General features: G+C 65.5%; 51 protein-coding genes and 4 tRNA genes (2 of these 55 only partly in view). 12 read left to right on the top strand and 43 right to left on the bottom strand.

Features of this window, described 5'->3' with window-relative positions; all coding sequences use genetic code 11:
• The 6 genes from LOC56_RS07710 to LOC56_RS07685 all read right to left on the bottom strand — a co-directional run.
• Positions 1-504: the 5' end (the start) of a nicotinate phosphoribosyltransferase gene (locus LOC56_RS07710; RefSeq protein WP_229951700.1), read on the bottom strand. It extends 1044 nt beyond the left edge of the window; only the first 504 of its 1548 coding nucleotides appear in the window; its start codon is at positions 502-504; its stop codon lies off the left edge, out of view.
• 26 nt (positions 505-530) lie between these two features.
• Entirely contained in the window at positions 531-1346 is an 816-nt protein-coding gene (locus tag LOC56_RS07705) for a ribose-phosphate pyrophosphokinase (protein ID WP_229951699.1), read from the bottom strand.
• 86 nt (positions 1347-1432) lie between these two features.
• Entirely contained in the window at positions 1433-2287 is an 855-nt protein-coding gene (locus tag LOC56_RS07700; protein ID WP_229951698.1) for a hypothetical protein, read from the bottom strand.
• A gap of 51 nt (positions 2288-2338) precedes the next feature.
• Complete coding sequence (locus LOC56_RS07695) at positions 2339-3133, bottom strand: ABC transporter permease subunit (protein ID WP_229951697.1); 795 nt, start codon at positions 3131-3133, stop codon at positions 2339-2341.
• Positions 3130-4098 (bottom strand): ABC transporter ATP-binding protein, encoded by a 969-nt coding sequence (locus LOC56_RS07690; RefSeq protein ID WP_229951696.1) that lies wholly within the window; start codon positions 4096-4098, stop codon positions 3130-3132. The genes LOC56_RS07695 and LOC56_RS07690 overlap by 4 nt, the downstream gene beginning before the upstream one ends.
• A gap of 9 nt (positions 4099-4107) precedes the next feature.
• The gene (locus LOC56_RS07685; RefSeq protein WP_229951695.1) at positions 4108-4713 is read right to left on the bottom strand and encodes a DinB family protein; all 606 of its coding nucleotides are present in this window, start codon (positions 4711-4713) and stop codon (positions 4108-4110) included.
• A 133-nt stretch (positions 4714-4846) separates the two neighbouring features.
• On the opposite strand from LOC56_RS07685, the gene LOC56_RS07680 reads away from it, so the two are divergent.
• Positions 4847-5305: a DUF2975 domain-containing protein gene (locus LOC56_RS07680; protein WP_229951694.1), complete on the top strand. Its 459-nt coding sequence runs from the start codon at positions 4847-4849 to the stop codon at positions 5303-5305.
• Positions 5306-5376: 71 nt separating this feature from the next.
• On the opposite strand, the gene nrdF is transcribed toward LOC56_RS07680, so the two are convergent.
• From nrdF to nrdH, 4 genes are all read right to left on the bottom strand, one after another.
• Positions 5377-6351 (bottom strand): class 1b ribonucleoside-diphosphate reductase subunit beta, encoded by a 975-nt coding sequence (gene nrdF / locus LOC56_RS07675; RefSeq protein WP_229951693.1) that lies wholly within the window; start codon positions 6349-6351, stop codon positions 5377-5379.
• Positions 6352-6405: 54 nt separating this feature from the next.
• Positions 6406-8544 carry a class 1b ribonucleoside-diphosphate reductase subunit alpha gene (nrdE, locus tag LOC56_RS07670; protein ID WP_229951876.1) on the bottom strand — a complete coding sequence of 713 codons (2139 nt, stop codon included), beginning with the start codon at positions 8542-8544 and terminating at the stop codon, positions 6406-6408.
• On the bottom strand, positions 8541-9038 hold the full coding sequence (gene nrdI, locus LOC56_RS07665) for a class Ib ribonucleoside-diphosphate reductase assembly flavoprotein NrdI (protein WP_229951692.1): 498 nt from the start codon (positions 9036-9038) through the stop codon (positions 8541-8543). Before nrdI ends, nrdE begins: the two co-directional genes overlap by 4 nt.
• Positions 9039-9137: 99 nt before the next feature.
• Positions 9138-9383, bottom strand: coding sequence for a glutaredoxin-like protein NrdH (gene nrdH, locus LOC56_RS07660; protein WP_227901614.1), 246 nt, complete (start codon positions 9381-9383; stop codon positions 9138-9140).
• 442 nt (positions 9384-9825) lie between these two features.
• Here nrdH and LOC56_RS07655 point away from each other — a divergent pair, with 442 nt between their 5' ends.
• From LOC56_RS07655 to LOC56_RS07645, 3 genes are all read left to right on the top strand, one after another.
• Positions 9826-10764, top strand: coding sequence for a LysR family transcriptional regulator (locus LOC56_RS07655; protein WP_229951691.1), 939 nt, complete (start codon positions 9826-9828; stop codon positions 10762-10764).
• 40 nt (positions 10765-10804) lie between these two features.
• Positions 10805-11905, top strand: a complete 1101-nt coding sequence (locus LOC56_RS07650; RefSeq protein ID WP_229951690.1) for an FUSC family protein — start codon at positions 10805-10807, stop codon at positions 11903-11905.
• Between the two features lie 568 nt (positions 11906-12473).
• Positions 12474-12743 carry a hypothetical protein gene (locus tag LOC56_RS07645; protein WP_229951689.1) on the top strand — a complete coding sequence of 90 codons (270 nt, stop codon included), beginning with the start codon at positions 12474-12476 and terminating at the stop codon, positions 12741-12743.
• A gap of 64 nt (positions 12744-12807) precedes the next feature.
• On the opposite strand, the gene LOC56_RS07640 is transcribed toward LOC56_RS07645, so the two are convergent.
• Positions 12808-13881 carry an App1 family protein gene (locus LOC56_RS07640; RefSeq protein WP_229951688.1) on the bottom strand — a complete coding sequence of 358 codons (1074 nt, stop codon included), beginning with the start codon at positions 13879-13881 and terminating at the stop codon, positions 12808-12810.
• Positions 13882-13943: 62 nt separating this feature from the next.
• Positions 13944-15041, bottom strand: a complete 1098-nt coding sequence (locus LOC56_RS07635; RefSeq protein ID WP_229951687.1) for a fatty acid desaturase family protein — start codon at positions 15039-15041, stop codon at positions 13944-13946.
• A 192-nt stretch (positions 15042-15233) separates the two neighbouring features.
• On the opposite strand from LOC56_RS07635, the gene LOC56_RS07630 reads away from it, so the two are divergent.
• Genes LOC56_RS07630 through LOC56_RS07620 form a run of 3 tightly spaced genes read left to right on the top strand, consistent with a single transcriptional unit; the run spans position 15234 to position 18594 of the window.
• On the top strand, positions 15234-16529 hold the full coding sequence (locus LOC56_RS07630; protein ID WP_229951686.1) for an amino acid deaminase/aldolase: 1296 nt from the start codon (positions 15234-15236) through the stop codon (positions 16527-16529).
• Positions 16526-17833 carry a D-arabinono-1,4-lactone oxidase gene (locus LOC56_RS07625; RefSeq protein ID WP_331460920.1) on the top strand — a complete coding sequence of 436 codons (1308 nt, stop codon included), beginning with the start codon at positions 16526-16528 and terminating at the stop codon, positions 17831-17833. The genes LOC56_RS07630 and LOC56_RS07625 overlap by 4 nt, the downstream gene beginning before the upstream one ends.
• A gap of 56 nt (positions 17834-17889) precedes the next feature.
• Positions 17890-18594 carry a lysoplasmalogenase family protein gene (locus LOC56_RS07620; RefSeq protein ID WP_229951684.1) on the top strand — a complete coding sequence of 235 codons (705 nt, stop codon included), beginning with the start codon at positions 17890-17892 and terminating at the stop codon, positions 18592-18594.
• Positions 18595-18618: 24 nt separating this feature from the next.
• Here LOC56_RS07620 and LOC56_RS07615 read toward each other — a convergent pair whose 3' ends face one another.
• From LOC56_RS07615 to LOC56_RS07535, 17 genes are all read right to left on the bottom strand, one after another.
• Positions 18619-19353, bottom strand: coding sequence for an NUDIX hydrolase (locus LOC56_RS07615; RefSeq protein ID WP_229951683.1), 735 nt, complete (start codon positions 19351-19353; stop codon positions 18619-18621).
• A complete protein-coding gene (locus tag LOC56_RS07610; protein ID WP_229951682.1) occupies positions 19353-20459 on the bottom strand; it encodes an AAA family ATPase in 1107 nt (368 codons plus the stop codon). The genes LOC56_RS07615 and LOC56_RS07610 overlap by 1 nt, the downstream gene beginning before the upstream one ends.
• Positions 20456-21118, bottom strand: coding sequence for a nicotinamide riboside transporter PnuC (gene pnuC, locus LOC56_RS07605; protein WP_229951681.1), 663 nt, complete (start codon positions 21116-21118; stop codon positions 20456-20458). Before pnuC ends, LOC56_RS07610 begins: the two co-directional genes overlap by 4 nt.
• Positions 21119-21267: 149 nt before the next feature.
• Positions 21268-22917, bottom strand: coding sequence for an FAD-dependent oxidoreductase (locus LOC56_RS07600; protein WP_229951680.1), 1650 nt, complete (start codon positions 22915-22917; stop codon positions 21268-21270).
• Between the two features lie 267 nt (positions 22918-23184).
• Positions 23185-23260: transfer RNA gene (locus tag LOC56_RS07595), tRNA-Ala, on the bottom strand.
• Positions 23261-23309: 49 nt separating this feature from the next.
• A tRNA-Ala gene (locus LOC56_RS07590) sits at positions 23310-23385 on the bottom strand.
• 126 nt (positions 23386-23511) lie between these two features.
• Entirely contained in the window at positions 23512-24195 is a 684-nt protein-coding gene (locus LOC56_RS07585; protein ID WP_229951679.1) for a histidine phosphatase family protein, read from the bottom strand.
• A gap of 9 nt (positions 24196-24204) precedes the next feature.
• The gene (gene rsfS / locus LOC56_RS07580; protein ID WP_229951678.1) at positions 24205-24591 is read right to left on the bottom strand and encodes a ribosome silencing factor; all 387 of its coding nucleotides are present in this window, start codon (positions 24589-24591) and stop codon (positions 24205-24207) included.
• A 24-nt stretch (positions 24592-24615) separates the two neighbouring features.
• A complete protein-coding gene (locus tag LOC56_RS07575; RefSeq protein WP_229951677.1) occupies positions 24616-25899 on the bottom strand; it encodes a hypothetical protein in 1284 nt (427 codons plus the stop codon).
• Between the two features lie 24 nt (positions 25900-25923).
• Positions 25924-26589: a nicotinate-nucleotide adenylyltransferase gene (nadD, locus tag LOC56_RS07570; RefSeq protein WP_269437953.1), complete on the bottom strand. Its 666-nt coding sequence runs from the start codon at positions 26587-26589 to the stop codon at positions 25924-25926.
• 35 nt (positions 26590-26624) lie between these two features.
• The gene (locus LOC56_RS07565; protein WP_229951676.1) at positions 26625-26858 is read right to left on the bottom strand and encodes a hypothetical protein; all 234 of its coding nucleotides are present in this window, start codon (positions 26856-26858) and stop codon (positions 26625-26627) included.
• A 119-nt stretch (positions 26859-26977) separates the two neighbouring features.
• The gene (locus LOC56_RS07560; RefSeq protein ID WP_229951675.1) at positions 26978-28291 is read right to left on the bottom strand and encodes a glutamate-5-semialdehyde dehydrogenase; all 1314 of its coding nucleotides are present in this window, start codon (positions 28289-28291) and stop codon (positions 26978-26980) included.
• Complete coding sequence (gene proB, locus LOC56_RS07555; protein WP_229951674.1) at positions 28288-29502, bottom strand: glutamate 5-kinase; 1215 nt, start codon at positions 29500-29502, stop codon at positions 28288-28290. The genes LOC56_RS07560 and proB overlap by 4 nt, the downstream gene beginning before the upstream one ends.
• Before the next feature lie 52 nt (positions 29503-29554).
• Positions 29555-31150, bottom strand: coding sequence for a GTPase ObgE (obgE, locus tag LOC56_RS07550; protein ID WP_229951673.1), 1596 nt, complete (start codon positions 31148-31150; stop codon positions 29555-29557).
• A 108-nt stretch (positions 31151-31258) separates the two neighbouring features.
• Positions 31259-31522: a 50S ribosomal protein L27 gene (rpmA, locus tag LOC56_RS07545; RefSeq protein ID WP_104053918.1), complete on the bottom strand. Its 264-nt coding sequence runs from the start codon at positions 31520-31522 to the stop codon at positions 31259-31261.
• An 84-nt stretch (positions 31523-31606) separates the two neighbouring features.
• Positions 31607-31918 carry a 50S ribosomal protein L21 gene (gene rplU / locus LOC56_RS07540; protein WP_146361875.1) on the bottom strand — a complete coding sequence of 104 codons (312 nt, stop codon included), beginning with the start codon at positions 31916-31918 and terminating at the stop codon, positions 31607-31609.
• Between the two features lie 349 nt (positions 31919-32267).
• Positions 32268-35591 (bottom strand): Rne/Rng family ribonuclease, encoded by a 3324-nt coding sequence (locus LOC56_RS07535; protein ID WP_229951672.1) that lies wholly within the window; start codon positions 35589-35591, stop codon positions 32268-32270.
• A gap of 441 nt (positions 35592-36032) precedes the next feature.
• Here LOC56_RS07535 and LOC56_RS07530 point away from each other — a divergent pair, with 441 nt between their 5' ends.
• Positions 36033-36692: a vitamin K epoxide reductase family protein gene (locus tag LOC56_RS07530; protein ID WP_442860079.1), complete on the top strand. Its 660-nt coding sequence runs from the start codon at positions 36033-36035 to the stop codon at positions 36690-36692.
• Positions 36693-36724: 32 nt separating this feature from the next.
• Here the strand turns inward: LOC56_RS07530 and LOC56_RS07525 are convergent, their stop codons facing one another.
• A complete protein-coding gene (locus LOC56_RS07525; RefSeq protein WP_229951671.1) occupies positions 36725-37363 on the bottom strand; it encodes a CG0192-related protein in 639 nt (212 codons plus the stop codon).
• A 126-nt stretch (positions 37364-37489) separates the two neighbouring features.
• On the opposite strand from LOC56_RS07525, the gene LOC56_RS07520 reads away from it, so the two are divergent.
• A complete protein-coding gene (locus tag LOC56_RS07520; protein WP_229951670.1) occupies positions 37490-38590 on the top strand; it encodes an SDR family oxidoreductase in 1101 nt (366 codons plus the stop codon).
• A 66-nt stretch (positions 38591-38656) separates the two neighbouring features.
• On the opposite strand, the gene ndk is transcribed toward LOC56_RS07520, so the two are convergent.
• The 6 genes from ndk to LOC56_RS07490 all read right to left on the bottom strand — a co-directional run bounded on the left by ndk (position 38657) and on the right by LOC56_RS07490 (position 46421).
• Positions 38657-39073: a nucleoside-diphosphate kinase gene (gene ndk / locus LOC56_RS07515; protein WP_229951669.1), complete on the bottom strand. Its 417-nt coding sequence runs from the start codon at positions 39071-39073 to the stop codon at positions 38657-38659.
• 39 nt (positions 39074-39112) lie between these two features.
• A complete protein-coding gene (locus LOC56_RS07510) occupies positions 39113-39589 on the bottom strand; it encodes a DUF4233 domain-containing protein (RefSeq protein WP_229951668.1) in 477 nt (158 codons plus the stop codon).
• Positions 39590-39600: 11 nt separating this feature from the next.
• A complete protein-coding gene (locus LOC56_RS07505) occupies positions 39601-40980 on the bottom strand; it encodes a bifunctional folylpolyglutamate synthase/dihydrofolate synthase (RefSeq protein ID WP_229951667.1) in 1380 nt (459 codons plus the stop codon).
• A complete protein-coding gene (gene ileS / locus LOC56_RS07500) occupies positions 40980-44279 on the bottom strand; it encodes an isoleucine--tRNA ligase (RefSeq protein WP_229951666.1) in 3300 nt (1099 codons plus the stop codon). Before ileS ends, LOC56_RS07505 begins: the two co-directional genes overlap by 1 nt.
• A gap of 327 nt (positions 44280-44606) precedes the next feature.
• Entirely contained in the window at positions 44607-45365 is a 759-nt protein-coding gene (locus tag LOC56_RS07495) for an SDR family oxidoreductase (protein ID WP_229951665.1), read from the bottom strand.
• 225 nt (positions 45366-45590) lie between these two features.
• Positions 45591-46421, bottom strand: coding sequence for a type IV toxin-antitoxin system AbiEi family antitoxin domain-containing protein (locus LOC56_RS07490; protein ID WP_229951664.1), 831 nt, complete (start codon positions 46419-46421; stop codon positions 45591-45593).
• 698 nt (positions 46422-47119) lie between these two features.
• On the opposite strand from LOC56_RS07490, the gene LOC56_RS07485 reads away from it, so the two are divergent.
• Together LOC56_RS07485 and valS are read left to right on the top strand one after the other, a co-directional pair.
• On the top strand, positions 47120-47413 hold the full coding sequence (locus LOC56_RS07485; RefSeq protein WP_229951663.1) for a hypothetical protein: 294 nt from the start codon (positions 47120-47122) through the stop codon (positions 47411-47413).
• Positions 47414-47542: 129 nt separating this feature from the next.
• Positions 47543-50170: a valine--tRNA ligase gene (gene valS, locus LOC56_RS07480; RefSeq protein ID WP_229951662.1), complete on the top strand. Its 2628-nt coding sequence runs from the start codon at positions 47543-47545 to the stop codon at positions 50168-50170.
• Between the two features lie 70 nt (positions 50171-50240).
• Here valS and LOC56_RS07475 read toward each other — a convergent pair whose 3' ends face one another.
• The 6 genes from LOC56_RS07475 to LOC56_RS07450 all read right to left on the bottom strand — a co-directional run bounded on the left by LOC56_RS07475 (position 50241) and on the right by LOC56_RS07450 (position 55507).
• A complete protein-coding gene (locus LOC56_RS07475) occupies positions 50241-50879 on the bottom strand; it encodes a mycothiol-dependent nitroreductase Rv2466c family protein (protein WP_229951661.1) in 639 nt (212 codons plus the stop codon).
• Positions 50880-50946: 67 nt separating this feature from the next.
• A complete protein-coding gene (gene clpX / locus LOC56_RS07470; RefSeq protein ID WP_229951660.1) occupies positions 50947-52239 on the bottom strand; it encodes an ATP-dependent Clp protease ATP-binding subunit ClpX in 1293 nt (430 codons plus the stop codon).
• A gap of 168 nt (positions 52240-52407) precedes the next feature.
• Entirely contained in the window at positions 52408-53082 is a 675-nt protein-coding gene (locus LOC56_RS07465) for an ATP-dependent Clp protease proteolytic subunit (RefSeq protein ID WP_227921049.1), read from the bottom strand.
• Between the two features lie 47 nt (positions 53083-53129).
• On the bottom strand, positions 53130-53750 hold the full coding sequence (locus LOC56_RS07460) for an ATP-dependent Clp protease proteolytic subunit (protein WP_227922731.1): 621 nt from the start codon (positions 53748-53750) through the stop codon (positions 53130-53132).
• 279 nt (positions 53751-54029) lie between these two features.
• Positions 54030-55379 (bottom strand): trigger factor, encoded by a 1350-nt coding sequence (gene tig / locus LOC56_RS07455; RefSeq protein ID WP_229951659.1) that lies wholly within the window; start codon positions 55377-55379, stop codon positions 54030-54032.
• A gap of 54 nt (positions 55380-55433) precedes the next feature.
• Positions 55434-55507 (bottom strand) — tRNA-Pro (locus LOC56_RS07450).
• A gap of 151 nt (positions 55508-55658) precedes the next feature.
• Between LOC56_RS07450 and LOC56_RS07445 the strand changes: the two genes are divergently transcribed.
• Positions 55659-55732, top strand: a tRNA-Gly gene (locus LOC56_RS07445).
• Between the two features lie 101 nt (positions 55733-55833).
• On the opposite strand, the gene LOC56_RS07440 is transcribed toward LOC56_RS07445, so the two are convergent.
• Positions 55834-56182, bottom strand: the 3' end of a protein-coding gene (locus LOC56_RS07440; RefSeq protein ID WP_229951658.1) for an Fpg/Nei family DNA glycosylase. Its footprint extends 566 nt past the window's final position; only the last 349 of its 915 coding nucleotides appear in the window; its start codon lies off the right edge, out of view — the gene reads right to left on this strand; its stop codon occupies positions 55834-55836.

The following is a 56182-nucleotide window of genomic DNA, read 5'->3' as shown; positions in this document are numbered from 1 at the left end:
GGTCGCTGCGGTGGAGGGCTGCCAGATGGAGGCGCTGAGCGCCGTCTCGATGTAGTTGACCAGCCAGAAGAACTCCGGCTCGGTGGACTCGACGGTGACGGACGGGACCCGCAGTGGCACCCGGGTTCCCTCGGGCACGGCGCGGAAGATCAGCGGCAGGTAGCCGCGGCGGTGCAGGGACCGGATGTGGTCGGTGCCGACGGTGTTCGGTCCGAGGATGTCGTTGAGGCCGGCCTGGTATTCGGCCACGGCGTCGTCCTCATCAGCGGCGAAGAACGGGGCGAAGGCTTCAATGCAGAACTTCTGCAGGAAGGCCTGCAGACCGAAGTGCACCACGTGGTCCACCCCCTCGATCCGGGAGCCGCGGTTGGTGAAGTTGGAGAGAACCTTTGTGGTGCCCCGGGGGTACATGTGGATGTGGCCGAGCTTGTACGCGTCCGTCTGGAACAGGGCTGCGGTGATGCTGGCGGTGGTCAGGGCGGTCGGTGCTGCTGTCGTGGTCATGGCGGGTTCCTTAGCTTGAGACGGAATCAGATGAGGTGGGAGATCAGGGGCGTGATGGACGCGGCGACGTCCGGGTTGGCGGCGCCGGGGTGTGAATCCGTGGTGTAAATGGAGCCGTAGGCCTGCCGCAGCTGGGCTGCTTTGCCGGAGAACACCCCGTGGCTGACCCACAGGTCCAGGCGGTCCGGCCCGAGGCCGGTGGCTGCGGCCAGGCCCATGAAGGTTCCGCCGCCGTCGCAGATGTCGTCGACGACCAGGAAGCGTCCTTCGGCGGGCAGTTCCTCGCAGGTGAATCCGGACAGCTTGCCGGTGGCAAAGTCCCGGTGCTTCTCTGCGGAGTAGAGCGGAAGTCCGAGGGCCGCGGCGGTTCGGGCGGTGCGTTCCTTCGCTCCGGCGTCCGGGCAGATGACGCCGGCATACTCCCCGGCCTTGTTCCGCAGGACCTGGGCGATCACGGCGGAGGAATCCACGACGCGCAGGTTGCGGACCATGGCCGGCATAACGGGCGAGTGCGGGTCGAAGCAGACCACTTCGTCGGCGTTCATGGCGTTGATGAGGTTGGCGTAGACCTTGGCACCGAAGGGGTTGCCGCGGTCCTGGCGGGCTCCGGGCAGGTACGGGATGAGGGCCTGGACCTTGTGGCCGCCCTGGTGGGCGTAGTCAATCCACATGGCGGCGGTCATGTACTCGCTGGCATCGGCGCCGGTGAGGTAGAAGTACAGCGGGGTTTCCGCCGGGCTGCCTTCGACCTTGAGGTGGGCTTCCCCGGCCGGGAAGGACATCGGCGTCGCTGCCGAGTGGACGGTGTACCCCTGCGGGACTGTGGCGTATGCGGTGAACATGCTGCCAGCCTACACAGGTTTTTCGTCTATGGAAGTTTATTAGTGCAATAAACGTATTGTTACGAATAATGACGAATGGGTGCGGGCTACCCTGTCGCCGGGCTGACGAAACGGCCGCCCAGCTCCTCGGCGAGAGCGGCGATTTGGTCCGGTCCCGGCACCTGCCCCTCACGGTCCGGCAGCACCAGCACGTGCCAGTTGCTGCCCTCGGCAAAGTACGGGACCGGGTTTCCGGCCCCGTTCAGCAGCTCCGAGGCCTTCGCCCGGTCCGCCGCGTTCGCGTAGCGGATGATTTCGACCGTGTCCGTGCACATCCGGTACTCGGGAAGATATCCGTCTATCTGCATCGTGACCGGCTCCGCTGTGGTGCCGGGGTCGCAGTCCAGGACGCCGGCGACGGCGTCGTACAGTTCGTTGACTGAGGCGAAGGAAGGGGCCCCCTCCTCAACCCGAAGGTCGATCGAAATCGCCGTTGTGCGGTCCGGCATCTGCCGCTCCACCCGCAGCGACCAGCACCCGGGCTCGTCAAACTCGTAGACGGCGTCCCAGCCCTCCCCCGGCTTGTCCAGCTCCCCTCCCGTGGAAGTGCTGGGTTTCTTAAACGCCTCAACCCGGTTTCCCTGCGGATCGGCAAGCCACGTATCGAACGCACCGGTCCCGGTGACCCGCCAGGCAATTTCCACCGGCGATCCGGCGGAGAATGGAACCGAAGCGTCGGCTGGCTCTACTAAGCCCCAGGCCTGGAAGTCCCGGGCATCGCTCAAGTCCAGCACCCGGTCCTCGCCAAGGACCACGGCGTTTTGGCAGGCCGTGATTGAGGCGCCGTCACTCGATGCCGGCGGGGTGGACTGCTCGTCCGCGCTCGACGACCCGGCGTCCGTGCAGGCGGAAAGCAGCAGCACCGTCGCTGCTGCGGCTGCGAGTCCCTTTACTCTGCGCATTGGCGCCCACCCCGTCGTGTTGGTGGGGACATCATTGCACGGGGTTGGCGATCACGTGCCGATGTCCCTCCGGGCGAGTGCGAAGGACGCGAGCAGCACCAGCAGCGCACTTGTTCCATACAGTGCACCGAGCCCGGCCCAATCGGCCCCGTTGCTGAGCGGGCCGGCGCCGAAGGCCCAGTGATAGGGCGTCCAGGAGTGAAGGTAGTCCAGGTCCGGATTCTGGTTGGCCACCGCGTTGAGGGCGTACCCGCCGACGGCGACCGCAACGGCAGCCGCGAGGGCCCAGACGCGGCGGCCGGTGATTGCCCCCGCAGCCAGGGCGACGGACGCAGTCAGCAGCGCCAGCCCGATGAGCGCCGCGCACCCGGCCCAGAGATGGGAAGGAATAAGCCCGAGTTGTGCGGGGCGGTTGAAAACCAGCACGGCCAGGCCGGTGAAAAGCCCGAGCAGCACCAGACGGGCGACAATGGCGGCGCTGCGCTCCAGGACGAGCTGGACCCGGCCGACCGCGTGGGCCAGGAGGAGTTCCAGGCTTCCACTCTCCTCGTCGCCGGCAATTGCCCGGGTTCCCCACGAAATGGCGGCGATGGTGAAGAGGACGAACCCGATGAGTCCGAAGAACGTCGACTGGGTGTATCCGGCGCCGGTGGTCAGCTCGTCATATCCCAGCGCGGAAATGAGCTCGGGCGGCAGGCTTTGCAGGAGATCCTGAAAATCCTGGCCGACCAGGGACGGATAGAGGGGCAGGTACAGGCTCAGGACAGCAAGAATGCCCGCCGCCCATCCCAGAAGCGGACGCCACGATCCGGCAAGCGAGCGGGTTAACAAGGGGAAGCGACTCATTCGGCGGCACCGCCGTCGGCCGGCCCGGCAGCGTTCTCCGGCCCGTAAAACCGCAGGACGGCCTCCTCGAGGTCGGGTTCCTGCACCACCAGGTCGAGGAGGTGATGTCCCGCCAGGGCCGTGATCAGGTCCGGCATGTCCCCCTCGAACCGGGCATGGATCGAGGTTGCATCTCCGGTCGCCGGGTCGGCGGGCACGGGCAGCAGCTCGAATCCAGGCACCCTTGCGAGGCTTTCCATCAAGGCAGGTGCCTCTGCTGCACTGATTCCAATCCTCACTCGGCGGCCTGCCGCAGCCCGGATGTCGGCGGTGCTGGCGTCGGAGACCACAGTCCCCGAGCGCAGGATGGCCACGGTGTCCGCGGCATCCTCGATCTCGCTGAGTACGTGCGAGCTGAGCAGTACCGTCTGGCCGTTGCTGCTCGCCTCCCTCACCAGTGCCAGGAACTCCTGCTGAACCAAAGGGTCCAATCCGCTGGTCGGTTCGTCCAGGATGAGCAGCGGGGGTTGATGCATAAATGCCTGGATAAGCCCCAGTTTCTGCCGGTTTCCCTTGGACAGGGCACGCACCGGGCGGCCGAGGTCCAGATCGAGCCGCTCCGCCAGCGCCGGAACGGCTCCCGGAACTACTGGTCCACTGATGCGCGAGTAAAAGCGAAGCAGTTCCCGTCCGCTGACTCTGTCCGCCAGGGCAAGATCTCCCGGCAGGAAGCCGATACGACGGCGCAGGGCCGGCCCTCCGTTGCGGGGATCAACACCGAGGACGGTTACCTCTCCGGAACTGGGGCGCAGCAGGTCCAGCAGCAGCCGCATGAGCGTGGTCTTGCCGGCGCCGTTGGGACCGATGATCCCGAAGACGCTTCCGGCTGGAACCTCCAGATCGATGCCTTTCAGTGCTGCAACGCGTCCGAAGTTCTTTTGCAACCCACGCGTGCGGACAGCGGCTGAGGTAGAGCCAGTTCTCATGGGGTCAGGCTACGCGCCTGCAGTGGGTGTCGGGTAGGCGGCGGCGCCGGCCGGTGCGGGCCAGGATACGTCCCCCGGAGGATCCTCCCCCACCAGCCCGTCCACCGATTCACGGATCAGATCGGCATGTCCGGTATGCCGGGCATATTCCTCGATCAGGTCGATCAGCATACGGCGCAGACTGCCGGCTTGACCCTCAATGGCGGGCAGCAGCTGGTCGAGTCCACCGTCGTCCAGCGCGGCGGCAAGGCGGTGCCGGGAGCGTCCGACGGCGTCGCCCCACAGGGCGTAGAGGTGCTCCGGGCTGTCGTCTGCGGCGGTACGCCAATCCCAGTCCGGATCGGTTTCCCAGTCCACTGCATTCCACGGGGCTCCCGGGTCCTGACCTTTCAGCCGCCAGGCGAAGTACATGTCCTCCACACCCGCCAGGTGCTTGAGGAGACCACCGAGCGTAATGGCTGAGGAGCCAACGGTGGCGGTGAGGGCTTCGGCGTCAAGGCCGCCGGTTTTCCAGGCAAAGGTGGCGCGCTGCCGGTCCAGGGAGCCCAGCAGGGTCTCGGTTTCCGTTCCAGCCAGCGGGGGCTCGATTTTGTCCGGGATGTCCTGATCAGTCATCGCCGAAGACTAGGCGGACGGGACAGCCGCGTCCATACGTGCTCCGCCCCAACACGCTTTACCCGTGCCTACTGGACGCGGCGGCCGCTGCTGCATGGTTGACAGCTGCACCGGCCCGGGCGAGGATCGCGTCATGACTCGGCAGGAAGCCTTCCCCCTCCGCTGCGCGGTCGTGGCGTTCGCCCTGGCCGCCCTGCTGACCCAGCTTGTGGTTGTTCCGCGGATCGCGGCCCGGTCCGCGGCTGCCTATCCGGAGGTTGCGGATCTGGCATCCTCGTACGTCACGGTAATCGGGGCTGCGGTGGCCGCCTTCGAGCTGGCGTTGCTGGCAGCCTGGCAACTGGTCTCAGCCGCGGTAGCAGACAGGTCCGTGACACGTCGGTCGACGGGATGGGCCAACATCATGGCGGTTTCACTGGGTGTCATGGCAGTGCTCTTTGCAGGGGTTTTCGCCCATGCCGGGTTCATCGAGAATATCGGCGGCCCGGCGATACTGTTCGGGCTGCTGCTCTTCCTCGCCCTCATCCCTGTCGCCTTTGCCTTCAGATACGGGGTGCTGGTCTGGCTGAAAGAAGAACACCCCGTGCTTTAAACAGCGCTGCCGCCGCGACGGACCCGAAAGGCCCGCCGCGGCGGCAATGGTTGTCAGATGACACTAAGGAACTAGAAGTCCCAGTCGTCGTCTTCCGTGTTCACGGCCTTGCCGATCACGTAGGAAGATCCGGAGCCGGAGAAGAAGTCGTGGTTCTCGTCGGCATTCGGTGACAGGGCCGAGAGGATCGCCGGGTTCACGTCCGTCAGGGTGGACGGGAACATGGCCTCGTAGCCCAGGTTCATCAGCGCCTTGTTGGCGTTGTAGTGCAGGAACTTCTTGACGTCCTCGGCCAGGCCGACGCCGTCGTACAGGTCATGCGTGTACTGGACTTCGTTTTCGTACAGCTCGAAGAGCAGCTCGTACGTGTAGTCCTTCAGTTCCTGGCGGCGCTCCTCGGGAACCGTCTCCAGGCCGCGCTGGAACTTGTAGCCGATGTAGTAGCCGTGCACTGCCTCGTCACGGATGATGAGGCGGATCAGGTCGGCCGTGTTTGTGAGCTTGGCCCGCGAGGACCAGTACATCGGCAGGTAGAAGCCGGAGTAGAAGAGGAAGGACTCGAGCAGGGTGGAGGCCACCTTGCGCTTCAGGGGATCATCGCCGCGGTAGTAATCGGTGATGATCTGCGCCTTCTTCTGCAGATTCGGGTTCTCCGTGGACCAGCGGAAGGCCTCGTCAATCTCCTTGGTGGAAGCCAGGGTGGAGAAGATCGAGGAGTAGCTCTTGGCGTGCACGGACTCCATGAACGCAATGTTCGTGTAGACCGCTTCCTCGTGCGGGGTGAGCGCATCGGGGATCAGCGAGACGGCACCGACGGTGGCCTGCATAGTGTCCAGCAGGGTCAGGCCCGTGAACACACGCATGGTCAGCTGCTGCTCATCCGGGGTCAGCGTGGCCCAGGACTGGACGTCGTTGGACAGCGGCACCTTCTCCGGCAGCCAGAAGTTGTTGACCAGACGGTTCCAGACCTCAACGTCCTTCTCATCCTGGATCCGGTTCCAGTTGATCGCCTGGACGCCGTCGATCAGCTTCAGCTTCTCGGTCATGAATAATTCCTTGTCTTCAAAAGTTCGGGGAAAGGGGTGCGGAAAGCGGCAGCCTTACAGCATGCAGGAAACGCAGCCCTCAACCTCGGTGCCTTCCAGCGCGAGCTGGCGCAGGCGGATGTAGTAGATGGTCTTGATGCCCTTGCGCCAGGCGTAGATCTGCGCCTTGTTGATATCGCGGGTGGTTGCGGTGTCCTTGAAGAACAGCGTCAGGGACAGGCCCTGGTCCACGTGCTGGGTCGCAGCAGCGTAGGTGTCGATGATCTTCTCGTAGCCGATCTCGTACGCATCCTGGTAGTACTCCAGGTTGTCGTTGGTCAGGTACGGCGCCGGGTAGTAGACGCGTCCCAGCTTGCCTTCCTTGCGGATCTCGATCTTCGACGCCACCGGGTGAATGGAGGAGGTGGAGTTGTTGATGTAGGAGATCGAGCCGGTGGGCGGCACGGCCTGCAGGTTCTGGTTGTAGATGCCGTGTTCCATGACCGAAGCCTTCAGCGCCTCCCAGTCAGCCTGGGTGGGGATGTGCACGCCGTCGAACAGTTCGCGGACCCGCTGGGTCTGCGGGACCCATTCCCGGGTGGTGTACTTGTCGAAGTACTCCCCCGTGGCGTACTTGGAGCGCTCGAAGCCGGCGAACTTGCGGCCGGTCTCGATGGCCAGCAGGTTCGACGCCCGCACGGCGTGGTAGACCACCGTGTAGAAGTAGATGTTCGTGAAGTCGATGCCTTCTTCGGAACCGTAGTACACCCGCTCGCGTGCCAGGTAGCCGTGCAGGTTCATCTGGCCCAGGCCGATGGCGTGCGACATGTCATTGCCCTTGGCAATGGACGGAACCGAACCGATGTGGCTCATGTCCGAAACGGCGGTCAGCGCGCGGATAGCCGTCTCGATGGTCCGGCCGAAGTCCGGCGAGTCCATGGTCTTGGCAATGTTCAGCGAGCCGAGGTTGCAGGAGATGTCCTTGCCGGTCTCGTCGTAGGACAGGTCATCGTTGTACGTGGTGGGCTGGGAAACCTGGAGGATTTCCGAGCACAGGTTGGACATGATGATCTTGCCCTCGATCGGGTTCTCCCGGTTCACCGTGTCCTCGAACATGATGTACGGGTAACCGGACTCGAACTGGATCTCGGCGAGGGTCTGGAAGAAGTCGCGGGCACGGATCTTGGTCTTCTTGATCCGCGCGTCGTCGACCATCTCGTAGTACTTTTCGGTGACCGAGATGTCGGAGAACGGCATGCCGTAAACCTTCTCGACGTCGTACGGGGAGAACAGGTACATGTCCTCGTCGCGCTTGGCCAGTTCGAAGGTGATGTCGGGAACGACGACGCCGAGCGAGAGGGTCTTGATGCGGATCTTCTCGTCAGCGTTCTCGCGCTTGGTGTCCAGGAACCGGTTGATGTCCGGGTGGTGGGCGTGCAGGTACACGGCACCGGCACCCTGGCGGGCTCCGAGCTGGTTGGCGTAGGAGAAGCTGTCCTCGAGGAGCTTCATCACGGGGATGACGCCGGAGGACTGGTTCTCGATCTGCTTGATCGGCGCGCCGACCTCGCGGATGTTGGTCAGCGCAAAGGCAACGCCGCCGCCGCGCTTGGACAGCTGCAGAGCGGAGTTGATGGAGCGGCCGATGGACTCCATGTTGTCCTCGATACGCAGCAGGAAGCAGGAGACCAGCTCGCCGCGCTGGGCCTTGCCGGCGTTGAGGAACGTGGGGGTGGCGGGCTGGAAGCGGCCTTCGATGATTTCGTCCACCATCTGCGTGGCGAGCTGCTCGTCGCCGCGGGCCAGGTGCAGGGCAACCATGCAGACACGGTCTTCGTAACGCTCCAGGTAACGCTTGCCGTCGAAGGTCTTCAGCGTGTACGAGGTGTAGAACTTGAACGCGCCGAGGAAGGTTTCGAAGCGGAACTTCTTCTTGTAGGCGCGGTTGTACAGCTCCTTGATGAAGGTCATGGAGTACTGGTCGAGCGTTTCCGGCTCGTAGTAGTCGTTCTTGACCAGGTATTCCAGCTTCTCTTCCAGGTCATGGAAGAAGACCGTGTTGTTGTTAACGTGCTGGAGGAAGTACTGGCGCGCAGCAGCGCGGTCGGCGTCGAACTGAATCTCTCCGTTCTTGCCGTACAGGTTCAGCATGGCGTTGAGCTCGTGATAGCCCAGGCCCTTGTAAGCCTCCGGGAGCTCCTTGGAGTCCGTCATGCCGGCTTCTGCGACTGATGTGTCCAAAACTTTTCCAATCCTTCGTTAACCTTGGCAACGTCCTCGGACGTGCCCATGAGTTCAAATCGATACAGCACGGGGACCTGGCACTTCACGGCGATGATGTCCGCCGCGAGGCAATAGGATTCCCCGAAGTTTGTGTTGCCCGCTCCGATCACACCCCGGATCAAGGAGCGGTTGCGCTCGTTGTTCAGGAACTTGATGACCTGTTTGGGAACGGCGCCCCGGGCTGCGGCTCCCGGTGATGCTGCCGTTCCACCGTAGGTGGGAAGCAGCAGTACGTAGGGCCGGGTGGCCAGCAGTGTGGGCTGGGAGGTGTGGAGCGGAAGAGCCGCCGCGAAGATCCCGAGCTTTTCCACAAAGCGGCGGGTATACCCGGAGGCTGAGGAGAAGTAGATCAGGGAGGCGTCCGTTTCCGGTTGTCTATCCCCTGCGGATGCCGATGCCGGCGCAAAGCCGGCTTGGTCTGCCATCCCCAGTGCCATGGTTGCTGCGCTCCTGACGGGTATTGCGCGGGTGGTGCGTGATGCGAGGTGCTGCGGCGGGAAAGCCGGACGGAGCCCGGCGGCTCCCTAGGCTACGGAGGAAACCTGCGCCTGGGCCAGCTCTTCGATCTTGTCGGGCCGGAAGCCGGACCAGGAGTCCTGCTCGGTGACGACAACGGGGGCCTGCATGTAGCCCATGGAACGGACGCGCTCGAGGGCCTCGGGGTCCTGCGACATGTCGACGCTCTGGTACACAATGCCCTTCTTGTCGAGGGCGCGGTAAGTGGCGTTGCACTGTACGCAGGCGGGCTTGGTGTAAACCGTAACGGTCATGGCGTGGTCTCCCCTAGTGAAGCGTGAAGTCTGTTCTGTGGTGCCTGATGAAGCCGGCGATACTGGACGCTCGTCGTGTTCAAAAACTTGCTTGTGAAGCTTGGTGAAGCTCTCGAAGTCTGTTCCTAGATACTACATCCAGTTCCATGCCCAGACACTACATCTAGTGCGCCCCCCAAGGTGGAACCCCTACATGATGTATTACAAGTATGTCATTACACAGGGCCGCCGTCCACAGTTTGTGCACAGGGGATGCCGCGTAAATAGGCGGGATTTCAGCGGCCCGGCGGGGGTTCTCCACAGCCTGTGCAGAACGCCGTGCACATGTGACGAGGCAGGCAAGATTCAAGCGTGTCGCGTACCGTGGGCGTGTCGGGTCTAGTACCCGGCAACACTAGATATTGTGGTCGGCCCCGCCGGGGCGAGGAAGGAGGGCGCAGGGATGCTGAACCCCGTGCACCTGAAGACGCTGTTGGAGGTTCTCCGCACCGGCTCGTTTGCCGCAGCCGCCCTGCGGCTGGGCTACACGGCCTCGGCAGTGTCCCAGCAGATGTCCGCCCTGGAGAAGGACACCGGCGCGCGACTGTTCGAGCGTTCCGCCCGCACCGCCTCACCCACGGAAGCCGCCGTCGTTATGGCCAGGCACGCCGTCAAGGTGCTCACCGACATGGATGCCCTCCTGGCGGCCGCGGCGCGTCCCGGACCGGGCAGCTCAGAGGTGCTGCGCCTGGGCATCTTCCCCAGCCTGGCCACCTTCGCCCTGCCGGAGCTGCTGGCCTCGCCCCAGTGGCGGGACCTGGGAATTGACCTGCTGCTTTCCGTTGCCGAACCCGCGCAGACCATCCAGGGACTGCGCACCGGAGGAAACCTCGACGTCGCCCTGGTGTACCAGGTGGGCCAGGGCGGACTGGCCTGGCCCTCCTCCATCAGCCGCCGCTGGCTGGGCGACGATAACTTCCGTGTAGTGCTGCCCGAGTCCTGGGGCATCCGCAGCGGTGCCGAGGTGTCCGCCGAGCAGCTGGCCGGGATGCCCTGGATCATGCACCATCCCGGCACCCCCGACGCCCTGGTGATTGAGCGGCTCTTCGCCAGCTGCAGCCTCCACCCGCAGGTGGCTGCGTACTGCGATGACTTCAATGCCAGCCTGGCGATGGCTTCCGCCGGCCTGGGCGCGGCGCTGGTGCCGGAACTGGCAATGCTGAACCGGCCGGCCGGGACGGTGGTGCTGGATGTCCCCGAGATCCGTCTGGCGCGCAGCATTTTCGCCCTGCTGATCCACGAACAAAACGTGCAGGTCCGGCTCTTCCTGGACCGGCTGGCCGATGTGTTGGGCCGCCGGAGCATAGTGCCGCTCCCCACATCCGGCGCCGGTCAGGGCTGAAAAGTCGTTTCCCGAGTTGGGCTCGGGCCATACTCGAAACATGACCACTGGCGAAAAAACCATCTCCAAACGGTCATTGAGTGCCGTTACCAACCGGGTGACCGGAGTCCTGCGTGTCACCCGCTTCCAGCTCGCCTTCAAGGCGACCCTTGCTGTCGGCATCGCCTGGACCCTCGCCCCGCATGTGCCGGGGGTGGCTTCGCAGTACCCGTATTACGCGCCGCTGGGTGCCATTGTCAGCATGTACCCCACGGTGTCCGGCTCATTCCGCACCGGCATGGAGACCCTGGCGGGCCTGATGACCGGCATGCTCCTGGCGCTGGGGGCACTGCTGATCGGCACCCCGAATGTCTGGACGATTTCCGTGATCGTCGGCATCGGCGTGCTGCTTGGCGGGCTGTCCTTCCTGGGCGCGTCCGGCCGGGAATACGTGCCGATGGCTGCGTTGTTCGTGCTGGTCCTGGGCGGTGATGATCCGGACGGCTACTCGTTCGGCTACGGCGTGCAGATGCTGGTCGGCGTTGCTGTCGGGCTGGGCGTAAACGCCCTCGTCTTCCCGCCCCTGCACCTGAACGGCGCCGTCAACGGGCTGGTGACACTGCGGAAATCGCTGGCACGGCAGCTGCGGGACATGGGGACGGCGCTGGAGGAAACCTGGCCGCCCAAACACGAGGACTGGTCCCAGCGCGAGAGTGAACTGGATACCCTGACCAAGGAGGTCCGGGAAGCCGTGGAGCTGGCAGACACCAGCCGGCACGGAAACATCCGCAGCCGCAAGTACAGCCGTGATTTCACTGCCGACTACCGGGCGCTGCGGGCGATGGAACGTGCCACCCGGCACGTGAAGGATATGACCGAAGTCCTCACCGACGCCATCTGGCGGAATCCGCAGAACGTCGCTGTCCCGTCCGCCCTGACCGTGCCGCTGGCCGAGGCCGTAAACGCCTGCGCCGAAGCGGTGGAGACCTGGGATCCCGAAAGCGAGGAACACTCCACGGCGACCCAGGCGCTCGTGGAACTGGTGCGGCTGGTCAATACCTCAGCCTCGGCTGACAGCCCGGTGGATGCCACGGCGGCCCTGGCCATGGACCTGCGCCGCATCCTGCGGATCATCAACACGGAGTCCGACGACGATGCCTAGGTCCGCTTCTCCCTGTCCTGCGGCGCGGGCGGACCGTTAGGACCATGCCCTCCGCCCCGGCTGAATTCACACCGCCAATACCCGAAAATCTCCCCCGGAAAACCTGTTCCTTCGATTCAATTTGAATTCCCCAAAAAGCGCGGAATAATACGCATCCGCGGGGTCCCGGGGCCTTCGGGGACGCATCCCCTGGTTGACAGCGCCCGGCGGAAAAGCAAGACTTCGAAATGTAAACACAGATTGAACTGCGATTCATAAAGCACCATCCGTAGGGGTCAGCCGCCCGGAAATCGGGTTAGACAACATGGAGGGCCTCCCCACTAAAAAGGGGGAACCAATGTTAATGAAACAACGCAGAATTGTACTTCCGGCATTAGCCGCATTTTCACTTGCCGCTATATCCCTGTCAGGTTGTTCAACAGCAGATACACCAGAAACAGCGGAAGGTTCCGCTGCCCCGGAGACCCCGGTAACGCAGAGCCCGGCAACCCAGAGCCCGGGAGCCCCGTCCGGATCGGCTTTCCCGGTCTCGGCGCCGGACCAGGGCCCAGCTGTCCTCGTTACCCAGATGGAGGACGCGGACGGCGGCAGTTTCGCCGTCCATGGTGTCCGCAGTGATGCCGAGGCCCTTACCTTCCACGCAAACTGTGCCCGGGCCAGCACCGTCACCGTTGACGTTGCGAAGCTCGGCCCTGTGTCGTTCTCGTGTGGGCAGGAGGGCGCAACCACCACCGCGACGGTGGATGCGCGGCCCGCCGCAGGCATCATTGACGTGACGGTGACCGTGGCGGAAGGCGTTCCCTGGGGAGTAACGATCACTGAGGCAGAACTGCCCTAAAACGCGAAACGGCTCGTGCCCCGGGACCTCCCAGGGCACGAGCCGTTTAGCGAAAGGGGGAAAGCTACCCCTCGTCCGTCAGCAGACCGATCTCGGCAAGCTGACGGGCCATCCCGGCGCCGTCGGGCGCGTAGATCCAGGGCACGTCCACCGGGGTCTCCCCGGGCTTGCCCGTCCGGCCGCCGGCCAGCACCGCTTCGCCGGCCGAGAGCTGGCGGATGGCAATGGCCCGGACGTTTTCCGGGTGGCGCTGGGCGAAGTCGGCGTAGATCTCTTCGTCATGCTGGCCGTTGTCGCCGATCAGCAGCCACTTGATGTCCGGGAATTCCTGGGCGAGCCGTTCCAGCTGGCTGCGCTTGTGCGCCTGGCCGCTGCGGAACCAGCGGTCCGTGGTGGGACCCCAGTCGGTCAGCAGCAGCGGACCGGCCGGATACAGGTTGCGGGTAATGAACCGGGTCAGCGTAGCGGCCACGTTCCAGGCGCCGGTCGAGAGGTAAAGCACCGGGCCCACGGGGTTTTCCCGCGCGAGGCGGTCCATCATCACGGCCATGCCCGGTGTGGGCGTACGGGCATGCTCATCGAGGACAAAGGTGTTCCAGGCTGCCAGCATCGGCCGCGGAAGTGCGGTGACCATGATGGTGTCGTCAATGTCGGACACCACGCCCACCTCGGCTGCGGGATCCACCACGTAGATCGGAGCGGTGGTTTCCTCACCGTCTTCGGAACGAAGCAGGACGGTGGTCCACCCCGGAGCAAGATCCGCAGGCAGGACGGCGTCAACTACTCCCCCTCGGTCCGCGGTGACCACATGCTTCTGGTCGCCCACAATTACGGTGACCGTGGCCTTGTTTACCGGCGGGCTCATGAAGTTCCGCCAGCCGCGGATGCCGTCCGCGATCGCCTTGGACGCCATCGACTTTTCAGCACCGTCAAAATAACCGGGCTTGGCCAGGATGACCCGGCCAAGCACGCGCACCCATTTAGTGGAGCCGTAGCCGGTGAAGGGAAGGACTGTCTGCACGTCCCCCCGCTTCCGGGCACGTTCATCGCGCCATGCATGCAGGGAATCCTCCATGCGCATGCCGAGGTGGGCCACCGGGGTTTTGTCCGCCGGACGGGCTGCGGGGTTTTTTGTCATATTCCTAGTCTGTCAGATGCTTCGATCGCAGGTATTCGCCGTTGCTCCGGCGGATCCGCAAGCTAGATACGGTACTTGGACCGGACCGGGCAGTCGAACGGATCCCGGGCGGAGAGACCTACCTCGTTGAGGTACCGAACCACGATGGCATAGGACTGCACGAGTGTGGTCTCGGTGTAGGGGATGGAGTGCTTGGCACAGTGTTCCTTCACCAGTTCGCTCGCCCTGGCCAGCGACGGGCGGGGCATGCTCGGGAACAGGTGGTGCTCCACCTGGTAGTTCAGGCCACCCATCAGGGTGTTCATGCCGCGGCCTACGATGTTCCGGGAAGTCAGAACCTGGCGGCTAAGGAAATCGACCTTGGAGTCCCTGGGGAGAATCGGCATGCCCTTGTGGTTCGGGGCGAACGAAGCACCCATGTAGACACCGAACACTGCAAGCTGCACACCGATGAAGGCGAAGGCCATTCCCACCGGCAGGAAGAAGAACACGGCAGCCAGATACAGGCCCAGCCGGGTGAAGACCATAACCAGTTCGGAGATGCGTCCCTTGACCTGCTTGTTTGCGAACAGGTGCTTGATGGACGTCGCATGCAGGTTGATGCCCTCCAGCATCAGCAGCGGGAAGAACAACCAGCCCTGACGGCGTGCAAACCAGGCCATGAAGCCCTTTTGGCGTGCCGCCTGCTCCGGAAGGAAGGAGATGGTGTCCATGTCGATATCCGGGTCCTTGCCCACCGTGTTGGGGTTGGCATGGTGCCGGCTGTGCTTGTTCATCCACCACTGGTAACTGATGCCGACGACGGCGTTCGCCACGAACTTGCCGGCCCGGTCATTAGCCGGACCCGATTCGAAGACCTGCCGGTGCGATGCCTCGTGCGCAATAAACGCGAGCTGCGTCAGGAGGATGCCCAGCGCCGCGGCGATGAGCAGCTGGAACCAGCTTTCCCCGATAAAGAAAGATCCTGTCGCGGCGGCAACGAGGCCGACGCACAGGAACACGAACGTGGTGATGTAGAAAGAGCTCCGGCGTTTCAGCAGGCCTTCGTCACGGACGGCCTTGAGCAGTCCGGAGTAGGTGCTGGTGACGTTGTTCCGGCGCGGTTTCTTTTCGCTCGGGACTTCTTCAACAGGTGCAGTGGAGGATGCGGTTATGCTCATGCGGCCTTCTGGTGGTGTACGACTTCCCAGTCGGCGTGGCGAGCGGTATCGCTCTACAGATGTGACCACCCTAACCCGGAAGTCTGGTGTTTGTCTGTGACATCCCGCAGATAGCCCGCCGGGTGCAGCGCGTTGCGTGCTGGAGGGTGAGGTGTTCCGCGTTTAGGGTGGGTGCAGACAACGGAGGTCACCATGGGCAACAGCAACGACGCCGGGACTCCGGCTCCCCCTCTGCAACTGTTCCCGTCCGGCTTCCCGGCCCCACCGGACACCGCAGCCGCTCTCCTGCCCTGGCTGACCCCGGAAACCTATTGGCCCGCCCTGTCGGAGGCAACCGCGGCACTGCCCGCGCCGGTGGCAGTGCTGGAGCTGGAGGCTCTTCGGCTCAACGCCGCGGACCTGCTCCGGCGCGCCGGCGGTGTTCCCCTGCGGATTGCCAGCAAGTCCCTCCGGGTCCGCGGCGTCATCGAGGCGCTGCTTCCGCTCCCCGGTTTCCAGGGCGTCTTCGCCTACACGCTTCCCGAGGCCCTGTGGCTGGCGGAGCAGTGCACGGACGTCCTGGTGGGGTATCCCAGCACGGACCGAGCGGCCCTGACCCGGCTCCTCGGGGACGAGCGGCTGGCCGCCCGGGTGACCCTGATGGTCGATGACGAATCCCAGCTGGACCTGATAGATGCCCTGGCGCCGGCGGGAAAGCGCCCCGAAGTGCGTATCTGCCTGGATGCGGATGCCTCCTGGCAGGCGCCGGCGCTGGGCTTCATCGGCACCCGGCGTTCTCCCCTGCACACCCCGGACGACGCCGTCGGGCTGGGCCGGCGGATTGCCGCCCGTCCCGGCTTCCGGCTGGTAGGCCTGATGATGTACGAAGCCCAGGTAGCCGGCGTAGGCGATGCCGTTCCCGGGGCAGGTCCGATGAATGTCCTGATGCGGCACCTCCAGCCGCGGTCCATGGCCGAGCTCCTGGACCGCAGGCAGCTCATTGCCGGGCGGCTGCGCGAACTATGCCCGCTCGAATTCGTGAACGGCGGCGGCACCGGCTCCATCGAAGCCACGCGAGCGGATCCCGCGGTCACCGAAATCACGGCCGGGTCCGGGCTCTTCGGCGGACACTTGTTCGACAACTACCGCGCGTTTACGCCGGCTCCCGCCGCAGCCTATGCCTTCGACGTCGTCCGCCGTCCCACGTCGGACACCGCCACCGTGCTTGGCGGCGGATGGATCGCCTCAGGGCCGCCGGGACCCAGCCGCGCCCCGCGTCCGGTCTGGCCTCCGGGCCTGCGTTTCCTCCCGCGGGAAGGGGCGGGTGAGGTGCAGACACCCCTGCGCGGCGCAGCTGCCGGGACGCTGCATCCCGGTGACCGCGTCTGGTTCCGTCACGCCAAGAGCGGCGAGCCGGCCGAACATTTCAACGAGTACCAGGTCGTGGACCGCGGGAAGATCGTGGGCACGCTACCCACCTACCGCGGCGAGGGGAAGGCGTTCCTGTGACCGCGGCGGGCACCGTATGGGAAAACTGGGGACGGAACGTGACGGCGGAACCGCTCCGCGTGGAGCGCCCGGCCGATGCTGCAGCACTACAGCGGTGCGTCGCCGACGCAGCCGGTGCCGGGCGGCGGGTCAAAGCCGTGGGCGCGGGCCACAGCTTCACCGACATCGCCGCCACCGACGGTGTCCAACTGGACCTCAGCGCCCTGCAGGGGCTCGTCGCAGTGGACACCGGAAGGTCCCGGGTGCGGCTGCGTGCCGGCACCCGGCTGCACCGGATACCGTCGCTGCTTGAACCTTACGGACTGGCAATGCCGAACCTCGGGGACATTGACCGGCAGTCCATCGCCGGCGCAGTCTCCACCGGTACGCACGGAACGGGCGCCGCGTTCGGCGGGATGGCTACCCAGGTGGTGGGAGTGACCCTGGTTCAGCCCGACGGCGGCCTGCTGAGCGTGGGTGAAGACGACCCCCTGCTCCCGGCCGCCGCCCTCGGACTGGGCGCCCTGGGTGTCATCGCCGACGTCACCCTCCAGTGCGTACCCGCATTCGTACTCCAGGCCCAGGAACGCTCCGAACCCCTGGCGGAGGTACTCGAGAGCCTGGCGGACCGGATCAAAGCAACCGACCATTTCGAGTTTTACTGGTTTCCGCACACCGCTCGGGCTGCCACGAAGGCGAACACCCGCCTGCCAGGCACTGCACGCTGCCGTCCGCCCGGCCCCGGTGCGCGCTGGATTAACGACACCCTGCTGGCGAACACCGTGTTCCGGGCCACCTGCGCTGCAGGCAGTGCCGTACCGGCGGTAGTCCCCGCCGTCAACGCCGCAGCGGCACGGCTGCTCGGCGGCCGGGATTATTCGGATGCCTCGGCGCAGGTCTTCACCACCCGGCGCACCGTGCGGTTCCGGGAGATGGAGTACGCCGTTCCGGCGGACCGAGTGGGGCCTGCCTTCTCCGCCCTGCAGCAGCTGATCGAGGAACACCGCTGGCGGATCTCCTTTCCCGTAGAGGTCCGCTGGGCGGCCGCCGATGACCGGTGGCTATCCACCGCCTACGGCAGGGACACCGCCTATATAGCCGTGCACCGCTATTACCGGGAGGACTTTGCCGAGTACTTCAACGCTGTTGAGGAACTTCTGCTCGCCCATGGGGGGCGGCCGCATTGGGGCAAGCTGCATTCGCTCGACGCGGCGGCGCTGGCTCAGCAGTATCCGCGTTTCGGGGACTTCCTGGCGGTACGGGAACGGCTGGATCCGGACCGGGTCTTCGCCAACGCCTATCTGGACCGGGTGCTGGGCGCCTAACGGCCAGCGCGCCGGGGGCACCGTACGATGGTCTGCAGCCGACCCGAAGGAGTGCCGTGACCGCCGCGCCCGCCCCAAGCCAGACTTCCGTCCTGCCCCGATCCTGGTGGTGGGGATTCCTGCCTTTCGCCGCAGCCTCTGCCGTTCATATCGGGGCGCGTGCGGTCGAAGCCACCGATATAGCCGAGCCCACCAAGCTCACCCTGATGCCGCTGCTTGCCATTGCCGCTCTGTGGGGCGCGCGCGGCGTCGTCCGCGGGCCTGCCGGCCGGATGCTGCCGGCGTCCCTGCTGCTTGCGGCCCTGTTTTTCTCCTGGATTGGTGACGGCGCAGCCGCGTTCTTCCCGTCGGCACCGGAACTGCCGGTGATGCTCGGCTCCTTCGGGGTCGCCCATATCTGTTACATCTGGCTCCTGGCACGGTATGCCGCTGCCGGGCGAATCCCGCGGTGGGCACTGGTCTTCCCGCTGTGGTGGGTGCTGATGCTCGTGGTGCTGTGGCCGGCACTGGGCGGTCTGGCCCTGGCCGTGGCCGCCTACGGCATTGTCCTTGCCGGCACGGCGGCGACGGCGGCGCGGTGCCGGCCGATGGTCGCGGCCGGCGGCCTGCTGTTCCTTTCCTCGGACACGATCCTGGCCTGCCGGATTTTCCTGCCCGAGCAGATGCCTGACTGGACCAACCCCCTCGTGATGCTGACCTATTGCGCAGGGCAGGCCCTTATTGTTGCCGGGGTCCTCCGGACCTGGCGGGACGGACGCTGACCGCCCAGGCCCGGCCGAAAGGCCTCACACCGGGCGCATCATCGGCGGGCTGAGGTACTCGTCCCGAACCGTGAACAGCGCCGCGGGGGCGCCCTTGTCGCGGAGGACCTTGCGTCCGGTGTCGCGCAGGGCGCCGGTCATCTTGCGGGTGAAGTTCCCGGCGTCGAGCTTGTCGGTGTTCCATACGGCCTGGTGCACCCGCCGCAGCTGGTAGAGGGTGAATTCCTCGGGCAGCAGCCTGGCAGCGGTAAGGGTGTATTCGATCTTGCCGGCAAGCCGGTCCAGGGCGGCGGTGAGGATCGCGCGGTGGTCGAAGGCCAGCGTCTCACTGGCGAGGACCTCGTACACGGGCAGCCACTGTGCTGCAGCGCTGTCGGTGCCCGGGTTCAGTGCGGGCAGGGCGCTGCCGTCGGTTGCGAGCAGCGCCAGATGCGCGACGGATACCACGCGCATGCGCGGGTCGCGGCCCGGTGAGCTGAAGGTGGCGAGCTGCTCGACGTAGGCGCGGTGCGCACCCAGCTCCAGGCCGGTTTCCTCCTGCAGCTCGCGCCAGGCGGCTGTGAGGGCATCCTCGTCCGGTCCCACGAAGCCGCCGGGCAGCGCCAGGGCACCCTTGAAGGGGTGCCCTCCGCGGCGCACGAAGGCTGCATGGAGAGTGCTTGCCTTGACGGCAAAGACGACCAGATCCACGGTCAGCGCAACGGAGGGATACTCCCTGGGCGCGTAGTCCTGAAGGAACTGTTCTTCTTCGGTGGCCATCAGGCTCCTGTCAGTACCGTCCGTTTTGCCCAGGGCGGGGAGGTGAAGCGGTTCCGCTGGGCGATGATGAGGTCGATTATCTCAGTTGCCGTGGATATCCGCTCTTCCGGAGTGCCGGAAACGAGGATCCAGGAGTGTCCGGCTGCCGTGAGCTCCTCCTTGAACCATTCGGTCATCTCGGCGCGGGGGTGCTCGGCCTCGCGCCATCCGTCGTCCTCGAACGGGACGCCGTCGTGGTCGGTAATGAGGTAGAGGTCGCGGCGGGGCAGCCGGTCGACGGCGAGGTAGGAACCATAGCTTTGCTCACCGATGTAGACCCGCTCAAAGAGGGACGTGGTGATCACATCCGTGTCGGCGATGACCAGCGGGCACCGCGCCGCGGCTTCGTTTTCCATCTCGTTCTGCCGTTCACCGATGACGGCAAAATCCTCAGCGGTCCAGACCATGTCCGACAGGACGGCGTCGGGCTTTGCTTCCTGCACGGCGGCGAACTTGTCGTAGGTGTACTGGCGGCCGAATTCGGGAACGTCGACGAGCTCGGGAAAGCTCGCCCGGTAATTCTCGGTCAGGGCCCGGGCGAGGGTGGTGGTGCCGGTGGATTCGGCCCCGACGACGATGATGCGCACGGCCAGGTCCTGCCGGGCGCCTTTGATGATGTTCCGCCAGGCTGCGCTGAGGTCATCCCGGCAGAGGGTGCCGCTGACGGGATAGGCGGTGCGGAGCCTGTCCACCATGACGTGGGCGGCGCCGAAGTCCTGCGCCAGTTCGCTGCCGTAATCCTCGGAGCTGAAGACGGCGTCGACGGCTGTGATTCCCTTCAGCTTGAGGGCCATGCGCAATGCCTCGTTGTGCGCCTTCCAGATGGTCCGGGAGTTGTAGTCCACGGGGCAGTCATCGGGCATCCCGATCACGGATACGTTGGTCTCCGCGAACTCGGCGGCAAGCCACTTAACCCGGTCTTCAAGGGTGATGCTCTCAAACCTGCTGCCAAGGATAACGACGGCGAGCTTCGTGCACTGCTCCGCTGCCCGGGCAATGAGGTGCCGGTGGCCGACGTGCGGCGGATAGAACTTGCCGATCACGACACCCTGTCCAAACAGGTTCATGCCGGTATCTTTCCGGCTGCGGCAGCCGGGCGGACGGCTGCGGTGCGCGTGCGCTTCCAGTCGATCAGACCGTAGACACAGAGTGCGGTGAAACCGATGTAGAGGATGGCGGTGAGGTTGAGTCCGCGGGAGAAGTACAGCGGAACGCTGACGAGGTCGATGGCAATCCAGACGTACCAGTGCTGGAAAATCTTCTTGGCCTGCGCGTAAGTGGCCAGGAGCGACGCGGCCAGGACGAAGGCATCGGGCCAGGGAACCTCGGAGTCGGTTCCGTGGGTGAGGATCATGGCGATCCCCGCGGTCGCCAGGACGACGGCGGCGATGCCGGCGATCACCTCGTTCCGGCTGGCGTCGCGGATGGGCAGGTCGCTTTTCTGCTCCGTGTCCTTGGCGCCGCGGATCCAGTTGTGCCACCCGTAAACGGACACGGCGGCGAACACGGCCTGCAGGAGGGTCTCCCCGTAGAGCCCGGCCCCGAAGAAGAGCACCATGAACGCGATGTTGTTAACGATGCCCACGGGCCAGTTCCAGGCCTTCTGCCGGGCCACACCGTAGACGCAGGCTGCACCGGTGACGAACCCGATGACTTCGATCCAGCTGACGGGTGCTCCAAGCAGGGTTGCTGCCGGCGAGTTCATCCAGTCCAGTACTGCATTCATGACGGTCTCCTGATTTATTGTCAATGTGACAATGAGTAGCCTAAGGCCGGCAGTGAAAGAACGGAAGGCTTCGTCCGGGCCAGTATTGAGACCTGCATCACACACAGATAAAGCCCCACCCGTTGGGGTGGGGCTTTACCAAAACCCGGTCAGGACTCCACGTCGGCCAGGTTTCGAGCGGCGGCGTAGCCGAAGGTCAGTCCCTGCCCGATGGTGGCACCGGGGCCCGGGTACACCCGCCCGAATGCATTACCGGCAGCGTTCCCGATAGCGTACAACCCGGGAATCGGGGTACCGTCCGTAGCCAGGGCCTGCCCGTTGGCATCGGCGCGTACGCCGCCGCAGGTGCCCAGATCCCCCGGGACAACCTGCACCGCGTAGTAGGGGCCGGCATCGATGGGCCCAAGACACGGATTTGGTGAAATGGTGGGATCGCCGTAGTACCGGTCGTAGGCACTGTCACCCCGGCCGAAGTCGTCATCCCGCCCGGCCCGCGCCAGGCTGTTGAACCGTTCGACGGTTGCGGGCAGTTCGGCCATGCCCAGTGACGAGGCGAGCTTCTCAAGGGTTGGCTCCTGCTTTGCGATGCCCGCTTCGTACCAGGCCTTGGGCAGCGGTTGGCGCGGGAAGATCCCGCCGCCGAACAGATAGCGGTTCCGGTATCGCTGGTCGAAGATCAGCCAGGCGGGAATGTGGGGGTCTTCCGGACTGTGCTTCGAGGTGATGATCTGCCCGGCAGTCATGTAGTTCACTGCTTCATTCATGAAGCGCCGTCCGCTGCCGTTGACAATGATCTGCCCCGGAAGCGACCGCTCTGCAAGGAGCGCGCCCGGCATGGGCCCCGGGGCGGGCACGGCCGGGAACCACCAGGCTGCATCCATGAAGGCCAGATCCGCGCCGTGGTTCCGGGCAATGGAAATGACATCACCCGTATTGGACTCGGCTCCGAAACTCCAGGACCCATCGACGTAAGGAGACTGGAATTCATGCCGCATCCCGGCGTTTCGATCGAACCCTCCGGTGGCCAGGATGACGCCGCGGCGTGCCCGGACACTGGTTTTCCGCCCGTCACGCTCAACGACGACGCCGGTGACACGTCCATCTTCGACGATCAGGTCCTCCAGCGGCGACTCCGTCCAGATCGGCACCCCTGCCTTTCGCAGCCCGGCGAGGAGACCTGCGGCCAGTGCCTGGCCGCCGGCCAGATACTCGCGCCCAAGCGCCATGCCGCCTACCCCAAGGCCCAGCTGACGGGCACCGGTGAGCACACCCTTGGGGCTGCGGGCCACCAGGTTCAGCCATTTGTAGGCGCGGCTGGTAATCGGCATGGGAAACGGCGCCTTGAGCTTGGGCTCCCGCAGAAGCGCCCGGTCGGCACCCAATGATTTGGCATCGAAAGGCTTGGGTTCGCAGGCCCGTCCTGTAGCCGACCCTCCGGGGAGCTCGGGAAAATAGTCGGCATATTCGGTCATGAACTGAAACTTCAGCGGCGTCATGCTCCGCAGCAGGTCGACGGTGGCACGGCCCGCATCAATGTGGGTCTGCCAGCGCTCATCCTCGACTTCGCCCCGGGTGGCTTCCCTGAGATAGGTCTGGATCCGCTCCGGGTCCTCTTTCTGGCCGTTCTCTTCCAAGACAGAGTTTCCCGGAATCCAAAAGCCACCCCCGGACAGCGAGGTTGATCCGCCTACATACGGGGATTTCTCCACCACCAGCGCGGACATCCCGTGATGCGCGGCCGCAAGCGCCGCGAACATTCCCGTTCCCGCGCCGACCACAACAACGTCTACTTCTTCCATCAGACTGCCTCCGCCGGTTTCTCAACTACAGGTCGTTGGACGGGCAGGCGCCGGTAAAGCAACACCGCGAGGCCGGGCTCCCCATCCCCAATGGAGGCGAGTATCACAGAGAAAGACCGGCTGCGCTAGGCGGGGTCCGCCGGCAAAGCAGACAGCGCGCCGCTGAGGGCACGTGCGGCGGGAACGGAACGCGGGACGGCTCGAACGTCCCCGGGCCGGAGTTGTGCGGACATGAAAAAAGAGGCCTGATAACTCAGACCTCTTTCTTGGTGGAGCTGAGGGGACTCGAACCCCTGACCCCCTGCATGCCATGCAGGTGCGCTACCAGCTGCGCCACAGCCCCGAAATTTCAGTGGTTTTCCACCGCAAACCCTTCGGTCTCCCGAAGGTTTTGGTGGAGCTGAGGGGACTCGAACCCCTGACCCCCTGCATGCCATGCAGGTGCGCTACCAGCTGCGCCACAGCCCCAAAACTAAAGGTTGTTTACTTCACTTTTCCGCTCACCGGGGCGAAGCAACTCCTCTACCTTAGTACAAATCAACAGGAGCGCAAAATCCACTTCGCACTCCCCCGCCGGGCGGGAAAGACGGGCTGTCAGCCCTCCACCGGGCCGCTGGGGAGCGAGTCCAGCCCCACATTGTGCTGCGCCAGGTGCCAGGCGGAATTACCGTGCCGGTCCGGGATTTCCTGAAGGACCGACCAGTGGCAATTGGATACTCCCGAGATGACCGCCCAGGACTCCGTGGGCAGGCCGAGCAAGGCACAGATTCCGGCGCGGATCGCTCCCCCGTGGCTTACGGCCACGAGGGTTCCGCCGGCAGGCAGTTCCAGCACGGCCTCACTCACTGCTTCGGCGACACGCCGGCCGACGTCGACGCGCGTTTCGCCGCCGCCCGCGCGGGCACTGCCTACCCCCGCCGACCAGGCAGTCAGCAGCGGTGCGTCCTGCTCCGCGATCTGTGTGAAGGTACGACCTTCCCACGTGCCGGCAAACGTTTCCCGGAGGCGTTTATCCTCAACAACGTCAAGACCGGTCTCGGCAGCCAGGGCTCTGCCTGTGCCAAGGGCGCGGCTCAGGTCGGAGGAAACGATTGCGTCCGGTTCGAGAAACCGCAGCACTGCCGCCGCCTCGGCGGCCTGCCGCAGGCCGGCGGCGTCAAGGGCAATATCCTGCTGCCCTTGGAAGCGCCCCGCCCGGTTCCATTCCGTGCGTCCGTGGCGCCAGAAAACCACCCGGCGCGACGCGGAATCCGGATCCCAGGGGGCAGGGGCGCTCACGGTCACAGTTTATTCGGACTCGGCGCCGGCAGGGGCGTCTTCGAGCTGAAGGTCAACCTCGGGGCAGTCCTTCCACAGACGCTCCAGGCCGTAGAACACCCGGTCCTCCTCGTGCTGGACGTGCACTACAACGTTGGCGTAGTCCAGCAGGACCCAACGGCCTTCGCTGCGTCCTTCACGGCGTACGGGCTTGAGGTCCATCTTGGACAGTTCCTCTTCGATGCCGTCAACAATGGAGTTGACCTGGCGCTCATTCGATGCCGAGGCAATGAGGAAGACGTCGGTGATGGCGAGCCGTTCGCTCACGTCGATGGCGACGATATCGTCCGCAATCTTGGCCGAGGCCGCTTTGGCCGCCGCCCGTGCAATGTTGATGGAAGATTCGGTGGCGCTCAAAGTGTTTCTCCTTGGGGTAATCGGTCAGCCGCCAAGGCCGCCGACGATCATTAGTACTCCGACGATCAGGGCAAGTGTGCCCAGACCTGCAACACCGGCGGCCGCAAAACGCAGCCTCCGGGTACGGCCGAGTCCGGCCGTCATAACATCTAGCGGGTCGAGTCCGAAGGCACTGCGGGCACCGATAGGGGCGGCAGCTTCCTCGGATTCATCCGGTTTATTAACCAGCGCGTCCGCGCGGGCGAGGATCCGTGAGTGCCGCACGTCCGTGGCGCCGACAGGTACCCGGCGCGGCACAGACGTGCGGCGCTGGGCGGGAACAACCGGCAGGGGACGCGCGGCCGCAGCCTCCGGATCCACCACCGGCGTAGACGAGGTAACAATGGGGATATGCGAGGTCTGCGGTGCCTTCATCACGGGATGCTCCATCCCGGGGACATTCACGAACTCAAGCGGGGTCACCATCGCCAGGTTGTGGGCAGTGCTCGGGTCGCTCGGCGAAGGTTTGCGCTGCTCGTTTTCCTGCGACAGTTTCTGGATGGCGCGGGTGCGGCGGTTCAGTACCTTGGCTCGTTCGGCCAGGGCCTTCTGCTGGGCCAGCAGTTCCAGGTCCACGGCCTGCGGATCATCAACCTGCAGCGTCTCCATGGCGGCAACATGGTTGCGGGCCTGTCCCTCCAGTGCCTGACGGGCAGCCAGGGCCTGCTCCACGCTCATACCCTCGACGTCGGCGTTCGGGTCCGTGCCGGCAGCGGGAGCTTCCGTAACGGACGGTGCGGCCGGGGCCGGTGCGGCGCGACGGCTCTGCTTTCGGGTTGCCTGCGAGCCGGAGCCGGATTCCTGCTTGTGCTGCGGTGCCTGTGCCTGAGGTTCCGGGTCCTGCAGTTCCGGAGCCTGGGGTTCCGACGACGTCGGGGACTCCGGTTCCGCGTCCGTGCCCGCCGATGACGACTGCCGGCGTCGTTCCCGACGCAGGGGCGCAACGGCAGGCGATGAAGGTTCCGAAGGGACCGGTCCGGTGGCTTCCGGCAGGGCCGGGAGGTCCGCGGGCGACTCGGCCGAGCCGGCCCCGGACGCGGCCGCCGCAGCACGCTGTTGCTGCTGCAGCCTCAGCTGCCGGCGGGTGGGCGGAGCGGTCTCAGGGTCGCGGCGCTCCGGCGTCTCTGCCAGGGCCTTGTACGCACGCAGTGCTTCCCGGTCCCGGGCGCGCTGCTGGGACTCACGTTCCCGCGGCCCGGCCGGGGAATCCACAGGTACGTCGGCCGCCCGGCGGCTGCGCCGCGGCGCGGACTCTGGACCGTTAGTCATTTCCTACCCATCCGGTATGTGTATTTACGCTACTGGTTCTGTTTCGGTTTCCGCGGAGTTCGGAGCCTGCCTGTCGGAGGCATACAAACGGTGCTTCGCGATGTACTGCACTACCCCGTCCGGCACCAGGTACCACACGGGGTTGCCTTCGGCCACGCGGCGTCGGCAGTCGGTCGAAGAAATCGCCATGGCCGGCACATCCAACAGGAAGACGTCATCCCGGCCGACGTTCTCCAGAACGTGCCCCGGCCGCGTCACCCCCACGAAGCGCGCCAATGACCACAGCTCCTGGATGTCTTTCCAGGACAGGATCTGCGCCATGGCATCGGCGCCGGTGATGAAGAACAGGTCAGCCTCGGGCCTCGCTGCCTTCAAATCGCGCAGAGTGTCAATGGTGTACGTAGGGCCGGGCCGGTCGATGTCGACCCGGCTCACCGTGAACCGCGGGTTCGATGCCGTAGCAATGACAGTCATCAAATACCGGTGCTCGGCCGGACTCACCTGCTGCGCGGCCGGCTTATGCCAGGGGTCACCGGTGGGAACGAATACTACTTCGTCCAGATCGAACGTGGACGCAACCTCACTCGCCGCCACCAGGTGGCCGTTGTGAATGGGGTCGAACGTTCCACCCATGACCCCGAGGCGGAATCTGCGCTTTCCGTTGCTTTCCGTCCGCTGCGGTTCACCCATGGGGAAGAACGCCTTCGCTGACTCCACGTACGGGGTCAGTCCCGGATGGCCTGGCCGTGGTCATGCTTGTCGGGGAACTGGCGCTGGGGGTCAATGTGCTCCGGCTCGGCCGTGTGGCGGTTGCCCACGTTGGAGAAGGAAACCGTGATCAGCATCAGCAACAGCAGCGCCGCAAAGATGACTCCACCGTAGACGTACGGAGACGCCGGCAGATCAACGTGGTGTTCTTCGGCAGCAGTAAACACGGCGCCCGTAAGCTGGATCAGCATGTATCTCCCCTAGAGATCGATAGGTTCCGCCGGGCAGCCGGCGGAACGGGTTCTTAGTCAATGGTACGCGTAACGGAGTGCACATCGCAGCCGGACCCGTCGCCGGGCATTAGACGCAACTAGTCGCGGATCTGCCCGTCGCCCTGGATGATCCATTTCGTAGTTGTCAGTTCCCTGAGGCCCATGGGCCCGCGCGCATGCATTTTCTGCGTGGAAATGCCCACCTCGGCTCCCAGCCCGAGTTCGCCGCCGTCCGTGAACCTGGTGGAGGCATTGACAATGACCGCCGCCGAATCGATCTCCGCAATGAACCGCTCGGCGTTGGCAAGGTCGTTGGTGATAATCGCTTCAGTGTGTCCGGTGGTCCAGCGCCTGATGTGCTCCAGCGCGTCATCCAGCGTGTCCACCACCGCCACGGCCAGGTCCAGGTCCATGTACTCACGCCCCCAGTCGCCGTCGTCGGCCTTTTCCGCGCTGACTCCGGCGGGCAGCAGTTCCATGGCCCGGGGGTCTGCATGCAGGCGGACGCCGGCGGCGGCCAGCGCCGCCAGGACGTCGCGTGCCGCCGGAGCGCCCTCATGGATGAGCAGGGTCTCGACGGTGTTGCAGACACTCGGGCGCTGCGTCTTGGCGTTGAGCAGGATATCCACTGCCATCTCCACCGGCGCCGAATGGTCCAGGTAGATATGTACGTTGCCCTCCCCCGTCTCGATGACGGGCACGGTGGCGTTGGTGACGACGGACTGGATCAGGGAGCGGCCGCCGCGCGGAATGAGCACGTCCACCCGGCCCCGTGCCTTCATCAGTACGTTGGCGCCTTCACGGCCGTACTGGTCAACGCTCTGCACGGCGTCGGCGGGCAGGCCTGCTTCCTCGAGGGAATCGCGGATGATTTCCACGAGGACCGCGTTGGTGTTCGCGGCGGCGCTGCCGCCGCGCAGGAGAACCGCATTGCCGCTTTTCAGTGCCAGCCCGGCAATATCGAGGGTGACGTTGGGGCGGGCCTCGTAGATGGCGGCGACCACGCCCATCGGAACGTGCACCTGGCGCAGCCGCAGCCCGTTGGGCAGCGTCTGGCCGCGGGCCACGGATCCCACCGGATCCGGCAGCCCGGCAAGGTTCTCCAGCGCTGCGGCCAGCGCGGTGATGCGTGCCGGCGTCAGCGACAGCCGGTCCAGCATGGCTGTTGAGGTCCCGTTGTCCCGGCCGGCCGCCACGTCCCGGGCGTTGGCCGCGAGGATGGCGGCCTGTTTCGCGTTGACGTTCTGCGCGATCTGCCGCAGGGCGCGGTCCTTCCAGGCGCGGTTGGCCCGGGCCAGGCGCCGGGCGGCGGTGCGGGAACGGTCGGCGAGGGCATGGACCTGGGCTTCGACGCCGGTGTCCGGCGCGCCGGCGGGTTCCAGTTCGGCCTCAGTTATGTTCACGGAAGTCATGCTCCCAGTGTAGGTCCGGTGCCGGCATCCCGCCCGGCTTCCGGTGCTTCGTTGGGGTGCAGGAGAACGAGGTCGTTTACGTGCACCACAGCGCGTTCATAGCCGCGCCCCAGTTCGCGCGACAGTTCCCGGGTGGAGCGGCCGAGCATGGAGGGCAGCTCGTCCGAACCGTAGTTGGTCAGGCCATGGGCAATCACGCGGCCCGCGGTATCGGCCAGGGCCACGGCGTCACCGGGCTCGAACTGCCCCTTCACAGCAGTGATTCCCGCCGGCAGCAGCGAACGGTGCCGGTCCCCCACCGCCCGTGCCGCGCCGTCGTCGAGCACCAGGGTGCCCTGAATACGGGCAAGGTGGGCGAGCCACAGCAGGCGGATGGACCGGCGGCGGCCACGGGTAGTGAACCAGGTGCCTACGTCTTCTCCGGCCAGCGCGGCGGCGGCATTGGCTGTGGACGTGACCAGTGCCGGGATGCCCGATTCCGCCGCAATGGTGGCTGCTTCAACCTTGGTCGCCATCCCGCCCGTCCCCACGCCGGCCTTGCCCACCTTCCCGATCCGCACGTCCGCCAGGTCCTTGGGGCCGGTGACTTCGGGGATGCGGCGGGCACCCTCGGACGGCGGACCGTCGTAGAGGGCGTCGACGTCGGAGAGCAGGATAAGCGCGTCGGCCTTCACGAGGTGCGCCACCAGGGCGGCCAGACGGTCATTGTCGCCGAAGCGGATCTCGTGGCTGGCGACGGCGTCGTTCTCATTCACGATGGGCAGGACACCGAAGTTCAGAAGCCGTTCCATGGCGCGGTGCGCGTTGGCGTGGTGCGTGCGGCGCATCAGGTCTTCAATGGTGAGCAGCACCTGGCTGACCGTGACACCGTGCGCACTGAAGGCGGAGGTGTAGCGTGCCATCAGCAGGCCCTGCCCCACGCTGGCGGCAGCCTGCTGGGAGGAAAGCTGGGCCGGGCGCTTGGTGAGCCCCAGCGGCGCCAACCCTGCGCTGATAGCGCCGGAGGAGACCAGGATGATCTCGGTGCCCTGCGCATGCCGGGCGGACAGCACGTCGGCCAGGGACTTCAGGGCTGAGTCGGAGATCCCGCCCGCCACCGAGGTCAGGGACGAGGACCCCACTTTGACGACCACCCGGCGGGCCCGGGCCAGCCCGGAGCGGGAGGTTAACGCACGGCGGGCAGGTGTGGCGAATTCGATGTGTTCACTCATAACCTGCCCAGCCTATGCGCTGCACCCCGTCCCTACCGGGAAGATGAAGGTGTTACGCCTCTTCGTTACCCTCGACGTTACCCTCGACGTCCGCAGGGCGTGTGGAGTGCTTGTAGTTCACGGACTCGGTCCAGATGCCTGCCTTGCGCTCTGCTTCGAGCTCGTCGCGGGCCGCGGCGCGGGCTTCCTTGCGCTTCTGGTGGTCGCCGCGCTTTTCCTCGCGGGTCGGGCGGGAGAAGTCTTCGACGCGGATATCGCTGCCACGCGGGGAAGCGGCAAGCAGTTCCGCTCCGCCGATCATCGTGGGCTCCCAGTCGAAGACGACGCCGTCGCCCTCGCCGATGACCACGGCGTCACCGGGCTTGGCGCCTTCCTTGAACAGTTTCTCCTCCACACCCAGCTTGGCCAGGCGGTCCGCCAGGTAGCCCACGGCTTCGTCATTGGTGAAGTCGGTCTGCTGGACCCAGCGAACCGGCTTCTCACCCAGGACGCGGAACAGCGGCTCGAGGTTGCGCTCCTCGCGGCGGATCAGGAAGCCGCCCTTGTAGTTAACGCCGCGCGGCTTCAGGACCGGCGGCTGGATGCGCGGCGGAGCCTTCTCCACGGCGTCCCGTGCTTCCTTGACGATGGCAGCCATGGCGAACCCGAGTTCACGCAGGCCTTCATGGCTGGACGCGGAAACCTCGAACACGCGGTAGCCGCGCTTCTCCAGTTCCGGCCGGACGAACCCGGCCATGTCGCGGCCGTCAGGAACGTCCACCTTGTTCAGTGCGACGAGGCGGGGACGGCGGTTCAGCGGCACGACGTCGCCGTCGGTGCCCGCGTAGCTCATGTCCACTTCGTACTTCTCGAGCTCGCGCTCAATGACTTCGAGGTCCCCGATGGGGTCGCGGTCCGTTTCCAGTGCGGCACAATCCAGCACGTGCACCAGGGCTGCGCAGCGTTCCACGTGGCGCAGGAAGTTGTGGCCCAGGCCCTTGCCTTCCGAGGCACCTTCAATCAGGCCGGGAACATCGGCGACGGTAAAGCGCACGTCACCGGACTGGACAACGCCCAGGTTCGGGATCAGCGTGGTGAAGGGGTAGTCGGCGATCTTCGGCCGGGCAGCGGAGATGGCGGCAATCAGCGAGGACTTGCCGGCCGACGGGAAGCCGACCAGTGCAATATCGGCAATGGACTTGAGCTCCAGGACAATGTCGGCCTCTTCGCCGGGGACGCCCAACAGCGCGAATCCGGGAGCCTTGCGCTTCTGCGAGGAAAGCGAGGAGTTGCCCAGGCCGCCCTGGCCACCGGCGGCAGCAATGTATTCGGAGCCCTCTCCAACCAGGTCCGCCAGGACCTCGCCGGCCTTGTTCTTGACGACCGTGCCGTCCGGAACGGGGAGGATCAGCGTCTCGCCGGTCTTGCCCGCGCGCCAGTCGCCCATCCCGTTGCCGCCGTTGGTGGCGTGCCGGTGCGGGGCGTGGTGGTAGTCCAGCAGGGTGGTGGTATTCGAGTCAACGCGCAGGATGACGTCGCCGCCGTCGCCGCCGTTGCCGCCGTCAGGCCCACCCAGGGGCTTGAACTTTTCACGCTTGACGGACACGCAACCATGGCCGCCTGTACCGCCCGAAACGTGCAGCACTACGCGGTCTACAAAGCTGGCCATGGTTCTCCTTCAGAGGAACTTCTTGATCATGCCAATTCTACTTGGCTTAAAAAAACGACGGGGCGGGCCATCAAGGCCCGCCCCGTCGGAAAAGCTAAATGCCGGTGATTACTCGGCGGCTGCAGCAGCCACGATGTTCACGACGCGGCGGCCACGACGGCTGCCGAATTCAACTGCGCCTGCTTCCAGGGCGAACAGGGTGTCGTCGCCTCCGCGGCCAACGCCCTCACCCGGGTGGAAGTGGGTGCCGCGCTGGCGAACGATGATTTCGCCTGCCTTGACAACCTGGCCGCCGAAACGCTTTACGCCGAGGTACTGGGCGTTGGAGTCGCGACCGTTGCGAGTGGAACTCGCACCTTTCTTATGTGCCATTTCTTTGCCTGCCTTTGCTAACTGATATTGAAACCCTCAGGCGGGATCACACCCGCGTTCCCGGCCCTGGGGCCGGCAGGAGAATCAGGAGTTGATGGACGTAACCTTGACCTTGGTCAGCGAGGAGCGGTAGCCCTGACGCTTCTTGTAGCCGGTCTTGTTCTTGAACTTCTGGATAACAATCTTCGGACCCCGGAAGTTCTCGACGATTTCTGCAGTCACGGTAACCTTGGCCAGGTCCTGTGCAGCAGAGGTGACCTTGTCGCCATCAACCAAAAGCAGGGCAGGCAGCTCAAAGGTGCTACCGGCTCCACCGGGGACGCGGTCCAGGGTTACGAGGTCTCCGACGGAAACCTTTTCTTGGCGGCCGCCAGCGCGGACAATCGCGTACACCACTTGGGAACTCACTTCTCTCGACGTTTAATACTTGGATGCGCATTTAGCCAGATCCAGATTGGACCCGCCTTGCGCCATGCAGTTCCGCCTGAACCGATAAACGGTTGGAAGGCGTTCGCACCGAAGTTCAAGGCTACGCTAACGGGCCCATAACCCGCAAATGCGCTATGCATGTGCGGTGTCGACCCACGCGCCACCTACCCGGTGCCACTGCTCGGTCTCTACTTTATCCCATGGACCCGGTGTTGCGGACATCGGCGCCCCGGCGGGTCCGCAGTACGGGCTTTAACGCCTGCGGGCGGCCCGCCCCATCGGGGACAGGCCGCCCGCAGACGGTGGAACGGGGACGCTAAAGCTCGGAGGCAGGTACGCCTACGCCCAGGATCACCGGAGCTGCAGCACCGGTCTTTTCCTCCCGGGCCACCGGCGGCTTGCCGGCAGCCGTGGCCGTATGCCGTGCCGGAGCGGAGGAAGCTTCCCCTGCGGCCGGCGCCGTGACCTCGGCGGCTCCCTGCGGGCTGCTGGCTGCCCTGCGGCGGCGCACCGGACGGGCGGGTGCCTCCGGTGCCTGCGGTGCAGCCTGCCGGGTGGACTTTGGCTCCTGCTGGGCAGCAGGCACCGTTTCGGCTCCCTGTGCCGGTTTCGCCGGCTGGGACACAGCCGAGGCAACCTCGTTGAAGGCTTCGGTCAGGCTTTCGAGCGTGAGGACGGGTTCTTCCTTCACCTGGCGGCGCCGCTGGCGGCGGGGAACCACTACGGTTTCGCCCTGGATGTTCAGCACGGCTCCCGGCTCCGTGTCGGACTCGTCAGCGGCTGCTTCCTTCGGCGCCGTGGATCCCGCGTTGCCGTTGGCGACTGCGTCAACCACGTCGTGCGCGGCGGCGGTCGCAGCGGCAATGCTGGCCAAGGCTGCACGGGCGGCTTCGGCCTTCGCCTGCCGCTCGGCATCTTCCTGCACCGGCTCGTCAGCCTGCGGCTGCTCCTCCGGAGCCTGGACGTTCCCGTTCTGTCCGCGGCTGCGGTTGCGCTTCCGGTCCCCGCGGGACTGCTTTTCCTGCTTGAGGTGCTGCTGGTGGTTATCGTCGGCAACCGCGTGGCCGTTGCCGGCCGGCGTGTGGCTGGTGCTGCGGCGATGCTCCACGGGTACGTCCTGCGTGACGACACCGCGTCCCTCGCAGTGCTCACAGGTTTCGCCGAAGACTTCCAGCAGGCCGGTGCCCATGCGCTTGCGGGTCATCTGGACCAGGCCCAGCGAGGTGACCTCGGCCACCTGGTGCTTGGTGCGGTCCCGGCCCAGGCACTCCACGAGACGGCGCAGCACCAGGTCGCGGTTGGCTTCAAGGACCATGTCGATGAAGTCGATGACGATGATGCCGCCGATGTCGCGCAGGCGCAGCTGGCGGACCACTTCTTCGGCCGCTTCGAGGTTGTTCTTGGTGACGGTTTCTTCCAGGTTGCCGCCGCTGCCGGTGAACTTGCCCGTGTTCACGTCCACCACTGTCATGGCTTCGGTGCGGTCAATCACCAGGGAACCACCCGAAGGCAGGAACACCTTGCGGTCCAGGGCCTTGGCGATCTGCTCGTCGATGCGGTGGGCCGAGAAGATGTCCTCGTCCTTGGTCCACTTCTCGAGGCGTCCCACCAGATCCGGGGCCACGTACGTGACATAGGCCTCGATAGTGTCCCAGGCCTCTTCACCGGAGACCACAAGCTTGGAGAAGTCCTCGTTGAAGACGTCGCGGACCACCTTGATGGTCAGGTCCGGTTCGCCGTACAGGAGCTCGGGCGGCAGCGTCTTCGTGGACGTGGACTTGGCTTCAATGTTCTCCCACTGGGCGCGGAGGCGGTTGATGTCATTCATCAACTCTTCCTCGCTGGCACCTTCGGCGGCAGTGCGCACAATAACGCCCGCGTTTTCCGGCAGGTGGTCCTTGAGGATCTTCTTGAGCCGGTTGCGTTCGACGTCGGGCAGCTTGCGCGAGATGCCGGTCATCGAACCGCCCGGAACGTACACGAGGTAGCGGCCGGGCAGCGAGATCTGGCTGGTCAGGCGTGCACCCTTGTGGCCCACCGGGTCCTTGGTGACCTGCACCAGGACCGAGTCGCCGGACTTCAGTGCCAGTTCAATACGGCGCGGCTGGCCGTCCAGGCCGGCGGCATCCCAGTTGACCTCGCCGGCGTACAGCACGGCGTTGCGTCCGCGGCCGATGTCCACGAAGGCGGCCTCCATGCTGGGCAGCACGTTCTGGACCTTGCCGACGTAGACGTTGCCGATCAGGGAGTCCTGCTGCGTGTTGGAGACAAAGTGCTCGGCGAGGACGCCGTCCTCCAGCACGCCGATCTGGATCCGCTCGTCACGCTGGCGGACGATCATCTGGCGGTCCACGGACTCACGGCGGGCCAGGAACTCAGCCTCGGTGATTACGTGGCGGCGGCGGCCCGACTCGCGGGACTCGCGGCGGCGCTGCTTCTTGGCTTCCAGCCGGGTTGACCCCTTGACGCTGGTGACGCGGTCCGAGACCGGGGCCTCGGCGTGGGCGCGCGGTGCACGTACCCGGGTGACGGTGTTGGGCGGATCATCGTCCGCTCCCCCGGTCAGTTCCAGGTCGGCATCCCCGCGGCGGCGCCGACGACGACGGCGGGAGGTTACGCCGTCGGACTCGTTGTCCTCGGGGCCGGTCGCTGCTTCTTCTGCTCCGGCTTCCTGCCCGGTTCCTGCTTCCGAGCCCTGGCGGCTGCGGCCGCGGCGGGAACGGCGGCGGGAACGACCGGAATCTTCGTTGCCCTCCTGCTCGTCCGTTTCTTCCGCTTCGGCGGGCTTGGCCACCGGCACGGAACGTACGGCGGTGAGGTCCGGAGCGTGGAACAGCACCGATGTGGGCGATTCCGGTACCGAGAACGGATCCAGCGCGGAGGTGGGCCCGGCGGCTTCGGCCTTGGCCGGCTCCTGGTCCTTGGCGGGGGACTCTTCCTTGGCGGGTGCTTCAGCCGCGGCGGGCAGCACCGGCTCGGCCGGGGTTTCGGCGGTTTCCGCGGCAGCGGACGTGGCCGATTCTGCCGCTCGTGCCGGACCGGTCGGCGTGCTGGCCCGGCGCCGGGTACGGGTCTTCGGTGCCGGGGCGGCCGTTTCGGCGGCGGGTTCGGCGGTGTTGGTGGACTCGGGACCGGCTGCCAGCGTCACTTCGCCGGCAGCGGCGTTCTCGACGGCAGGAGCGCTCTCTGCGGCAACGGCATCAGCGGCAGGCTTCCTGGCCGGGCTGCGGCGCCGGCGGACTGTCTTCGCGGGAGCTGCTTCAGCGGAAGCGGCTTCGGGAGCTGCTTCAAGGGCTACCGAGTCTGCGGCGGCGGAAGCGGCTTCGGCGGCGGCTTCGGGCGTCTCCTCCGGCCGGGTAACTGCTTCGGCCGGTGCTGCCTTCTTGCGGGGAGCGCGTGTGCGCTTGGGCTTCTCAGCGGCGGGCGCGGGGGTTTCCGGCTGGGTTTCCGCTGGAACCGTTTCGGCTTCCGGGGCGTCCGCTGCGGGCTGCCCTGCGGGGGACGCAGCGGGGACGGACTTGCGTCGGCTGCGGGTGGCCTTCTTTACGGGTGCCGGCTGCTCGTCCGGCTGCACGGGAAGATCCCCTGCCGCACCGGTTTCCACAGGCAGTTCATTGGTTCCAATATTCTGATTAGTCATGTAGGCCTATGCTCCGGCCCTGCGGCACTGGCCACATTCCAATGCCCCAAGGCAATGTGTCGGCTGTACGGTGGCATCGCAGCCTGCCCGCCAGCCGGAAGTCGTCTGGATGTCATTCGAGGTCGTGCCAGCTGTGGGGCGCGGTATCACTCGAAGACCAGCGGCGCTTTTCCTGCTACCCCTGCGGAACGGATAATTTTCGTTACGGCTGTTCTGGGTAGGTCTGGCCGGCGGATTCCCTGGTTCCCATCCGGATTGATGGGCCAACTTCACGGGAAGCGTCACCGGCAGAACCGGAAGCCTGTCGCTGGACCGGCAACGGAATGTGGTTCCGCCGTCAGCCAAGCTTCATTATCGCATACGGCCGCCTTTTTGGCCCGTCCCTGCGCATAGACTCGACGCAGATAGTTACTTCCGACAGCTACTCCGTAAGGAGCTTCCGTGCCCTCCAGCGCAGCCCGTCCACCTTCCGGCGCCACCCCGGACGAAGCCGCCGATCCCCGGGACCAGGCAGCCGCTGCAGTCCGTCCGGAACGCCGGTCCTTTGCCTGGACGCTGCTGGTCACCGCCGTAGTCGGGTGGGTCGCCTCCGGCATCCTGGTGATTGAACGCCTCCACGTCTATGCGGACGCCGACTACATCACCAGCTGCGACATCAGCCCCTGGGTCTCCTGCGGAACGGTGTTCCAGACCTGGCAGGCGGCGATCTTCGGCTTCCCCAACCCGCTGATCGGCATCGTGGCCTTCGCCGTCGTCATCACTACGGCCATGGGGCTGCTGGCCGGTGCCCGCTTCGCCCGCTGGTACTGGATCGGACTGCAGATCGGCGTCACGCTCGGCATGGTGTTCGTGGTCTGGCTGTGGAGCCAGGCACTCTTCGACATTTACGTGCTGTGCATCTACTGCATCGCGGTGTGGGCGGCCATGATTCCGCTGTTCGTCTTCACGACCATCCGCAACCTGACGGCCGGCACCATCCCGGCGCCGGCCGGCCTGGTCCGCTTCCTGACGGACTGGGCGTGGCCGATCGTCGTTCTCCTCTGGGTCGCGACGGCGGCGTCCATCTTCTTCCGGTTCCTGAACTCGTTCCTGGGCAGCTAACCTCCCCGGAGTTCCAGCGGCCGGGGTGGAAACTACCGCTCCAGCGGAAGTCCCCAGGCGAGCACCACCGGAATCTCCTGGCCCTCCCAGGTGGCCGTCAGCGAGGGATCCGGCGCCGTACGCCCGTCCACATCCAGCAACCGCACCACGGAGAACTCCCAGCCGCCCTCGGTCAGGACGGAGGTTGCCCAGCCCTCCGGATCCGAAGCGGGCGCGTCGACCAGCCCGGCGCCGTCGGGCATCCCCGTGCTGGCCACCTGCATGGTTTCGGACATCAGCTCGCGTCCGCCGTCGTTGGCAAGGTACTGGGCCGCCTGCGGCTGCCGGGAGAGCAGGGCCGCTTCCAGTGCCCGCGCGTAGACCGGGTCGCCGAGGGCGTCGTAGACCCAGCGCCGACCGAGCACCGAGTGCTCCATTTCGTTGATCAGGAATTCCTCCGCACCGGCCAGCGGGGCGCCGCGGTAGGTCAGGGGCACCTGCACCAGCAGCGATCCGGCTTCCACGATATGGGTTTCGATTCCCACCTCGCCCTCGGGGTCATCGAACCGGAAGGAAGCTACCTTCCGAGCGGTCACCGGTTCCGTTGAGGGAAACCACCAAGTGCCCGGCAACCAGCCGGAGATCAATTCCATTTTGCCCGGACGCAGCTCGGCGTCGTATATAAGTGCCATGGCCACAGCCTAGGCGACTTTCTCCGGAACCCGTGAGGAATTTCCCCCGCCGGTTCCCCGTTGGCCCAGAAGAAGGCGTACGGAAGATTGCCCCGCAGCGCCGCATTTCGATCCATGAGGAGAACCATGCTCAGAACCACGCCCGCCCGCTCTGAAACCCCGCGCACCGCACTCGTTGCCGGTGCCACCGGGATCGCCGGAGCGGCCCTGGTGGACCTGCTCTCGAACGAGGGCTGGACCGTCCTGGCCCTGTCGCGGAAGGCAGGAAACCCCGACCCGGCGCGTCCCGGCGTCGTCCCGGTTGCAGCGGACCTCGGCTCTCCCGAAAGCCTGGCACAGGCGCTGGAAGGCGCCCGCCCCACACATGTCTTCTTTACGTCCTGGTCCCGGCAGGAGACGGAGGCCCAGAACATTGCCGTTAATTCGGCCATGGTCCGGAACCTGCTCACGGCTCTCGCCGACGCTCCCCTCGAGCATGTAGCCCTGATGACCGGGCTCAAGCACTACATGGGGCCGTTCGAGGCGTACGGCGAGGGTCCCATGCCGGATACCCCGTTCTCCGAAGACGAACCGCGCCTGCCGGTGGAGAACTTCTACTATGCGCAGGAAGACGAACTGATGGCCGCGGCCGAGCGGCAGGGCTTTGCCTGGTCCGTTCACCGCGCCCACACTGTGATTGGCTTCGCCGTCGGAAACGCCATGAACATGGGCCAGACCCTTGCAGTGCAGGCCACCCTGTGCCGGGAACTCGGGATGCCGTTCATTTTCCCGGGCTCCGAAACCCAGTGGAATTCGGTCACCGATATGACCGATGCCGGTCTGCTCGCCGAGCACATGCTCTGGGCTGCGACGGATGAGCACACCGCCAATGAAGCCTTCAACGTGGTCAACGGCGACGTTTTCCGCTGGCGCTCCCTATGGCCGCGGCTGGCCGCCGAGTTCGGGGTGGAGCCGGTTGGGTTTGAGTCCGAGCCGCGCCCGCTGGAGGAGCAAATGGCCGGCATGTCCGAAGCCTGGGCGAAGATTGCCGCCGAGCACGGTCTGGCCGAGCAGGATCTCGGACGCCTGGCCTCCTGGTGGCACACCGATGCCGACCTTGGCCGGAAGGTGGAGGTACTCACGGATATGAGCAAGAGCCGGGTCGCCGGCTTCACCGGTTACCGCCGCACGGAGGACGCGTTCAAGGCGCTCTTTGCACGCCTGCGGGACGAAAAGCTGATTCCGTAAGCTCCCGTTGCACATGAAGGGCCGGCACCATCACTGGTGCCGGCCCTTCATGTGTCTGTTCCGGTACTAGCTGAACCAGATGCCGATTTCGCGGGCAGCCGATTCGGGCGAGTCGGATCCGTGGACCAGGTTCTGCTGGACGGCGGAGCCCCAGTCCCGGCCGAAGTCGCCGCGGATGGTGCCCGGTGCCGCCGTGGTGGGATCGGTGGTGCCGGCCAGGGACCGGAAGCCTTCAATCACACGCTGTCCTTCCAGGACCACCGCAACAATCGGTCCGCTGAGCATGAACTCAACCAGCGGCTCGTAGAACGGCTTGCCCTGGTGCTCGGCGTAGTGCTCTTCGAGGATGCTGCGGGTGGCTTCGGTCTTCTTCAGCTCCGCCACGGTGTAGCCCTTGGCCTCGATCCGGGCCAGGATGGCGCCGGTGAGCCGTCGCTCGACGCCGTCGGGCTTGATCAGGACAAGTGTGCGCTCGGTGCTCACGGTGTATCTCCTTGGAACGATCGGATATCGGATCTAAGCCTAGTCGGTGCCGGCGGCGGTTTCGGGGCCGGCTGCCGCATTGCCTTCTTCGGGATGTGCTTTCTCCCATTCGGCCTGCATCCGGTCCCGTTCGCGGTTCTCCCGGTCCAGCCGCATTCCGGCTTTAAGCCCGTACCACCAGGTAAGGGCGAAGAGCACACCAACGAGGAACATCATGGGTTCCAGGAAACCGCTGGCGATGAGCACCAACTGCAGGATCCACCCGATCAGCGGGCCTGCCGGCTTGGAGAGCAGCGCGCACGTTCCGATCATCGCCGCCGCCAGCAGCAGACCGCCGGTAAGCAGCAGCGGCGGCGAGATGCTGTCCCGGTGCAGCCCGAAGACGGCAAGCGTCCCGAACAGCACCACGAAGGCTTCCAGGGTCAGCACCGTCGAAGCGAACATTACCTTGACGGAGCGGCGCTTCTTGGGCATTCCCGGACGCCATTCGCGCTGCGCTTTGGTCAGTTTAGCCATAGCTGCGAAGCCTACTTTCCGAGGAGGGTGCGCGCTTCGGCGACCACGGTGATGGAACCGACCACGAGCACGCCGCCGGAGAGATCGTTGTTCTCCTCGGCCTTGGCTACGGCCCATTCGAGCGCATTGTCCAGGCCGGCCTCGACCTGGATGTCTTCGTCCGCGAACCCGGCGTCCACGGCATCCTGGACCAGTTCCTCGGCCGGGATGGCCCGCGGCGAGGCGGACTGGGTCAGCACAACACCGCTGACCAGGTCGCCGAGCTGTTCGCGGAGTTCGCTCAGGATGCCGACGGCGTCCTTCTCCGCCAGGATGCCGACCACCAGGACGAGGCTGGTGAAGTTGAACGCTTCGCGCAGCGCCTCGGCGGTCGCCTTCGCGCCCGCAGGGTTGTGCGCGGCGTCGACAACGATGGTGGGTGCGGTCCGCACCACTTCCAGGCGGCCGGGCGAGGTGACGGTCAGGAACCCGGTACGCAGCAGTTCGACGTCGAGCTCCTTGGTTCCGCCGCCGATGAAGGCTTCCAGCGCCGCCACGGCCACTGCGGCGTTTTCAGCCTGGTGGGCTCCGTGCAGGGGAACCTGCAGGTCCTCATAGCGGCCGGCGAGGCCGTTGATGGTGACCATCTGCCCGCCCACTGCCATTACCCGGGATTCAACGCCGAACTCGACGCCTTCGAACCGGAACGGGACGCCTGCCTCGTGGGCCTTTTCGAGCAGCACCTGCGCGGCCTCCATGGGCTGCGCGGCGCTGATGAGGAACCCGTCTTCCTTGATGATGCCGGCCTTTTCCCGGGCAATGTCGGCGACGTCGTCGCCCAGCAGTTCGGTGTGGTCCAGGGAAATGGGCGTGACTACGGACACGGTGCCGTCGCCGACGTTGGTGGCATCGGTGATGCCGCCGAGTCCTACTTCGATAACGGCCACGTCCACCGGTTCGTCCGCGAAGACCGCGAACGCCAGGATGGTCACGGCTTCGAAGTACGTCAGCCGGGGCTCGCCCGCAGCCTCGAGTTCGGCGTCCACAATGTCCAGGTAGGGATGGATCTCGTCCCAGATGCGGACAAACGTTTCATCGCTGACGGGCTCGCCGTCAATGCTGATCCGCTCGGTGACGCTGGTCAGGTGCGGGCTGGTGTACCGCCCGGTGCGCAGCCCGTAGGCACGCAGCCCGGCTTCGATCATGCGTGCCGTGGACGTCTTGCCGTTGGTGCCGGTGATGTGGATGATCGGGAACGCCTTGTTCGGCTCCCCCAGTACTTCCATTGCCCGGAACAGCGGAGCCATGCGCGGCTCCATCTTGTTTTCCGGCGCGCGGCTGAGCAGTTCGGCATAAACGCTCTCCACCGAGAACCCGTCAATGGAACCGGACGGGCGGTCTGCTGAACTCATTAGATCTTCTCCACTGTGACGATGTACTTGTCGGCGTCGGTGTCGGCGCCGTCGGTGACCAGGTCTCCGGTGACCACCAGGTCATCCGTGAGCGTTTCAGCCTTCACCAGGCTCACGTTGGCTTCGAGCGCTGCCGCTTCTTCCTCGCCCGTGCTGATGCGGGTGCGGATGCGGTCGCTGATGTGCAGGTCCGCGTCGCGGCGGGCCTGCTGGACGGCGCGGATGGCGTCGCGGGCAGTGCCCTCGGCCGCCAGTTCCGGGGTGACCTCGGTGTTGAGGACCAGGAAGCCGCCGCCGGGCAGCACGGCAACCGCCTTGGCGGATTCTCCTTCGCCGGTTTCGACGACGGTCTCCAACGTGTACTCCTGGGGTTCCAGGGCGAGGCCGCCGGCGGTGACCGTTCCGGCGTCGTCCACCGACCAGTCGCCGGACTTGGCCGCCTTGATGGCTGTCTGGACATTCTTGCCCAGGCGGGGGCCGGCGGCGCGGGCGTTGACCACGAGCTTCTGGCTGATGCCGAATTCGGCCGGGTCGGCGTCGGCGGCGTCCACCAGGCGGACGTTCTTCAGGTTCAGCTCATCCGCGATGATCGCGGCGAACTGGCCGGTCAGGGACTGCGCGTCCGGGGCGACGACGGTCATCTCGGACAGCGGCAGGCGGACGCGGAGGTTCGCGCCCTTGCGCAGGGAGGAACCGACGGAGGCAATCCGGCGGGTGGCTTCCATGCGTTCCACCAGGGCGGGGTCGCTCGGGAAGAGGTCAGCATCCGGCCAGTCGGTCAGGTGCACGGAGCGCCCGCCTGTGAGGCCGCGCCAGATTTCCTCGCCGATCAGCGGCAGCAGCGGGGCTGCCACCCGGCACACGGTTTCCAGGCAGGTGTAGAGCACGTCGAAGGCCTGCGTGTCTTCCTCGAAGAAGCGCGTGCGGCTGCGGCGGATGTACCAGTTGGTCAGCGTGTCCATGTAGGCACGCAGGATCTCGCAGCCGACGGACACGTCGTAGGTGTCCAGTGCCGTGCCCATGTCCCGGACCAGGTCGCCGGTGGCGGCGAGCAGGTAGCGGTCCAGCGGCTCGGTGGAGTCGTAGCACGCCTTGGCCTCGTAGCCGTTGCCGTTGTTCGCGGCGTTGGTGTAGAGGCTGAAGAAGTGCCACACGTTCCACAGCGGCAGGATGGCCTGGCGGACGCCGTCGCGGATGCCCTGCTCGGTGACGATCAGGTTACCGCCGCGCAGGATCGGGGAGGCCATCAGGAACCAGCGCATCGCGTCGGAACCGTCGCGGTCCAGAACCTCCGAGACATTCGGATAGTTCTGCAGCGACTTGGACATTTTCTGCCCGTCGGAGCCCAGGACAATGCCGTGGCTGATGACATTGCGGAAGGCAGGCCGGTCAAACAGTGCCGTAGCCAGGACATGCAGTGTGTAGAACCAGCCGCGGGTCTGGCCGATGTACTCGACGATGAAGTCGCCGGGGTTGTGGTTCTCGAACCAGTCGGCGTTTTCGTGCGGGTAGTGCACCTGGGCGTACGGCATGGACCCGGAGTCGAACCACACATCCAGCACGTCTTCAACGCGGCGCATGGTGGACTGCCCGGTGGGGTCGTCCGGGTTGGGGCGGGTCAGCTCGTCGATGAACGGGCGGTGCAGGTCCGGCTGGCCTTCCTTGTTCAGCGGCAGCCGGCCGAAGTCGGCTTCCATTTCAGCCAGGGAACCGTACACGTCGGTGCGGGGGTAGTTGGGATCGTCCGAGACCCAGACCGGGATGGGGCTGCCCCAGTAGCGGTTGCGGCTGATGGACCAGTCACGGGCGTTTTCCAGCCACTTGCCGAACTGGCCGTCCTTGACGTTCTCGGGGATCCAGTTGATCTGCTGGTTCAGCTCGACCATGCGGTCCTTGATCTTGGTGACCTCCACGAACCAGGAGGAGACCGCCTTGTAGATCAGCGGGTTCCGGCAGCGCCAGCAGTGCGGGTAGCTGTGCTCGTAGCTGGCCTGGCGCAGCAGCCGGCCGTCCGCCTTCAGGACGCGGGTGATCGGCTTGTTGGCGTCGAAGACCTGCAGTCCGGCGATGTCGGCGAGTTCCCCGACGGCGAACATGGGCAGGAACTTGCCGCCCTCGTCCACCGAGAGGATCACGGGGATGCCGAATTCCTCGCAGACCTTCTGGTCGTCTTCGCCGTAGGCGGGTGCCTGGTGGACGATGCCGGTGCCGTCGGTGGTGGTGACGTAATCCGCAGTGACGATCTGCCAGGCGTTGGCAGTGCCCCACTTTTCCGCGTCGGTGTAGTAGTTCCACAGCGGTGCGTAGCGCAGCCCGGCGAGGTCCTTGCCGAGGTGGACGGCGGTGACTGCCGTGCGGGCGGCCTCGGCGTCGTCGTATCCCAGGTCCTTCGCATAGGAGCCCACGAGGTCCTCGGCCAGGAGGAAGCGCCCCTCGCCGGCCTGGGTGCCCTTCGGTCCCGCGGGCACGACGGCGTAGCGGACCTCGGGTCCGACGGCGAGGGCCATGTTGGTGGGCAGGGTCCAGGGGGTGGTGGTCCAGGCGATGGCCTGCACGCCTTCGAGCTCGGCGGAAAGCGCGTTCTCGCCGGCGGTGATGGGGAAGGTGACCGTGACCGTCTGGTCCTGGCGCATCTTGTAGACGTCGTCGTCCATGCGCAGCTCATGGTTGGACAGCGGCGTCTCGTCCTTCCAGCAGTATGGAAGCACGCGGAAACCGCTGTAGGTCAGGCCCTTTTCATGCAGGGTCTTGAACGCCCAGATGACCGATTCCATGTACTCGACGTTGAGCGTCTTGTAATCGTTCTCGAAGTCCACCCAGCGTGCCTGGCGGGTGACATAGTCCTGCCAGTCGCCGGCGTACTTCATGACCGAGGCACGGCACGCATCGTTGAACTTGTCGATGCCCATCTTCTCGATCTGGACCTTGTCGCTCATCCCGAGCTGCTTCATGGCCTCGAGTTCGGCGGGCAGGCCGTGGGTGTCCCACCCGAAGCGGCGTTCCACGCGGCGGCCGCGCTGGGTCTGGTAGCGGGCCACCAGGTCCTTCACGTAGCCGGTGAGCAGGTGGCCGTAGTGCGGCAGGCCGTTGGCGAATGGCGGGCCGTCGTAGAAGACGAACTCGTTCTCGCCGTCGTTTCCGGCCGGCCGGGCGTCAATGGAAGCCTGGAAGGTGCCGTCCTGGTCCCAGTACTTCAGAACGCGTTCTTCGAGTTCCGGAAACCGGGGGGAGGAGGGAACGGCAGCAGAAGCTGCGTCGCCGGTGCTGGCTTTGGGGTATACAGAGGGCATATTCGTCATCCTGATAGCGGCAAGTGAATCTGGCTGTGGAACAGGATGCGAGGGCGGCCTCTACCGGCCCCGAAAGGCCGGCGGTAACCGCGGTACCACCTCGCTTGCCGCCGTGCGTTCCCGCTGGTGCTGGGTTCGCGCGGCTGCCGCTCATTGACTGCTGTGACGGGCTTACCCGTCCGGTTCTACTGGGCTGCCCCTATTAACGAGGTAGCTGTTCTTCCGGAAGCTCACCGGTGATGGCCGGGTCAGTGCTGTTCCGGTCAAGTTTAGGCCACGCCCGCGCCGGTTGTCGAAGCACCGTCCCCGGCGGGGCGTCCTGGACTACCTGCCGGCCTACAACGCGGTGCGGATGACCTTGTGCTGGGCAGCCTGCGCCAGCGGGCGCAGGACCACCTGGTCAAGGTTGACGTGGTGCGGCACGTTCAAAGCGAACGCGATGACCTCGGCAACATCTTCAGCCGTCAGCGGCTTTTCGACGCCGGCGTACACCTTGTCCGCAGCCTCCTTGTCCCCCACCCGGTTCAGGGAAAATTCCTCCGTTTTCACCATGCCCGGCGCGATCTCGATGACACGGACATTGTGTTCGGCTTCCTCCAGGCGCAGTGTCCGGGCCAGCATTTCTTCCCCCGACTTCGCTGCACTGTAGCCGGCCCCGCCCTCGTAGGCGGTGAAGGCCGCCGTCGACGTCAGCAGCAGGACCGATCCCCGGCCGTTCGCCCGCAGCGCGGGCAGGAATGCCTGCGTTGTCCGCAGCGCACCCAGGACATTGACGTCATACATGCGCTGCCAGTCGCTGATGCTTCCGCTGGCGACCGGGTCGAGCCCAAAGGCACCGCCGGCGTTGTTGATCAAGGCGTCCACTCCCCCGCCGGCCAGAACCTGCTCCGCGAGCCGTGCCACCGAAGCATCATCGGTGACGTCCGCTGCGATGGCTTCAGCACCGGTTTCCTCTGCGAGCGCCTCCAGCTTCTCCCGGCGGCGGGCGACGGCGACGACGTCCCAGCCCGAGTCGCGCAGCGCACGTACGGCTGCTGCCCCGATCCCTGAACTTGCTCCGGTGACAACGGCCCGCTTCGGTGTGATCTCAGTCATGGGACCACTTTAGCCAGCGTTTGGTTCCGCTCTGGTTTTTCGGCACTTTCCTTCCCTCTGTGACGACGGCGGTCGTTGGGCATTGTTTCGGCACTACCGGGCTACTGCTTAGTTGCGGCTGCTGGCGTGTTGTTACTGCCGCTGCCCTCTGGCTGCATCACAGCTGCTGCTCTGTTGCGGCACCTGCACTACTGCTTCCCTACTGCTGCTCTCCTACTGCTGCTGTCACCGCCGCACCCTCAGACTCCACATGTCCCGCGTCTTTTTCACCAGATCCACAAACTCTTCCGGCCGGTGCAGGACAAGTTCCGCGGTGATCCGCAGCGTGATCCACCCGCCCGCTGCCGACGCGTTCCAGCGTCGCCGGTCCGCGCGGTAGTGCTCCCGGCTGCTGTGGAACGCGAACCCATCGATCTCGATGATCAGCCACCCGTCAACAAGCAGATCCACTCGTCCGAGACCAGGCAGGGCCACCTCTGTCTCAACCCGCAGTCCGGCGTTCAGCAAGTGGAACCGAGCGCAGACCTCCAGCGGCGATGCCGTGGTGCGCCGAACGGTCCCCAGCAGGGCCCGGGCCTGCCAGTCCTGCTGCCCGGAGAATTCCTTCTGCAGGCTCTGCAGTCCTACGGCCTTGGTTACGACTGCGGATTCCGCCATCACCAGTGCGTCCAGCGGGGGAAGGCAGCGGAAGGCGTCCCGGAGGATCTGCCGGGGCGGTGATATCAGCCGGTGTGCCGACCGCTGTCCCCGGTGGACAACCGTGCCGGGTATTGACCGGGCCGCGTCGCACCGGACGTGTACGGTTTCGGGTGGGGTCAGCAACCACCAGCCAAGAACCTCTGCCGCCGAGGTGCACGTCAGCGAGGCCTGGCTGCGTGCGGCATGGACCAACCGGGCGTCTGCCTGAGGCAGCGCAAACGTTCCGCGGGCCACGCGCTGCACGATCCCGGTACGCAGAGCCCGGTCGATCGTCCGCCGAGGGAACCCGTTGGCGGTCAGCGTCCCGTAGCTTGCCACTCCGTAACGAGTGAGCAGGAATGCTTCCAGTTGCTGCATCCCCTCACAGTGGTGCGTCTCCAACCAGTTGCTGCTCTTCCATGCTGCGGGGTGACGTGCATCAGGCAACCCGGTGCGGTTCGAGCCTGTGTGGAGGGATAGAAGCCGCTGCCTGGACGCACAGGCTCCCACGGTTTGGGGCTGCTGATATCTCCCGAGGTCCCACCCGTACCAGCAGCACCACCCGGTGGGACGCTGTGCTCGCAGCAGGCCCCTACCCGCACGGGGCCCCACGGTTTGGGGCCCCTGGTATCTCCCGAGCTCCCACCAGCACCAACAACACCACCCAGTGGGATGCTGTGCTCGGAGCCCGCACAGGGTCCCACGGTTTGGGGCCCCTGGTATCTCCCGAGCTCCCACCAGCACCGACAGCACCACCCAGTGGGATGCTGTGCTCGCAGCAGCACAGGGTCCCACGGTTTGGGGCTCCTGGTATCTCCCGGGGTCCCACCAGCACCAGCAGCACCACCCGGTGGGACGCTGTGCTCGCAGCAGACCCCAGCCCGCACAGGCTCCCCCGGTTCGGGGCTCCTGGTATCTCCCGAGCTCCCACCAGCACCTACAGCACCACCCGGTGGGATGCTGTGCTCGCAGCAGACCCCAGACCGCACAGGCGAGGGTCAGGGCTGTAGGCTCTCGGTACGCCAGCCCCACTGGCTGCCCCGACCGCCCCTCCGCTGCCCGAACAGGATCCAGCCATGCCTCTTGTCACCAGATTCCTCGCCGGAGTACTCCTCGCCAACGCAGTTCCGCACGGGGTCAGTGCCGTTCAGGGAAGACGGTTCCCCACCCCGTTTGCCAATCCGCCCGGCGTCGGACTCTCCGGCCCCATGGCCAATGCCCTCTGGAGCGGCTTGAACGCAGCCGGCGGCGTCGCCCTGCTGGGCCGGACCCCGGTCGGTCCACGTGAACGCATCTCGCTGGCTACCGGAGCAGTCGCTATGACCTTCTTCCTGGCTCACTACTTCGGCAAATCAGCGCAGGACAACTAGGTTCCGGCCCGGGAAGCTCCGGATTCGTCCTGCCGCGCGGCAACTGCGGCCGGACACGGCAACACCCGAGACAGTCCGGTAAACCCGGCAGTGCCTCAGACCATAGGCCTGCATGGAAGAATGGAAACCATGGCTGAACATATCCCGGGCACAGACACGCCCGACAACGAACCCCAGACCGTTTCCGTCCCCGACAAGCCCGCCCTGGAGGGGCTCGAGTCCAAGCTGAGCGCCCGCTGGCGCGAGGAGGGAACGTACGCGTTCGAACCGGACACGGTCCGCGACGAGGTCTACTCCATCGACACTCCCCCGCCCACGGCCTCCGGCTCGCTGCACGTGGGGCACATGTTCTCCTACACGCAGACCGACGTGATGGCCCGCTACAAGCGGATGACCGGCAAGAACGTCTTCTACCCGATGGGCTGGGACGACAACGGCCTGCCCACCGAGCGCCGCGTGCAGAACTACTACGGTGTGCGGTGCGATCCCACCAAGCCGTACGACGCCGACTACCGCCCGCCGGCGAAGGCCGCGAAGAACCAGCGTGATTTCGACGTCGTCTCCCGCCGCAACTTCATCGAGCTGTGCGAGGAACTGGCTGTTGAGGACGAGAAGGTCTTCGAGGACCTCTTCTCCACCCTCGGCCTGTCCGTGGACTGGAACCGGACCTACCGCACCATCGACGACCACTCACGTGCCGTCAGCCAGCGCGCCTTCCTGGACAACCTGCGGGCCGGCGACGCCTACATGGCCGAAGCCCCCACCCTCTGGGACGTCACCTTCCGCACCGCGGTGGCCCAGGCAGAGCTTGAGGACCGCGAGCAGCCCGGCGCCTACCACCGGGTGAGCTTCCATGCCCCCGACGGCGAGAAGATCTACATTGAGACCACCCGCCCGGAACTGCTGCCGGCGTGCGTGGCCCTGGTCGCGCATCCCGACGACGAGCGATACCAGCGCCTCTTCGGCACCACGGTGAAGTCGCCGCTGTTCGACGTCGAGGTGGAAGTGAAGGCGCATCCGCTGGCCAAGCCTGACAAGGGCTCCGGCATCGCCATGATCTGCACCTTCGGTGACCTGACCGACGTGACCTGGTGGCGCGAACTGAACCTGCCCACCCGCGCCGTGATCGGCCGCGACGGCCGGATCCTGGCGGACACCCCGGAGTGGATCGCCACCGAGACGGCCAAGGAAAACTACGCCGCCATCGCGACCAAGACGGTCTTCAGCGCCAAGGAAACCGTGGTGGAGATACTGCGTGAAAGCGGCGACCTCGACGGCGAACCGAAGAAGATCACCCACCCGGTCAACTTCTTCGAAAAGGGCGACAAGCCCCTCGAAGTGGTCACCAGCCGCCAGTGGTACATCCGCAACGGCGGCCGCGACGAGGAACGCCGCGAACGCCTGATTGCCCGGGGCAAGGAAATCGACTTCCACCCGGCGTTTATGCGCTCCCGCTACGAGAACTGGATTGAGGGCCTCAACGGCGACTGGCTGGTCTCCCGCCAGCGTTTCTTCGGCGTGCCCGTTCCGGTCTGGTACCCCCTGGATGCCGCCGGCAACCCGGACTACGACCACCCGGTACTGCCCGATTCCGCGTCCCTCCCGGTGGACCCGGCCGCTGAACCGGCTCCGGGCTACGAAGAGTCTGCCCGCAACCAGCCCAACGGCTTCATTGGTGACGCCGATGTGCTCGACACCTGGGCCACTTCCTCGCTGACCCCGCAGATTGTGGGCGGCTGGAGCGTGGACGAGGACCTCTTCGCGAAGGTCTTCCCGTTCGACCTGCGGCCGCAGGGCCACGACATCATCCGGACGTGGCTGTTCTCCTCGGTGGTCCGCGCCGATGCGCTGAACGCCGCCGCGCCGTGGAAGCACGCCGCGATTTCGGGCTGGATCCTGGATCCGGACCGGAAGAAGATGTCCAAGTCCAAGGGCAACGTGGTGGTCCCCACCGACGTGCTGAACGAGTTCGGTTCCGATGCCGTGCGCTACTGGGCCGCCTCGGCGAAGCTCGGCGCGGATACGGCCTACGAAATTGCGCAGATGAAGATCGGCCGCCGCCTGGCCATCAAGCTGCTCAATGCGTCAAAGTTCGTCCTGAATTTGGGCGCAACGGAGAAGAACGTGGCCTTGGCCGACACCTCGGTGATCACCAACGCGCTGGACCTGGCGCTGCTGGCCCAGCTGTCCGACGTCGTCAATGCAGCCACGAGTGCTTTTGAGCGCTACGACTACGCCAAGGCGCTGCAGCTGACCGAGTCCTTCTTCTGGTCCTTCACGGATGACTACGTGGAGCTGATCAAGGACCGTGCCTACGGAGCCGCCGGTGATGCGGAGCAGGCCTCTGTGCTCGCCACGCTGGCCACCACCCTGGATGCGCTGCTGCGTCTGTTCGCGCCGTTCCTGCCGTTCGCTACCGAAGAGGTCTGGGGCTGGTGGCGCGCCGGATCGGTGCACCGCGCGCCGTGGCCGAACGTGGACGGCCTCGCCGCCGCCGTGAAGGACGCCGACGCCGGCATCCTCGGTACGGTAGCCGCCGCCCTGGGCGGTATCCGCAAGGCGAAGTCCGAGGCCAAGGTGAAGCAGCGGACCGAGGTCCTCAAGGCCACGGTCACCGCGCCCGAGGGGGCCGTCGCCCGGCTCCGCGCCGGGCAGGCGGACCTGAAGGCCGCCGGCAACGTCCGCGAACTCAACCTGGCCGTCGGCGAGGGTGAGCTGAGCGTTTCCGACGTCGAGCTGGCACCGCCCGCGGAGTAACTGCAGCAGGACAGCGAAACGCCCGGCCGGGTTACCCGGCCGGGCGTTTTAGTCTAAAAAAGCAGAATAATCAGTCGAACTGCGGGCTCTCGGTGCGGCTGCGCTTGAGTTCGAAGAACGCCGGGTTGGAGGCCAGCATTACGGCCCCGTCGAACATCGCTCCAGCTTCTTCGCCGCGCGGGATGCGCGTCAGGACCGGGCCGAAGAAGGCGGTGCCGTTGAAGGCCACGATGGGGGTTCCGACGTCGTCGCCCACCTTTGCGATGCCTTCCTTGTGCGAGGCACGCAGCTGGGAGTCATACTCCTCCGTGTCGGCGTACTGCGCGAGCTCGGCGGGCAGGCCAACCTCGGCCAGCGCTTCACGGATCACCGCGGGGAAGTCGGAGTTGCCGCCGATATGGATGCGGGTTCCCATGGCGTCGTACAGCTTCTTGATGTACTCGCTGCCGTGCAGTTCCTGCGCAGCGATGATCACGCGCACCGGCCCCCACGCCGCGTCCATCCGCTTCCGGTAGTCCTCCGGGAGGTGGTCGCGTCCCTCGTTCAGCACGGACAGGCTCATGACGTGCCAGTTGGTGCGGACGTCGCGGACCTTTTCCACCTCGTCCATCCAGCGGGACGTGACCCAGGCAAACGGGCACATCGGGTCAAACCAGAAATCGGCGGTCGATGCGGAACTGGCGGGCGACGCAGAACCATTAACGGTCATGGAAACTCCTTCGAAGCGGTCGATGGCGCAAAACGGCGCCGAACGTACTACTCCTACCAACCCCGTCCTACGCGGATTTGTTCCGGCGCTTGGTGGCGACGGCGTGGGAGATGAGGGTCGGTTCGGCCTTCTTCTCCACCGTATCGGCGGTAATGACCACGGTGGCGACATCCTCCTGGCTGGGCAGGTCGAACATGACCGGCAGCAGCACTTCTTCGAGGATGGCACGCAGGCCGCGGGCTCCGGTGCCGCGGTCCAGCGCCTGGTCCGCGATCGCGTCCAGGGCGCCCTGCTCGAAGGTGAGTTCGACGCCGTCGAGCTGGAACATCTTCTGGTACTGCTTGACCAGGGCGTTCTTCGGCTCGGTCAGGATGCGGATCAGGGCCGTGCGGTCCAGGTTGGAGACCGTGGTGATCACGGGCAGGCGGCCGATGAACTCCGGGATCAGGCCGAATTTGAGCAGGTCCTCGGGCATGACCTCGGCGTACGAGTCCGTGCCCTTGGTGGTTTCGATCAGCGGCGCGCCGAATCCGATGCCCTTGCGGCCGGACCGCGAACCGATGATTTCCTCCAGTCCGGCGAAGGCGCCGGCCACGATGAAGAGGACATTGGTGGTGTCGATCTGGATGAATTCCTGGTGCGGATGCTTGCGGCCGCCCTGCGGCGGTACGGAGGCAACGGTGCCTTCGAGGATCTTCAGCAGGGCCTGCTGCACGCCTTCGCCGGAAACGTCCCGGGTGATCGACGGGTTCTCGCTCTTGCGGGAAATCTTGTCGATCTCGTCGATGTAGATGATGCCCTGCTCGGCCTTCTTGACGTCGTAGTCCGCGGCCTGGATGAGCTTGAGCAGGATGTTTTCCACGTCTTCCCCGACATACCCGGCTTCGGTGAGCGCGGTGGCATCGGCGACGGCAAAGGGGACGTTGAGCCGACGGGCCAGGGTCTGCGCCAGATACGTCTTGCCGCAGCCGGTGGGACCGATCAGGAGGATGTTGGACTTGCCGATTTCGACGTCGTCGGCAGCTACGGCATCGGCGAGGTTGCCGGCGCCCCGCGGGGCGTGGCCTGCCTGGATGCGCTTGTAGTGGTTGTAGACGGCAACGGCCAGCGACCGCTTGGCGGGTTCCTGGCCGATCACGTATTCCTGCAGCGAGTCGAAGATCTCCCGCGGCTTGGGCAGCTCGAAGGTACCCAGATCTGCAACCTCGGAAAGCTCTTCCTCAATGATCTCGTTGCAGAGGTCGATGCACTCGTCGCAGATGTACACGCCGGGGCCGGCAATGAGTTTGCGGACCTGCTTCTGGCTCTTTCCGCAGAAAGAGCACTTGAGCAGATCCGTGCTCTCACCAATGCGAGCCATAGTTCAGTCCCCTTAGATGGTCCATCAAAAACGGTTCCGCAGCATGGGCTGAGCCAACCATGATCCACTCTAGGACACTTGGAGGAGCTATTCAGCAACCAAACGGCCCGTGGTGCGATATTACGCGCCACGGGCCGGCTGGACATGCCATTATTTCGGCGAAGCAGGTTACATCTTGTTGATGGCCGGCGTCTTGAGCTTGCGGGAATCCAGGACCTGGTCGATCAGGCCGTATTCCAGGGCCGAATCGGCGGTCAGGATCTTGTCGCGCTCGATGTCCGTGTTGACCTGCTCGGAGGTGCGGTTGGAGTGCAGCGCCAGGGTGTCCTCCAGCCAGGTACGCATCCGCATGACCTCGGCGGCCTGGATTTCCAGGTCGGAGGCCTGGCCGCCCTGGCCGCCGGACAGCGACGGCTGGTGGATGAGCACGCGGGCGTTCGGCAGTGCCAGGCGCTTGCCCGGGGTTCCGGCGGCCAGCAGCACGGCGGCCGCGCTGGCAGCCTGACCGAGGCAGACCGTCTGGATCTCCGGACGGATGTACTGCATGGTGTCGTAAATGGCCGTCATGGCCGTGAACGAGCCGCCCGGGGAGTTGATGTACAGGGTGATGTCGCGGTCCGGATCCGTGGACTCAAGCACCAGCAGCTGGGCCATGACGTCGTCGGCGGACGCGTCGTCAACCTGGACGCCCAGGAAGATGATGCGGTCTTCGAACAGCTTGGTGTACGGATCCTGGCGCTTGAACCCGTAGGGCGTGCGCTCTTCGAACTGCGGCAGGACGTAGCGGCTGGTGGGCATCTGCGGGGCTACGGCGGAGCCGGCGGTGCCGAAATTATGGTTCATGAATTACTCCTGAAGTCTGCAAATGGAGGGGTGGCTGGCCGGGGACCCTAGTCCTCGTCCTTGCCCTCTGCCTGGTCCTGGTTGGTTCCGCCGCCGCCGGTCACTCCGCCTGCGTGCGCGGAGATCTTGTCGAAGAAGCCGTATTCCAGGGCTTCCTGCGCGGTGAACCACTTGTCGCGGTCATTGTCCTTGAGGATGGTTTCGACGGTCTGGCCGGTCTGCTCGGCGGTCAGCTCAGCCATCACACGCTTCATGTTCAGGATCAGCTCGGCCTGGATCTTGATATCCGAAGCCGTGCCGCCGATTCCGCCGGAGGGCTGGTGCATCAGGATGCGGGCGTGCGGCGTTGCGTAGCGCTTGCCCTTCGTGCCGGAGGAGAGCAGGAACTGGCCCATGGAGGCGGCCAGGCCGGTGGCGACGGTGACGACGTCGTTCGGGATGAACTGCATGGTGTCGTAGATCGCCATGCCTGCGGTCACGGAGCCGCCGGGAGAGTTGATGTAAAGGTAGATGTCCTTCTCAGGATCTTCCGCGGAAAGCAGCAGAAGCTGGGAGCAGATCGCGTTGGCATTCTCGTCCCGGACTTCCGAGCCCAACCAGATGATCCGCTCTTTGAGCAGGCGGTTGTAGATGTAGTCGTCCCGGCCGGCCGGGTCCACCGTAGCCATGGTGGGTGTGTTCGGTGCAGTTGCCATACTGAGTGACCTCTCGCTCTGGCAGGAACGGGTGCTGGCCGTGCCAGCGGCTCCTGCCGTTTGTCTCTTCTAGGACACTAGCCTGTTGCAGCGGCGATCTGCTTCGGTTTGGCCGACTGTTCGCTGACGGCGCACGATGCGCGTCACATCGGTCTGTGGCGCGGGCCGGCCCGCGAAAGGAACGCTTAAACCACTGTGCCGCCGGCCCTTTCGGACCGACGGCACAACGGACGGTTAGAAAACCGGGACAGGCTAGGCCTTGTCTTCGTTCTGCTGCTCTTCTGCTTCTGCTGCCTCGACCTCTTCGCCGGCGGGCCGGACGAATTCGGTGAGGTCGATCTCTGCACCGGTGGTGTCGGTGACCTTAGCCAGCTCGAGGACCTTGGCCAGTGCCTTGCGGCGGCGGACTTCGCCGACCATCATCGGAACCTGGCCGCTCTGGTCGATCAGCTGGGCGAACTGGTTCGGATCCATGCCGTACTGCGAGGCGGAGGAAACGATGTAGTCGATCAGCTCGTTCTGGTTGACCCCTACTTCTTCCTTCTCGGCTACGGCGTCAAGGATGATCTCGTTCTTGAACGCCTGCTCGGTGTTGGAACGAACCTCGGCGCGGTGCTCTTCGGTGTCGTGGTCCGGACCGGAGGTCTGGGCGCTCTCGGAGTTGAAGTGCTGTTCGATCTGCTCTTCGATGACGGATTCCGGTACCGGAACCTCAACGAGGGCGAGCAGCTTCTCCAGGACCTTGTCGCGGGCCTCGACGCCCTGCTCCATCAGCTTGGACTCGGCGGCACGCTTGGTGAGGTCTTCGCGGAGCTCGGCGATGGTGTCGAACTCGCTTGCCAGCTGGGCGAAGTCGTCGTTGGCCTCGGGGAGCTCGCGCTCCTTGACTGCCTTGACGGTCACGGTGACCACGGCGTCGGAACCGGCGTGCTCACCGCCGGCCAGCTTGGTGTTGAAGGTAGCGGATTCGCCGCTGCTCAGACCGGTAACGGCCTCGTCCATGCCTTCGAGCATGGTGCCGGCGCCTACCTGGTAGGACAGGTCAGCGGCGGAATCCACCTCTTCACCGTCTACCTTGGCGACCAGGTCCATGGTCAGGAAGTCATCGGCCGCGGCGGGACGGTCCACGGACTTCAGCGTGCCGAAGCGGCTGCGCAGCTCGTCCAGGGCCTTGTCGACGTCGGCGTCGGAAGCCTCGGCGGGCTCGACGGTGACCTCGAGGCCGGCGTAGTCCGGCAGCTCGATTTCGGGGCGGATGTCCAGCTCGACGGTGAAGACCAGCTGGCCTTCGTCTGAAGTCGGGTCCGGCACTTCGGTGATCTCAACTTCGGGCCGGCTCAGGGGGCTGATTCCGGTTTCCTGGACGGCTTCGGCGTAGAAGCCGTTGAGTCCGTCGTTGATCGCCGTCTCGAGGACGTAGCCGCGGCCAACGCGCTGATCGATGAGGCGGTTGGGAACCTTGCCCTTGCGGAAGCCCGGGACCTGCACCTGAGTGGCGATGGTCTTGTAGGCCTCTTCGATGCTCGGCTTCAGTTCCTCGAACGGAACTTCAACGTTGAGCTTTACCCGCGTGGGTGTGAGGTTTTCTACGGCGCTCTTCACAGCGTAAGTTCTCCTGAGGGTTCTGGGATTGGTCTGCACCATGGTTATACAGAGTCGGGGTGACAGGATTTGAACCTGCGACTTCCTGCTCCCAAAGCAGGCGCTCTTCCAAGCTGAGCTACACCCCGTCAGTGCACCTGACAGCCTACCTGCCTTGAAGCTGGTATGACGAATTTTCCCTGTGTCAGGAGCAATTCCGTACCCGGCCGGGAACCGGATACAGGCCGATTACTCACGGCCGGTTATCGCGTGCTAAGGTAAAACCTGCCTTACGGCGCCGGGGATGTAGCTCAATGGTAGAGCCTCAGTCTTCCAAACTGATTACGCGGGTTCGATTCCCGTCATCCCCTCCACCATAGAAGGGCCTTCCGCCGCGCGGAAGGCCCTTCTTGCTTTAAGTCCCGTGCAGGCCGGGCGGCCGCGCCCCTGTCTATGCCCGTGCTCAGCCGGCTGCTCAGTCGGCCTGGCAGGACGGGCACCAGTACAGCTTGCGGGCGCCCATCTCCGTTCCCGCCACCGGCGTTCCGCAGCGCCGGCACGGCAGTCCGGTCCGCTTATAGACATAGTGGGCCTCGGACACGGGGACCGGTTCGCCGGTGTCCTCCCGGTCCTGGGGCTTCGTGGTGATGATCCTGCCCTGCCGCACTCCGTCGTTCATCAGCCGTACGACGTCGTCCCACAGCTCCCCTGCCTCGGCCTCGCCGATGCTGCGGCCCAGCCGCCAGGGAGAAATCCTGCGGCGGAACAGGACTTCGGCGCGGTACACGTTGCCCACCCCGGCCAGCACTTCCTGGTTCATCAGG

Origin of the sequence: Arthrobacter sp. zg-Y179, assembly GCF_020907345.1 — a bacterium.
In the GTDB taxonomy this organism is placed as follows: Bacteria; Actinomycetota; Actinomycetes; order Actinomycetales; family Micrococcaceae; genus Arthrobacter_B; species Arthrobacter_B jinronghuae.
This window is presented reverse-complemented; position numbering and strand designations above follow the sequence as displayed.

What these genes read in the sequence shown, in the direction of transcription:
- LOC56_RS07705 (WP_229951699.1), bottom strand. Translation starts at nt 1,346, where the DNA reads ATGTTCACCGCATACGCCACAGTCCCGCAGGGGTACACCGTCCACTCG.
- LOC56_RS07700 (WP_229951698.1), bottom strand. Translation starts at nt 2,287, where the DNA reads ATGCGCAGAGTAAAGGGACTCGCAGCCGCAGCAGCGACGGTGCTGCTG.
- LOC56_RS07695 (WP_229951697.1), bottom strand. Translation starts at nt 3,133, where the DNA reads ATGAGTCGCTTCCCCTTGTTAACCCGCTCGCTTGCCGGATCGTGGCGT.
- LOC56_RS07690 (WP_229951696.1), bottom strand. Translation starts at nt 4,098, where the DNA reads ATGAGAACTGGCTCTACCTCAGCCGCTGTCCGCACGCGTGGGTTGCAA.
- LOC56_RS07685 (WP_229951695.1), bottom strand. Translation starts at nt 4,713, where the DNA reads ATGACTGATCAGGACATCCCGGACAAAATCGAGCCCCCGCTGGCTGGA.
- LOC56_RS07680 (WP_229951694.1), top strand. Translation starts at nt 4,847, where the DNA reads ATGACTCGGCAGGAAGCCTTCCCCCTCCGCTGCGCGGTCGTGGCGTTC.
- nrdF (WP_229951693.1), bottom strand. Translation starts at nt 6,351, where the DNA reads ATGACCGAGAAGCTGAAGCTGATCGACGGCGTCCAGGCGATCAACTGG.
- nrdE (WP_229951876.1), bottom strand. Translation starts at nt 8,544, where the DNA reads ATGACGGACTCCAAGGAGCTCCCGGAGGCTTACAAGGGCCTGGGCTAT.
- nrdI (WP_229951692.1), bottom strand. Translation starts at nt 9,038, where the DNA reads ATGGCAGACCAAGCCGGCTTTGCGCCGGCATCGGCATCCGCAGGGGAT.
- nrdH (WP_227901614.1), bottom strand. Translation starts at nt 9,383, where the DNA reads ATGACCGTTACGGTTTACACCAAGCCCGCCTGCGTACAGTGCAACGCC.
- LOC56_RS07655 (WP_229951691.1), top strand. Translation starts at nt 9,826, where the DNA reads ATGCTGAACCCCGTGCACCTGAAGACGCTGTTGGAGGTTCTCCGCACC.
- LOC56_RS07650 (WP_229951690.1), top strand. Translation starts at nt 10,805, where the DNA reads ATGACCACTGGCGAAAAAACCATCTCCAAACGGTCATTGAGTGCCGTT.
- LOC56_RS07645 (WP_229951689.1), top strand. Translation starts at nt 12,474, where the DNA reads ATGGAGGACGCGGACGGCGGCAGTTTCGCCGTCCATGGTGTCCGCAGT.
- LOC56_RS07640 (WP_229951688.1), bottom strand. Translation starts at nt 13,881, where the DNA reads ATGACAAAAAACCCCGCAGCCCGTCCGGCGGACAAAACCCCGGTGGCC.
- LOC56_RS07635 (WP_229951687.1), bottom strand. Translation starts at nt 15,041, where the DNA reads ATGAGCATAACCGCATCCTCCACTGCACCTGTTGAAGAAGTCCCGAGC.
- LOC56_RS07630 (WP_229951686.1), top strand. Translation starts at nt 15,234, where the DNA reads ATGGGCAACAGCAACGACGCCGGGACTCCGGCTCCCCCTCTGCAACTG.
- LOC56_RS07615 (WP_229951683.1), bottom strand. Translation starts at nt 19,353, where the DNA reads ATGGCCACCGAAGAAGAACAGTTCCTTCAGGACTACGCGCCCAGGGAG.
- LOC56_RS07610 (WP_229951682.1), bottom strand. Translation starts at nt 20,459, where the DNA reads ATGAACCTGTTTGGACAGGGTGTCGTGATCGGCAAGTTCTATCCGCCG.
- pnuC (WP_229951681.1), bottom strand. Translation starts at nt 21,118, where the DNA reads ATGAATGCAGTACTGGACTGGATGAACTCGCCGGCAGCAACCCTGCTT.
- LOC56_RS07600 (WP_229951680.1), bottom strand. Translation starts at nt 22,917, where the DNA reads ATGGAAGAAGTAGACGTTGTTGTGGTCGGCGCGGGAACGGGAATGTTC.
- LOC56_RS07575 (WP_229951677.1), bottom strand. Translation starts at nt 25,899, where the DNA reads ATGACTAACGGTCCAGAGTCCGCGCCGCGGCGCAGCCGCCGGGCGGCC.
- nadD (WP_269437953.1), bottom strand. Translation starts at nt 26,589, where the DNA reads ATGGGTGAACCGCAGCGGACGGAAAGCAACGGAAAGCGCAGATTCCGC.
- LOC56_RS07565 (WP_229951676.1), bottom strand. Translation starts at nt 26,858, where the DNA reads ATGCTGATCCAGCTTACGGGCGCCGTGTTTACTGCTGCCGAAGAACAC.
- LOC56_RS07560 (WP_229951675.1), bottom strand. Translation starts at nt 28,291, where the DNA reads ATGACTTCCGTGAACATAACTGAGGCCGAACTGGAACCCGCCGGCGCG.
- proB (WP_229951674.1), bottom strand. Translation starts at nt 29,502, where the DNA reads ATGAGTGAACACATCGAATTCGCCACACCTGCCCGCCGTGCGTTAACC.
- obgE (WP_229951673.1), bottom strand. Translation starts at nt 31,150, where the DNA reads ATGGCCAGCTTTGTAGACCGCGTAGTGCTGCACGTTTCGGGCGGTACA.
- rpmA (WP_104053918.1), bottom strand. Translation starts at nt 31,522, where the DNA reads ATGGCACATAAGAAAGGTGCGAGTTCCACTCGCAACGGTCGCGACTCC.
- LOC56_RS07535 (WP_229951672.1), bottom strand. Translation starts at nt 35,591, where the DNA reads ATGACTAATCAGAATATTGGAACCAATGAACTGCCTGTGGAAACCGGT.
- LOC56_RS07525 (WP_229951671.1), bottom strand. Translation starts at nt 37,363, where the DNA reads ATGGCACTTATATACGACGCCGAGCTGCGTCCGGGCAAAATGGAATTG.
- LOC56_RS07520 (WP_229951670.1), top strand. Translation starts at nt 37,490, where the DNA reads ATGCTCAGAACCACGCCCGCCCGCTCTGAAACCCCGCGCACCGCACTC.
- LOC56_RS07510 (WP_229951668.1), bottom strand. Translation starts at nt 39,589, where the DNA reads ATGGCTAAACTGACCAAAGCGCAGCGCGAATGGCGTCCGGGAATGCCC.
- LOC56_RS07505 (WP_229951667.1), bottom strand. Translation starts at nt 40,980, where the DNA reads ATGAGTTCAGCAGACCGCCCGTCCGGTTCCATTGACGGGTTCTCGGTG.
- ileS (WP_229951666.1), bottom strand. Translation starts at nt 44,279, where the DNA reads ATGACGAATATGCCCTCTGTATACCCCAAAGCCAGCACCGGCGACGCA.
- LOC56_RS07495 (WP_229951665.1), bottom strand. Translation starts at nt 45,365, where the DNA reads ATGACTGAGATCACACCGAAGCGGGCCGTTGTCACCGGAGCAAGTTCA.
- LOC56_RS07490 (WP_229951664.1), bottom strand. Translation starts at nt 46,421, where the DNA reads ATGCAGCAACTGGAAGCATTCCTGCTCACTCGTTACGGAGTGGCAAGC.
- LOC56_RS07485 (WP_229951663.1), top strand. Translation starts at nt 47,120, where the DNA reads ATGCCTCTTGTCACCAGATTCCTCGCCGGAGTACTCCTCGCCAACGCA.
- valS (WP_229951662.1), top strand. Translation starts at nt 47,543, where the DNA reads ATGGCTGAACATATCCCGGGCACAGACACGCCCGACAACGAACCCCAG.
- LOC56_RS07475 (WP_229951661.1), bottom strand. Translation starts at nt 50,879, where the DNA reads ATGACCGTTAATGGTTCTGCGTCGCCCGCCAGTTCCGCATCGACCGCC.
- clpX (WP_229951660.1), bottom strand. Translation starts at nt 52,239, where the DNA reads ATGGCTCGCATTGGTGAGAGCACGGATCTGCTCAAGTGCTCTTTCTGC.
- LOC56_RS07465 (WP_227921049.1), bottom strand. Translation starts at nt 53,082, where the DNA reads ATGAACCATAATTTCGGCACCGCCGGCTCCGCCGTAGCCCCGCAGATG.
- LOC56_RS07460 (WP_227922731.1), bottom strand. Translation starts at nt 53,750, where the DNA reads ATGGCTACGGTGGACCCGGCCGGCCGGGACGACTACATCTACAACCGC.